38 protein-coding genes (1 of these 38 cut by a window edge) are annotated in these 43,309 nt (G+C 66.1%); 16 read left to right on the top strand and 22 right to left on the bottom strand.

Translation table 11 applies throughout. The features are described 5' to 3' along the window. Positions 1–1,974: DEAD/DEAH box helicase (locus HMPREF3151_RS08550; protein WP_070475113.1), on the bottom strand; the 1,974-nt coding region annotated here is incomplete at its 3' end. 322 nt (positions 1,975–2,296) lie between these two features. On the opposite strand from HMPREF3151_RS08550, the gene HMPREF3151_RS08545 reads away from it, so the two are divergent. From HMPREF3151_RS08545 to HMPREF3151_RS08535, 3 genes are all read left to right on the top strand, one after another. Further along, positions 2,297–3,646 (top strand): CitMHS family transporter, encoded by a 1,350-nt coding sequence (locus HMPREF3151_RS08545; protein ID WP_070475112.1) that lies wholly within the window; start codon positions 2,297–2,299, stop codon positions 3,644–3,646. 92 nt (positions 3,647–3,738) lie between these two features. After that, the gene (locus tag HMPREF3151_RS08540) at positions 3,739–4,221 is read left to right on the top strand and encodes a hypothetical protein (protein ID WP_070475111.1); all 483 of its coding nucleotides are present in this window, start codon (positions 3,739–3,741) and stop codon (positions 4,219–4,221) included. Between the two features lie 456 nt (positions 4,222–4,677). Further along, on the top strand, positions 4,678–6,081 hold the full coding sequence (locus HMPREF3151_RS08535; RefSeq protein ID WP_141741374.1) for an amino acid permease: 1,404 nt from the start codon (positions 4,678–4,680) through the stop codon (positions 6,079–6,081). 51 nt (positions 6,082–6,132) lie between these two features. Here HMPREF3151_RS08535 and hisD read toward each other — a convergent pair whose 3' ends face one another. Beyond that, entirely contained in the window at positions 6,133–7,434 is a 1,302-nt protein-coding gene (gene hisD, locus HMPREF3151_RS08530; RefSeq protein ID WP_070475109.1) for a histidinol dehydrogenase, read from the bottom strand. A 123-nt stretch (positions 7,435–7,557) separates the two neighbouring features. On the opposite strand from hisD, the gene HMPREF3151_RS08525 reads away from it, so the two are divergent. The 3 genes from HMPREF3151_RS08525 to HMPREF3151_RS08515 are packed head-to-tail and all read left to right on the top strand — an operon-like array spanning position 7,558 to position 11,976. After that, entirely contained in the window at positions 7,558–8,517 is a 960-nt protein-coding gene (locus HMPREF3151_RS08525) for an L-lactate dehydrogenase (protein ID WP_070475108.1), read from the top strand. Between the two features lie 52 nt (positions 8,518–8,569). Continuing rightward, entirely contained in the window at positions 8,570–8,959 is a 390-nt protein-coding gene (locus HMPREF3151_RS08520) for a (deoxy)nucleoside triphosphate pyrophosphohydrolase (protein WP_070475107.1), read from the top strand. Further along, positions 8,959–11,976, top strand: coding sequence for a DEAD/DEAH box helicase (locus HMPREF3151_RS08515; protein WP_070475106.1), 3,018 nt, complete (start codon positions 8,959–8,961; stop codon positions 11,974–11,976). Before HMPREF3151_RS08520 ends, HMPREF3151_RS08515 begins: the two co-directional genes overlap by 1 nt. Before the next feature lie 9 nt (positions 11,977–11,985). On the opposite strand, the gene HMPREF3151_RS08510 is transcribed toward HMPREF3151_RS08515, so the two are convergent. The 5 genes from HMPREF3151_RS08510 to HMPREF3151_RS08490 all read right to left on the bottom strand — a co-directional run bounded on the left by HMPREF3151_RS08510 (position 11,986) and on the right by HMPREF3151_RS08490 (position 16,966). Beyond that, positions 11,986–13,134 carry an ATP-binding cassette domain-containing protein gene (locus HMPREF3151_RS08510; protein WP_070475105.1) on the bottom strand — a complete coding sequence of 383 codons (1,149 nt, stop codon included), beginning with the start codon at positions 13,132–13,134 and terminating at the stop codon, positions 11,986–11,988. Further along, the gene (locus tag HMPREF3151_RS08505) at positions 13,125–13,817 is read right to left on the bottom strand and encodes an energy-coupling factor transporter transmembrane component T family protein (RefSeq protein ID WP_070475104.1); all 693 of its coding nucleotides are present in this window, start codon (positions 13,815–13,817) and stop codon (positions 13,125–13,127) included. Before HMPREF3151_RS08505 ends, HMPREF3151_RS08510 begins: the two co-directional genes overlap by 10 nt. Positions 13,818–13,838: 21 nt before the next feature. Beyond that, positions 13,839–14,645: an ECF transporter S component gene (locus HMPREF3151_RS08500; RefSeq protein ID WP_246815245.1), complete on the bottom strand. Its 807-nt coding sequence runs from the start codon at positions 14,643–14,645 to the stop codon at positions 13,839–13,841. Positions 14,646–14,756: 111 nt separating this feature from the next. Beyond that, positions 14,757–15,752, bottom strand: a complete 996-nt coding sequence (locus tag HMPREF3151_RS08495) for a nucleoside hydrolase (protein WP_070475103.1) — start codon at positions 15,750–15,752, stop codon at positions 14,757–14,759. After that, complete coding sequence (locus HMPREF3151_RS08490; RefSeq protein WP_070475102.1) at positions 15,749–16,966, bottom strand: MFS transporter; 1,218 nt, start codon at positions 16,964–16,966, stop codon at positions 15,749–15,751. The genes HMPREF3151_RS08495 and HMPREF3151_RS08490 overlap by 4 nt, the downstream gene beginning before the upstream one ends. 157 nt (positions 16,967–17,123) lie before the next feature. Between HMPREF3151_RS08490 and HMPREF3151_RS08485 the strand changes: the two genes are divergently transcribed. Beyond that, positions 17,124–17,648: a hypothetical protein gene (locus tag HMPREF3151_RS08485; RefSeq protein ID WP_246815244.1), complete on the top strand. Its 525-nt coding sequence runs from the start codon at positions 17,124–17,126 to the stop codon at positions 17,646–17,648. Here HMPREF3151_RS08485 and HMPREF3151_RS08480 read toward each other — a convergent pair. Both HMPREF3151_RS08480 and HMPREF3151_RS08475 read right to left on the bottom strand, forming a co-directional pair. Beyond that, a complete protein-coding gene (locus HMPREF3151_RS08480; RefSeq protein WP_070475101.1) occupies positions 17,645–18,475 on the bottom strand; it encodes a hypothetical protein in 831 nt (276 codons plus the stop codon). The genes HMPREF3151_RS08485 and HMPREF3151_RS08480 overlap by 4 nt on opposite strands. Before the next feature lie 91 nt (positions 18,476–18,566). Beyond that, positions 18,567–20,150, bottom strand: coding sequence for a carboxylesterase/lipase family protein (locus tag HMPREF3151_RS08475; protein WP_070475100.1), 1,584 nt, complete (start codon positions 20,148–20,150; stop codon positions 18,567–18,569). A gap of 81 nt (positions 20,151–20,231) precedes the next feature. Between HMPREF3151_RS08475 and HMPREF3151_RS08470 the strand changes: the two genes are divergently transcribed. From HMPREF3151_RS08470 to HMPREF3151_RS08460, 3 genes are all read left to right on the top strand, one after another. Next, on the top strand, positions 20,232–21,140 hold the full coding sequence (locus HMPREF3151_RS08470) for a hypothetical protein (RefSeq protein ID WP_070475099.1): 909 nt from the start codon (positions 20,232–20,234) through the stop codon (positions 21,138–21,140). Further along, complete coding sequence (locus HMPREF3151_RS08465; protein ID WP_070475098.1) at positions 21,136–24,744, top strand: ABC transporter ATP-binding protein; 3,609 nt, start codon at positions 21,136–21,138, stop codon at positions 24,742–24,744. The genes HMPREF3151_RS08470 and HMPREF3151_RS08465 overlap by 5 nt, the downstream gene beginning before the upstream one ends. Before the next feature lie 123 nt (positions 24,745–24,867). Beyond that, positions 24,868–28,602 carry a multifunctional oxoglutarate decarboxylase/oxoglutarate dehydrogenase thiamine pyrophosphate-binding subunit/dihydrolipoyllysine-residue succinyltransferase subunit gene (locus HMPREF3151_RS08460; protein ID WP_070475097.1) on the top strand — a complete coding sequence of 1,245 codons (3,735 nt, stop codon included), beginning with the start codon at positions 24,868–24,870 and terminating at the stop codon, positions 28,600–28,602. Between the two features lie 103 nt (positions 28,603–28,705). On the opposite strand, the gene HMPREF3151_RS08455 is transcribed toward HMPREF3151_RS08460, so the two are convergent. Both HMPREF3151_RS08455 and HMPREF3151_RS08450 read right to left on the bottom strand, forming a co-directional pair. Further along, positions 28,706–29,428, bottom strand: a complete 723-nt coding sequence (locus HMPREF3151_RS08455) for a hypothetical protein (protein ID WP_070475096.1) — start codon at positions 29,426–29,428, stop codon at positions 28,706–28,708. After that, a complete protein-coding gene (locus tag HMPREF3151_RS08450; protein WP_070475095.1) occupies positions 29,421–29,942 on the bottom strand; it encodes a YflT domain-containing protein in 522 nt (173 codons plus the stop codon). Before HMPREF3151_RS08450 ends, HMPREF3151_RS08455 begins: the two co-directional genes overlap by 8 nt. Before the next feature lie 52 nt (positions 29,943–29,994). On the opposite strand from HMPREF3151_RS08450, the gene HMPREF3151_RS08445 reads away from it, so the two are divergent. Beyond that, positions 29,995–31,131 (top strand): Mrp/NBP35 family ATP-binding protein, encoded by a 1,137-nt coding sequence (locus HMPREF3151_RS08445; RefSeq protein ID WP_070475094.1) that lies wholly within the window; start codon positions 29,995–29,997, stop codon positions 31,129–31,131. Here HMPREF3151_RS08445 and tatB read toward each other — a convergent pair. Genes tatB through sigE form a run of 3 tightly spaced genes read right to left on the bottom strand, consistent with a single transcriptional unit; the run spans position 31,124 to position 32,522 of the window. Beyond that, on the bottom strand, positions 31,124–31,537 hold the full coding sequence (gene tatB, locus HMPREF3151_RS08440; protein WP_070475093.1) for a Sec-independent protein translocase protein TatB: 414 nt from the start codon (positions 31,535–31,537) through the stop codon (positions 31,124–31,126). The genes HMPREF3151_RS08445 and tatB overlap by 8 nt on opposite strands. Before the next feature lie 10 nt (positions 31,538–31,547). Further along, positions 31,548–31,907 carry an anti-sigma factor family protein gene (locus HMPREF3151_RS08435; RefSeq protein WP_210383726.1) on the bottom strand — a complete coding sequence of 120 codons (360 nt, stop codon included), beginning with the start codon at positions 31,905–31,907 and terminating at the stop codon, positions 31,548–31,550. Between the two features lie 21 nt (positions 31,908–31,928). After that, positions 31,929–32,522 carry an RNA polymerase sigma factor SigE gene (sigE, locus tag HMPREF3151_RS08430; protein WP_034999735.1) on the bottom strand — a complete coding sequence of 198 codons (594 nt, stop codon included), beginning with the start codon at positions 32,520–32,522 and terminating at the stop codon, positions 31,929–31,931. 64 nt (positions 32,523–32,586) lie between these two features. On the opposite strand from sigE, the gene HMPREF3151_RS08425 reads away from it, so the two are divergent. Further along, on the top strand, positions 32,587–33,273 hold the full coding sequence (locus tag HMPREF3151_RS08425; RefSeq protein ID WP_210383725.1) for an O-methyltransferase: 687 nt from the start codon (positions 32,587–32,589) through the stop codon (positions 33,271–33,273). Here HMPREF3151_RS08425 and glgC read toward each other — a convergent pair. After that, entirely contained in the window at positions 33,270–34,487 is a 1,218-nt protein-coding gene (gene glgC / locus HMPREF3151_RS08420) for a glucose-1-phosphate adenylyltransferase (RefSeq protein WP_070475120.1), read from the bottom strand. The genes HMPREF3151_RS08425 and glgC overlap by 4 nt on opposite strands. A 67-nt stretch (positions 34,488–34,554) precedes the next feature. Here glgC and glgA point away from each other — a divergent pair, with 67 nt between their 5' ends. Continuing rightward, entirely contained in the window at positions 34,555–35,712 is a 1,158-nt protein-coding gene (gene glgA / locus HMPREF3151_RS08415; protein ID WP_070475090.1) for a glycogen synthase, read from the top strand. Beyond that, positions 35,709–37,109, top strand: a complete 1,401-nt coding sequence (locus HMPREF3151_RS08410; RefSeq protein WP_070475089.1) for a GH32 C-terminal domain-containing protein — start codon at positions 35,709–35,711, stop codon at positions 37,107–37,109. The genes glgA and HMPREF3151_RS08410 overlap by 4 nt, the downstream gene beginning before the upstream one ends. 64 nt (positions 37,110–37,173) lie before the next feature. On the opposite strand, the gene HMPREF3151_RS08405 is transcribed toward HMPREF3151_RS08410, so the two are convergent. The 7 genes from HMPREF3151_RS08405 to dapE are packed head-to-tail and all read right to left on the bottom strand — an operon-like array spanning position 37,174 to position 42,006. Next, a complete protein-coding gene (locus HMPREF3151_RS08405; RefSeq protein WP_070475088.1) occupies positions 37,174–38,037 on the bottom strand; it encodes a class I SAM-dependent methyltransferase in 864 nt (287 codons plus the stop codon). 26 nt (positions 38,038–38,063) lie between these two features. Beyond that, a complete protein-coding gene (locus tag HMPREF3151_RS08400) occupies positions 38,064–38,234 on the bottom strand; it encodes a DUF3117 domain-containing protein (RefSeq protein ID WP_070475087.1) in 171 nt (56 codons plus the stop codon). 15 nt (positions 38,235–38,249) lie between these two features. Then, positions 38,250–38,558: a hypothetical protein gene (locus HMPREF3151_RS08395; protein WP_070475086.1), complete on the bottom strand. Its 309-nt coding sequence runs from the start codon at positions 38,556–38,558 to the stop codon at positions 38,250–38,252. 10 nt (positions 38,559–38,568) lie between these two features. Then, positions 38,569–39,285: a glucosyl-3-phosphoglycerate synthase gene (locus HMPREF3151_RS08390; protein ID WP_070475085.1), complete on the bottom strand. Its 717-nt coding sequence runs from the start codon at positions 39,283–39,285 to the stop codon at positions 38,569–38,571. Beyond that, complete coding sequence (gene folP / locus HMPREF3151_RS08385; RefSeq protein ID WP_070475084.1) at positions 39,282–40,133, bottom strand: dihydropteroate synthase; 852 nt, start codon at positions 40,131–40,133, stop codon at positions 39,282–39,284. Before folP ends, HMPREF3151_RS08390 begins: the two co-directional genes overlap by 4 nt. Further along, positions 40,126–40,911 carry an LOG family protein gene (locus HMPREF3151_RS08380; protein WP_070475083.1) on the bottom strand — a complete coding sequence of 262 codons (786 nt, stop codon included), beginning with the start codon at positions 40,909–40,911 and terminating at the stop codon, positions 40,126–40,128. The genes folP and HMPREF3151_RS08380 overlap by 8 nt, the downstream gene beginning before the upstream one ends. 3 nt (positions 40,912–40,914) lie before the next feature. Next, the gene (gene dapE / locus HMPREF3151_RS08375; RefSeq protein WP_070475082.1) at positions 40,915–42,006 is read right to left on the bottom strand and encodes a succinyl-diaminopimelate desuccinylase; all 1,092 of its coding nucleotides are present in this window, start codon (positions 42,004–42,006) and stop codon (positions 40,915–40,917) included. A gap of 29 nt (positions 42,007–42,035) precedes the next feature. Between dapE and HMPREF3151_RS08370 the strand changes: the two genes are divergently transcribed. Together HMPREF3151_RS08370 and HMPREF3151_RS08365 are read left to right on the top strand one after the other, a co-directional pair. Next, entirely contained in the window at positions 42,036–42,956 is a 921-nt protein-coding gene (locus HMPREF3151_RS08370) for a 2,3,4,5-tetrahydropyridine-2,6-dicarboxylate N-succinyltransferase (RefSeq protein WP_070475081.1), read from the top strand. Positions 42,957–43,026: 70 nt separating this feature from the next. Next, positions 43,027–43,309, top strand: the 5' portion of a protein-coding gene (locus HMPREF3151_RS08365; RefSeq protein ID WP_070475080.1) for an amino acid permease. The gene runs 1,106 nt beyond the window's last position; 283 of the gene's 1,389 nt are visible here — the first part of the coding sequence; it begins with the start codon at positions 43,027–43,029; its stop codon lies beyond the right edge, outside the window.

The following is a 43,309-nucleotide window of genomic DNA, read 5'->3' as shown; positions in this document are numbered from 1 at the left end:
TCCGCCGCGGTAGCCCCCGCGGCCGCCGCGGCCACGGCCGCCGCGATCGCGCGGGGGTGCGCCGTGGTCGCGCTGGATGTTGATCAGCTGGCCGGAGATGCGGGTATCCACCAGGCGGTCCAGCACGGCCTGGTCCAGGTTCTTCGGCAGCTCCACCAGGGTGAAGTCGCCGCCGATGGTGATGCGGCCGAAGTCCTTCGAGTTCAGCCCGCCCTCGTTGGCCAGGGCGCCGACGATGGCACCCGGGCGCACGTGCTGTCGCTTGCCCACGTCCAGGCGGTAGGTGTCGAAGTTGCCGCTGTCGTCGAAGCGGCGGCCGCGGCCACCGCGATCGCCACGATCGTCGCGGTCGAAGCGGTCGCGTCCGCGCCCGCGGCGGTCGTCGCGGTCGAAACGGTCGCGACGGTCGCGCTTGTCGCGCGGCGGCTCCTTCATCAGGAACTCGTCGCCGGCCAGGGCCTGGGTGGCCAGGGCGGCGGCGATGTCGTCCATAGGCACGTTGTTCGCGGCGGAGTACTCGCGCACCATGGTCTTGAAGATCTGCAGGTCGGTGGCCTCAAGGGACTCGGTGATGGAGTCCATGAACTTGGCCTTGCGCGACTCGTTGACCTCGTCCACGGTGGGCAGGTCCATCTCTTCGATGGTCGCGTTGGTCACGCGCTCGATGGAGCGCAGCATGCGGCGCTCGCGCGGAGTGACAAACAGGATCGCCTCGCCGGAACGGCCCGCACGCCCGGTGCGGCCGATGCGGTGGACGTAGGACTCCGTGTCGTTCGGGATGTCGTAGTTGAGCACGTGCGAGATGCGCTCGACGTCCAGGCCGCGGGCGGCGACGTCGGTGGCCACGAGGATGTCCAGGCGGCCGTCGCGGAGCTGGTCCACGGTGCGCTCGCGCTGCTGCTGGGCGATGTCGCCGTTGATGGCGGCGGCGGAGAACCCGCGGGCGCGCAGCTTCTCGGCCAGCTCCTCGGTCTCGTTCTTGGTGCGCACGAACACGATCATCGCCTCGAACTCGGTCACCTCAAGGATGCGGGTGATCGCGTCGAGCTTGTTGCGGTGCGCGGTGAACAGGTAGCGCTGGGTGATGTTTGTGTTGGTGCGCGTCTCCGACTTGACGGTCACCTCTTCCGGATCGTTGAGGTAGTCGCGGGAGATGCGGCGGATCGCGTTCGGCATCGTCGCCGAGAACAGCGCCACCTGCTTGGAATCCGGGGTGTCTTCCAGGATGCGCTCGACGTCTTCCTGAAAGCCCATGTTGAGCATCTCGTCGGCCTCGTCCAGCACCAGGAAGCTCAGGTTTGAAATGTCCAGCGAGCCCTTCTCCAGGTGGTCGATCACTCGCCCCGGGGTGCCCACGATGACCTGGGCGCCGCGGCGCAGCCCGGACAGCTGGATGCCGTAGGCCTGGCCGCCGTAGATCGGCAGGATGCTCACGCCGCCGATGTGGTCGGCGAAGCTCTGGAAGGAGTCGGACACCTGCAGCGCCAGCTCACGCGTCGGCGCGAGCACGAGCGCCTGCGGGTAGCGCTTCTCCGGGTCGATCTGGGACAGCACCGGCAGCGCGAACGCAGCGGTCTTGCCGGTACCGGTCTGCGCGAGGCCGACCACGTCGCGGCCGTCCATAAGCAGCGGGATGGTCTGCGCCTGAATCGGCGAGGGCTGCTCGAAGCCGACGCGCTTGACGGCCTTGATGACATCGTCGGGCAGGCCCAGCTTTTCAAAGCCGTTCTCGGGCTTCTCGGGCTCGGCTGCGGGTTCGGCCGAAGGCTCGTCGTTAAGCTTCAGCACATCATTGTTGTTTTCAATGGCCACGGTGTCCGTGGCGCCGGTCTCCTCAGAAACCCCCGCATCCCTGGTGTCCTCTACTACGGCCTCAACGATTTCGGCCGCGACATCCTGCGGGTCTTTCTGGTTTTCCGACACATTCATATCCGGCTCATTCTCGCCGCCGGTGGCGTTTTCGGAAATGCTCATCGCTGGCCCAGCGTACGCCATTGTGCGCCCCGGTAAGTATTCCTGCGGTTTCCCGGCGAGCGAAGTCACACACCCTCCGGTGAAGCTCGTGCTTCAGGCCACATTGCCTATCGACGCCACCTCTGCCCCACACCTCGAAGGAGCAGCCGAGGCCAGCGCGTCTCAGTAACCCGTGCCGCCCAAACCGGCCACCTACATCCGGCTAGTCCCAGATTTTCCGCCTGGTAACCGGTTGTAGGTAGCCGGTTTCCGTTCACACAAAGGAGCTCCACGCCATGACCTGAAACACAGCGCACTGACGGCTGTGATTTAGGATTCCCCCATGACTTCTCCCCTCGCGCTGACATTGCTCGGCCTGGCCATCATCGCAGTCACCGTCGGGCTGTTGCTGAAAGGCAAGACCCACCCGATCGTCGCGATGACGCTCATCCCCATCGTCGGCGCCGTCCTCACCGGCGCTGGCATTGCCGAGATCTCGGATTACTACATGGACGGGTTGGACCGGGTGATGAACGTCGTGGTGATGTTCATCTTCGCCATCATCTACTTCGGCATCCTCTCCGACGTAGGCCTGTTCGAGCCCGTGATTAAGGCGCTGATCAAGGCCACGCGCGGCACGCCGCTGCTGGTCACGCTCGGCACGGCCGCCATCGCCATCGTCGCCCACCTGGACGGCTCCGGCTCCACGACGTTTCTGCTCACCATCCCGGCATTGCTCCCGCTGTACGAGGCGATGAACATGTCGCGTTACGTGCTGCTGACCATCGTGGCGCTGTCCGCATCCGTGATGAACATGCTGCCGTGGGGTGGCCCCGTCGGCCGCGCCAGCTCCGTCATCGGCCCCTCGCCGAACGAGATCTGGGCCCACCTGCTGCCGGTCCAGGGGGTCGCCATCGTGCTCGTGTTCGTCGTCGCCGCCATTTTCGGCGTGGTGGAAGGCCGCCGCGCATCCGCCGCGGGCCCGGACGCGGGCACCGTGGACGTCAACGCCGTCGCGGAGGACTTCTCCCGCCGGCAGCAGGAAGAACGCGCCAAGCTGGAATTCACGCAGCGGCAGGGCACCTGGGTGACATGGGTGAACGCGCTGATCACCCTCGCGCTCATCGGTGTTCTCGTGTCCGGCCTGGCGTCCCCGGCGCCGGCGTTCCTGGTGGGCACTGCGCTGCTGCTGGCCATCAACTTTGCCAAGCTCGAGGACCAAAGCGACGCGCTGCGCCGCCACGCGCCTACCGCGTTGTCCATGGCTGGCGTCATCCTCGCCGCAGCGATGTTCCTGGGCATCCTCGACGGCACGGGCATGCTGGAGCAGATCGCGCTGTCGCTCATTGCCATCCTGCCGGAGGCGGTCGGCCCGTACATCCACATCATCATCGGCCTACTCGGCGTGCCGCTTGACCTGGCCACATCCACCGACGCCTACTACTTCTCCGTCCTGCCGATCGTGCAGCAGACCGCCGAGGCGTTCGGAGTCTCCGCAATGGGCGCCGCGTCCGCGATGATCGTGGGCAACGTCATCGGCACGTTTGTCAGCCCGTTCTCCCCCGCGCTGTGGCTTGCGCTCGGTCTCGCCCGTGGCGAAATGGGCAAGTACATCCGCCTCGCCTTCCCAGTGTGCTGGGCGTTCTCCGTTCTTCTGGTGCTCGGTTCCTGGGCGTTCGGCGTGTTCGCGTAGCCCCGTGCAGTAATCTTTTCTTTCGAGCATTTTGCTTATCGACGCACCCCGCGCCCGTCTCTTCTCCCCCGCTTGTCTCTCAAGGAGCACCCATGCGCACCAAAATCACTGCCGCTGTAGTCGCAGCCAGCGTTCTTGCAGGATCCATTACCACCGCCCAGGCATACACCATCGAGCACGTCGGCACCGATTGCCGTGTGAACTACTCGATCACCGAGATGCAGAACAACCGCATGTACTTCCCGGTTTATTACACGCAGGATGAAGTGAAGAAGTTCAAGAAGGAAAGCCTCGATGCCATCACCGAGGCCGAATCTGAGCTGAAGTCTGAAAAGTCGCGTTCCGATGCCAACAAGGACTTTATCCAGGAGCTCACGGAAAGAATTGCAGACGAACAGAGGCAACTCGAAATCTACGACAAGTGCGCGAAGGTGCCTGCCGCGAAGCCCGTTCAGAAAGAGGATGGATCTTCTACCTCACCGGCACTCGCGGGGGTGCTGGGCGGTTTCATCGGAGCAGTTGTCGCCATCGCCGCGATGATCGGCCTGAAAGACGTTCTCCCGTTTAAGTTCTAACGGCTTTTTCGCAACCTCTGACCTCCTGCTCCCCGCATTGCGGCAAATAGTTTCCACAATTCGCTGCAGACATACCGCCACCGTGCTACAGTCGCCGACATGATCAACAGCACCGCATTTGCAACCTCGGCCGCGCAGGCCGAGCGTTCTGCGTTGCTGAATACCCAGCCGGCCCGCCTGCATCATCATCTGTAGCGCGGTGTCGGCCGACTCCAGCCCCCTGCGCTAACAGCCTCTGCTGCTCGAAGCGCAGGGGGTTTCTTGTTAGTACGGGCAACACTTCGGGGCTTATGTCGTTCGCGCCGCGCCCCCGGATCCGTCCGCGAGGCACACGGTTGCACTCGCCTATCGACGGCCAACCGGGACGCCGCCGCCCAACACAGGGCACACGCCAATCCAATCCCCTGCGCCTCCGATTCGCGCATTGCTTCCCGAAAGAGCACAGTTATGTCTGTTATGACTGCACCATCTGAATCCGCTAACAAGCCCAAACCGAAGCGCAGCAGCTTAAACGCCCGCCACATCCACTTCATCGCGCTCGGCTCCGCCATCGGCACCGGCCTGTTCTACGGCTCCGCCGGTGCGATCCAGGCCGCCGGCCCATCCGTGTTGCTGGTGTACCTGCTCGGCGGCGCGGTGGTGTACTTCATGCTCCGCGCGCTCGGCGAGATGAGCGTGCGCAACCCGGTGCGCGGCTCGTTTGCCGTGTACTGCCGCAAGTACCTCGGCGGCTGGGGCGGCTACATCACCGGCTGGATGTTCGCCTTCGAGATGATGATCGTGTGTCTGGCGGACTTAACCGCCATCACGATCTATATGAAGTTCTGGTTCCCCACAACGCCCGCGTGGGTGTGGATCACAGTCACACTGCTGATTATTAGCGCGGCGAACCTGGCAGCGGTCCGGATCTTCGGCGAGCTGGAGTTCCTGCTTACGCTGATCAAGGTCGGCGCTGTGGTGGCCATGATTGTGGGCGGTGCCGCCATCCTCGTGTTCAACCTCGGCTCCCAACCCGAAACGATGGGTGTGAGCAACCTCTGGAGCGACGGCGGTTTCTTCGCAAACGGCATTTCTGGCATGGCAGCGTCCTTCATCCTCGTGCTGTTCGCGTTCGGCGGCACGGAGATCATCGGTGTTGCCGGCACCGAGGCCGAGGACCCGGACCGTTCCATCCCGAAGGCTGTCAACACCGTCCCGGCGCGCATCCTGATCTTCTACGTGCTGTCCATCTTGATCATTTTGATGATCAACCCGTGGCGCACCATCGACGGCGAGGACTCCCCCTTCGTCCAGATCTTTGACACGCTCGGCGTCAGCTGGGCTGCCGCGTTGCTCAACGTTGTTGTGCTGAGTGCTTCCCTGTCCGCCATCAACGCTGACCTTTTCGGCACCGGCCGCGTCCTCGCGGGCCTGGCCAAGGAGAAGCTGGCTCCGCGGGCAATGGCAAAGACCTACCGCGATGTGCCGGTGATGACGGTGGTCATGCTGATCATCGCCTTGATCGTCGGTGTCTACTTGAACCAGCGCTACCCCGACATCTTTGAAACTGTCGCGGCGCTGGCCACCTTCGCCACCATCTTTGTGTGGCTGATGATCCTGCTTGCGCACATTGCTTCTCGACGCAACATCTCCCCCGCCGAAGAGCAAAACCTGAAATTCCCGGTACCGCTCTGGCCGTATGGGCAGTGGTTCTCGGTCGCATTCATCCTGTTCACCTTCGGCACGATGGTGTGGATGGAGGAATTCCACACTGCGCTGATCGTCGGTGTCGCGTTCCTGATCCTGATGACGATCCTCTACTTCGTTACCGGCCGCCCGCAGGCGATTGTGGAAGACGAGGTCGAGTACGAGGCGAAATAGCCCTCCGGTACGAATACGCCCAGTGCTGCAACCGCAGCGCTGGGTTTTCGTTTATCGCTCCCGTCTCACGCTGATGGCCTCGCCGTGTGCCGGGAGGCGCTCGGCGTCGGCGAGCGTGATCACTGCGTCGGCCACCTCCGCCAGCGCGTCCGCGGAGTACTCGACCACATTGACGGGTTTGAGGAAGGTGTGGGTGCTCAGCCCCGACGCGAAACGGGCCGTGCCGGATGTGGGCAGCACGTGGTTGGATCCTGCGGAGTAGTCGCCGAGCGGCACCGGGGTGTGCTTACCGACGAAGATCGCGCCGGCGTTGGCAATCTGTGCCGCCACGTCGCGCGCGTTGTCTGTGTGGATTTCCAGGTGCTCGGGCGCATAGGCGTTAGTGACTGCCACGGCGGACCGGAGGTCGTCGACAAGCAAGATGCCCGATTGCGACCCCTCGAGTGCTTCACGCACGCGCTCGGAGTTGAGCGTGACTTGGTAGCGCTCGACGATCTCACGGTTGACGGCCTCGACGAGCGCAGGTGAATCGGTGATCAGGATCGACGCGGCCTGCTCGTCGTGCTCGGCCTGAGAGATCAGGTCGTACGCCAGAAAGACCGGGTCGGCGGTGTCGTCGGCGATGATCGCGATCTCACTGGGGCCCGCCTCCGCGTCGATGCCCACCACGCCGTTGACCACGCGCTTCGCGGCGGCGACGAAGACGTTACCGGGTCCGGTGACCATGTCCACCGGCTCCAGGTTCTCGTCGCCGTAGGCCAGCAGCGCCACGGCCTGGGCGCCGCCGACCGCCCACACCTCGTCGATGCCAACCAGCGCGCACGCCGCGAGTATGGTCGGGTGCGGCCACCCGCCAAAGTCTTCCTGCGGTGGAGAGCACACCACCATCGACTCCACGCCCGCTTCTTGGGCGGGAATCGCGTTCATGAGCACACTCGAGGGGTAGACGGCCTTGCCTCCGGGCACGTACAGGCCCACACGCTGCACCGGGCGAAACACCTCGGTCACGGTCGCACCCGGCGCGAGTTCAGTGGTGTGCTCCGCAGGCTTCTGGCTCGCGTGCACGGCGCGGATGCGCGCGATCGAGGTCTCCAACGCCGCGCGCACGTCCGCGTCCAGGCGGTCCAGGGCATCGGCGATCACCTCCGCCGGCACGCGGACCGAAGCCGGCCGCACACCGTCGAAACACTGCCCGTACTCCAGCGCCGCCTCCGCGCCGCGATCACGCACCGCCTCCACGATGGGCGCCACCTGGGACACCACCGAATTCACGTCCGCACCCGCGCGAGGTAGCACCTTCCGCAGTTCGCGCACCGTCAAAGCACGGCCCCTGAGATCTGTCACCGACAGCATGTCGCTCCCCTTCTCTTCCCTTCGAAGTCTTCTCTGCATGGTATCCGCGCCGCGTCGCCGCCGAGGCCGTTTCCGCCCAACCCCACCGCACGTGATCGCCCGGTTTCTGACACACTTGGTCGCATGACCGTGACTCATGGCAACAAGATCGTCCTTATCGGCGCCGGCGCCGTCGGCACCGCCTACGCCTACGCAATTCTCAACCAAGGCCTGGCGGACCACCTGGCCATCATCGACCTCAACGAGGACCTCGTCTGGGCCCAAGTGGAGGACTTGAACCACGCCATCCCGTTCTCCGGCCACCACATGGACGTCACTGTGGGTAATTACAAGGACTGCCGCGACGCCGCCCTCGTTGTCAACTGCGCCGGCGTGGCGCAGCGCGAGGGCGAAACGCGCATCGACCTGATCGCGCGCAACGCCGCCATCTTCGAGTCCATCAACAAGGACATCATGGCCAACGGCTTCAACGGCATCTACGTCGTGGCCACCAACCCCGTGGACGTGCTCACCTACATCACCTGGAAGCAGACCGGCCTGCCGTCGAACCAGGTCATCGGCTCCGGCACCGTGCTGGACACCGCGCGTTGGCGCCACAACCTGGGCCTGCACTTCGACATCGCCCCGTCCGCGGTGCACACCCACATCATCGGCGAGCACGGCGACACCGAGCTGCCCGTGTTCTCCTCCGGTTCCGTAGGCGGCGTGCCGCTGAGTGCGATGCTGGAATCGGAAGCGGAGACCAACCCGGACATCTACACCCAGATCGACGAGCTGTTCGTCCGCACCCGCGATGCTGCCTACGACATCATCAAACGCAAGGGCAACACCTCCTTCGGCGTCGGCAACGCGCTCGCCCGCATCACGCGCGCGATCCTGCGCAACGAGGACGTTGTCCTGCCCGTCTCCGCCCTCCTGCAGGGCGAGTACGGGCTCGAGGACCTCTACATCGGGACCCCCACCGTCCTCAACCGCAGCGGCGTGCGCAACGTCGTGGAACTGCGCCTGGACTCCGACGAGCTGGAGAAGTTCCGCCACTCCGCCACCACCCTGCGCGACGTCATCGACCGCGCCGAGTTCTAGGAGCCTTTGCTTTTCGACGGCAGCTCCGCCCATGCCCGTTTAGTATGGCTACATGGCCAGAAACATCGATGTGGTTGGAGCAGTGATCCTCGACGGCGACTTTGTATTTGCCGCACAGCGGGGGCCGGGCCGATCGATGAGTGGTCTTTGGGAGTTTCCCGGCGGAAAGATCGAACCCGGCGAGACTCCGGAGCAGGCTCTGAAGCGCGAGCTCGTCGAGGAGCTCAGCATTGAGGTTGAAGTTTTGGACCGGATTGTGACGAGCCGGCACGAAACCGACTCTGCAGTTATCAACCTGACCACGTATTACTGCACGCTTTCCTCCGGTACGCCAAAGCTCTCCGAACACCAAGAGATCCGTTGGGTCCCGAGGTCGGAGCTTCATGGGCTGGAGTGGGCACCGGCTGACATCGAAACTGTAGAACGAGTGCAGCAGCAGTAATGGAGTCATCGCTTACCTCGCTGCAACGCGATCTTGAATACGGTTTCATCGACGAAGCTGTCCTTGCCAACAAGCAGGAGAATCCCGAGCTCATCACCAATGGCGACTCGAACACCATGTACGAGGCGCTCAAAAACGAGCTGGAGTTTGCTGATAGCTACGTGTTCTCCGTGGCATTCGTGACTGTCGGCGGTATCGGCGCGCTCAAACAGCAGCTCGTGGAGTTTCAGGGCAAGGGCATAATCATCACGTCTTCGTACCAAGACTTCAATGAGCCCGCTGCTCTGCGCGAGCTACTGACTTTGGAAAACGTCGATGTCTACGTCATGTCGGAATACGCCCACCATGCCAAGGGCTACATTTTCAACCACGGTGACCACGTCACTGCGCTCGTAGGCAGCTCGAACCTCACGCGTTATGCACTCATGGAAAACCACGAGTGGAATATCCGAGTTTCGTCGCACCGAAACGGCAACATGGCTTCCCAGCTCCAAAACGGAGTTGAGAGGCACCTCGACAAAGCAGTTCCACTCACCGGAGACTGGATCAAGGATTACGAAAAGAAGCGGGCGAAGCGCAAAATCGTCTTCACCGAAACCCAGCCTCTTGAGGTTTCACCGGAAGGCGAAAAGATCCTCCCAAACCTGATGCAGGTCGAAGCACTTGAGCAGTTGCAGTATGTGGTCGATTCCGGCGAGAAGCGCGCGTTGATCATTTCTGCAACCGGTACAGGAAAAACCATCCTGGCCGCGTTGGCTACGCGACAGATGAAGCCGTTAAGAACACTATTCATCGTCCACCGCGAGCAGATTTTGAAGAAGGCTGCTCAAGAGTTCGCCAAAGTGTTAGAAGTCGACGACTCACAAATCGGGTTCTTCGTTGGAGCACGACGAGAACTGGACAAGCAGTTGGTGTTTGCTACCGTTCAGTCCCTTTCTCGGAAAGAGAATCTGGCGACAATCTCTCCGCTCCAATTCGACCTCATCATCATCGATGAAGTTCACCGTTCTGGCGCCGAGTCGTACCAGTCGATCTTGAACCACTTCCGCCCAAACTTCACGCTGGGGTTAACAGCTACCCCGGAGCGAACGGATGGGTTTAACGTCTTTGAGCTCTTCGGATACAACGTCCCATATGAGATCCGTTTGGAAGGCGCCCTTGAAAATCGGATGCTCGTCCCCTTCGACTACTACGGCATCGCAGATTACGAATCGGCGCAAGGGTCGATCGGAGACAAATCAAAGCTCAAAGACCTGGTTGCGGACGATCGCGTCGAGCACATCGTTGATGCACTGCAGAAGTATTCTTTCGCAGAAAGTACGAAAGGCCTCGTGTTCTGCAGCAGCAACGAGGAATCCCGAATCCTTGCGGAAGCTCTCTCCTCACGGATCGTCCACGGCCGTCCACTGAGAACGCGAAGTCTCTCGGGAGCCGACACGATTGAAGTACGAGAGTCCGTTGTTGCTCAACTGGAAGATGGCGAACTCGATTACATCTTCACGGTGGACATTTTTAACGAGGGCATTGACATTCCCTCAGTCAATGTCATTGTCCTGCTCCGCAGCACCGAGTCGTCGATCATCTTCACGCAACAACTTGGTCGCGGGCTGCGCAAAGCCGCCTACAAGCACTCGCTGCGCGTCATAGATTTCATCGGTAACTACGCAAACAACTACCTCATTGCGATTGCGCTCACCGGCAACAAAACCGGCCGAAAACCGAAGATTCTCGATGACGTCAACGACCCTCGTCCGAAAGCCGGGGCTTCCACGGTCAGCTTTGACAGGGTTTCCGCGGCACGAGTTATCGAGTCCCTACAAAAGGCACGCATCACGGGAGTGAAGGCTAAACGCGAGGCTATCGCAGAGTTAAAGTACCGACTCGGCCGCATTCCCAAACTGGTCGACTTTCTTTATCACGAATCCATGGATCCGTCCGTGTTGTGCGCGACCGACCAACACACGCGAAACTACTGGTCACTTTTGCACAAATTGAAGGAAGTCGATTCGGCCCCGTCCCAAGAGGAAGACGGATTCCTCACCCTCATCGCGACCGAACTTCTTAACGGAAAACGCCCGCAAGAACTCCTTCTTCTCTCTGAGCTTGTGCGCCGCGGCCCCCAAGGGGTGCTGACTGAAGACCAGTTCAGAGCTGTGATCGAGAAATACTCAACAGAGATTAATTCGTCGCCCCACCTTATGCGGTCGGTAGAACTCATTTTGAACCTGGAATGGTTCACGGAGGCTGCCGCCAAGCGCTACGGAGGCGAACCACTCGCCGTCCGTACAGACAGCGGTTTCCAGCTTGGTGAGCGGTTTTCAGAGTTGTATTTCTCCTACGAGGATCAACATCCTCACCCGGAGATCAGCTTTCGATACCACATTGATGACCTCATCGAGACCGGCCTTCTTACTAACCGGCGCCAGTACCGTCAAAGCGACATCTTCGTCCGGGGAAAGACGTATACCCGAAAGGACGCAGCACGCCTGCTCAACTGGCAGCGCAACAGGGAATCCACGATCTACGGGTATGCGGTGGACTCAAACACCAATACCTGCCCGATCTTTGTCACGTACCACAAGGACGCCGATGTTCTGGCGAGCCACAGATACGAGGACACATTCATCGATCAATCCACGATGCAGTGGTTCTCCAAGAACAACCGCACGCTCGACAGCAAAGAACTCCAGCCGATTCTGGATGGATCTACAGACCTCCATCTCTTCGTAAAACGCGAAGACGCGGACGGCTTGGAGTTTTACTACCTCGGGCAGGCCGAGGTTACCCACGCGGAAGAGCGCCACATGCCGGGGAACAAGGATGAGTTACTCGACGTGGTTGTTATGAACCTGGCACTAGACGAACCTGTCCCCGCCCCGCTTTACAAAGCTCTCACCACCAATAAACGCGCGAGCATCCAGGATCCGACTGCTGACGGCGAGAAGGCGGAGCTCCACCGCGCTCCTGGGCACATGGTTAGGCAAGATGCGAACGGTAAGCCTCAATTGCCGAATTAGGACGCGGGTTTAGGCGAGTTTAGACTCGAAAACTGCTGTGTACTCCCCCACCTCCGCGGCGAAGGAGGTGTCGTGGCAGGTGAAGATCACGGCCTGGCCGGAGCAAAGTCCCTCGGCGATGAGGGCGTGGGCGCGGTCGCGGGAGGGGGCGTCGAGGCCGACGTCGGGTTCGTCGAGAAGCACGAGCGGGCGGTTCTGGGCGAAGACCTGGGCGAGCTGAGCCAGGCGCAGGTGCGCGGCAGGCAGGTCGAGCGGGTGGGTCTCCGGGTCGAGGCCGAGTGCGGCGACTGCGTCCGGATCGCCGATGAACTCCCCCACCGTGGATTCGGCAAGTTGGTCGGCGGCGCGCTGCAGCGCGAGTGAGACGCCAAGAGCCAGCCCGGGGTTGCCGTCGAGGCCGGCCATCGCGCGCAGCAGTGTGGTTTTGCCGGCGCCGTTGTCACCGCGCAGCCACACGGCCTGGCCGGGGCGCACGGTCAGATGGATCGGACCGGCGGTGAACTCCGGATCCTCATGTGCGCGGAATTGCCACCACTTGCGGGGTTTTCCGCCGCGGGTTGCGGTGATCTCGCCGAGGTCGATCGGATCGCCGGCGGGCACCACGCGTGGGGGCAGGCTGGGCACGTGGGTGGGAGGGGGTGAGGGAGACAGGATGCCGTCGATAAGCGAAAGCTTTGCTGCATCGAGGCGGGGGCGGTTGCCGAGGACCACGATGCGCGACGGCAAGGCTTCGAGCAGGCGGATGATGTGGGTGGCGGAGGTGGGGTCGAGGCCGGCGAAGGGGTCGTCCAGAAGCAGGATGTCCGGCTCGAGGACTGCGACGGCCGCGATGGCCAGGCGGCGTGTTTGGCCGCCGGAGAGTTGTGCGGGGTGGCGCTCGGCGAGTTCGGTCAGGCCCGCGGCGCTGAGGATGCGCTCGCAGCGGCGCTGCATCTCCGGGATGGGTGTGCCGCGCTGCTCGAGGCCGAGCGCGACCTCTTCGATGACGGTGTCGCGCAGGTAGGACACGTGCGCGGTGGCGTCCTGCTGGACCACGGCCGCGCCCGCCCACTCGTTGTGCGCCTCGCCGGCAAGCGTGGTCAGGCCCGCGCCGGAATTGCCGATGACCTCGACGGTGCGGTGCTGGTCGAGTGCTTGCTTGAGCGGGGTTAGATCCATAGGACCACCGCCACGCAGATCAGAGGGATGAGGATGCGCGCGGCGCGCTGGGCGGGGCTGTCGTGGACCGGGCGCAGGACGGTGCGTGGGCCGGTGAGGTCGTAGCCGGCGGTTTCCAGCGCTTGGCCACGGGCGCCGGCCTGGGTGAGCAGTTCCGTGAGCACGGGCATGATCAGGTGTGGGACGACTGTCTTGGCTTTGATCGGGCGCTGTTTGAGGCGGTTGGCGTCGCGGGTGATGCGCGCGCGGTTGGCGCCCTGGGGCCCGAGCTGCAGCGTGGTGCCGGCGATGTAGCCGATGCGGTTGCCACCTTTTGTGCTCTGCAGAGCCTTGGCCAGATCCGGGGTACGCGTCCAGGCCACGGCGGCGAGCAGGCAGGCGACCAGCGCGGTGAAGCGGGCGGTGAGGTGGGCGGCGTCGGCAAGGCCGTCGGAGGTGATGAACGGAGCGATGCGGTGCTCGCCGTAGGGCGCGTGGATGAGCACCATCGACGCAGCCACGGGGGCGGCGAGGAGTGCAGTCGCCGCCGCGACAGACGGGTTGCGGGTGCGCCATGTGCCGGCCGTCAGGGCTGCAGCGATGATGGCCAGCGAGGCTATCGGAGTGTTGATCCCCAGCGCCAGAATCCAGCCCGACGCGCCGATGACCAGGGCGGTCAGCGGGTTCAGGCGGGTCTGGGGCATGTTGGTTGGCTTCTTGCTGGGCTAGCTCTGCTTGGTCTGCGGGGCGAAGGCGGCGACGGTGCGCTTCGGCAGCGCCTTGACCGTGAAGAACGCCACCAGCATGACGATGACCTTGTCCACCGGATCCGAGATGAACGCCTGGGTGGTCACGGACGCGATGAGCGAGCTGCCCATCTCACGGAACAGGCTGACCAGCGCGCCGGTGCCAACGCCGGCGGTGCCGCCGTAGACGTAGGCCGCGACCGGGGCGGCGACCATGCCGCCGACAAGGCCGAGCACCAGGCCGAAACCGATCACGGTGGCGATGTTGCGCAGGGCGTTGAAGCGGTGGATGAACACGCCGGCCAGCCAGCCGATCAGCGCCGCGCCCGCGGCGAACGGCAGCGCGGCCGGGTTGAGCAGGCCCCACACCACGTTGTTCAGCGCGCCGGTGGCCATGCCCGCGACCGGGCCGGCGAGTGCCGCGACGAGCACCGTGCCCACGGAGTCCAGGTACAGCGGCAGGCCGATCGAGCCGACGATCTCGCCGACGACAGAGTTGATGATGATCGCAATCGGGATCAGCCCCAACGTGCGCGCGGGCAGCACCGGAATCACGGCGGCAAGCAGCAGCGCGGTGCCGATGCCGTAGCCTGCGAGCAGCGCGATGCCCTGCCCGGAGCCGGTGACCTGGTCCCAGTCCGCCGGGTGGACCAGCACGAAGTACAGCCAGGTAGCGGCGATAAGGACGGCGCCTGCAATGACGAGCGCGCGGCGGGCGGGGGTCCATTCGGCCTTCTGCGCGGTGTTCTCGGTGGGCGCGGCCTGGGTGGAAACGGTGTGTGACATGAAAACTCCGAGTGGTGTGCGGGGAGGAACGGGAAGTACAGCCCTCATCGCCTATGTCACCTCGGCTGGGCTATCGGTTCGGGAGTGTAGCAGGCGGCGGGCGAAAACCCGCTAGTCGTCGGCACGCTGGTGGCGCAGCTCCACAATCTCGGCATCGCCGGCGGCGACCTTCGCGTGCACCTCGCACGCCCACGTGAACCAGCCCCAGGCCATCTCAATATTCGCCTCGGTGACCAGGCGCGTGTTAGGTTCGCGCTCCCAAATCCCGCGCAGGTCGGCCACGGACGTGCCGCGCATGAGCTCGGAATCCGCCTCCACGGCGACGGCGGTGTCCTTCCACGTGTACTCCACCAGCCCCAGCGCGATCAGCACGGTGAGCAGGTCGTGGATCTGCGCCTGATACCCCTCGCCCACATCCTCGTGGAACTCGAAGTAAAACCGCGTGATCGCCTCTAGGTGCTGCGACACCGGGGAGCCGCCAAGCTTATCGACGAACTCCGCCAACGCCTCGGGCTTAAGCACCATACGCTCCGTCACGCCAAGCGAGCACAGGGTGATCGGGGCCTGTGCCATGGCGAATACATCGGCGGCGGCGTGCGGGTCCACCCAGAAGTTCCACTCCGCGCTCGGCGTGGTGTTGCCCGGGTAATTCACCGCCCCGCCCATCACGGTGATGTGTTTGAGCTTTGCAAAGTGCTGCGGGTGGGCGTGCGCGAAGGCGGCCAGGTTGGTCAAGGGCCCGGTGACGATTAGATGGAGGTCGTCGGTGCCGCGCTCGATGGAGTCGATCCACAGCGCGTCCCAGTCGTGCTCCACGTGGCGCTCGGGCGCTTGGGCGTAGCCGAGGCCGGTGTCGCCGTGGGTTTCGGGCGTGATGGTCAGCTCCACCTCGAGCGGCTCCGGCAAGCCTGCAGCCAGGGAAATGATGGGCAGCCCGCACTGCCCCAGGATCCAGGCGCCGTTTTGCGCGCACTGGTTGGCGTCGACGTTGCCGGAGGTCGTCGTGAGGCAATCGAGCTCAATGAGACCCGCGTGCGCCGCGGCGGTGAGGAAGATGATGGCGTAGGTGTCGTCGATGCCGGGGTCGCAATCCAGGATCACTCTCACGGTTTCGTTTCCTTCCCGGCAACAAGCCAGATCACAAGCGTGGCGGCGCACACCGCGCCGCAGACGCCGAACGCGGCCTGGAAGCCCGCGGCCTCCGCGACGGCGCCGAGCAGCACCGGCGCGAGAATGGAGCCCGCGTCCTGCGTCATTTGGTACGTGGACAGCACTGTACCGCCGGAGCGCTCGTTGCCGATGATGTCCGCCAGTGTGGCCTGGGCGGCGGGGCTCATCAGACCCGCGCCGATACCGGCCGCGGCGGAGAGCAGCACCAGCGGCCAGAAGCTGGTGGCGCCGCCGAGCAGCGCCGTGAACACGCCCGAGGTGGCCAGGCCCGCGGCGACCATCGGGCGGCGGCCGAGTTGATCAGCGAGCCTGCCGGAGAACTGCAGCGTTACGGCCATGCCGAACGCGAAGGCGGTCAGCGCCAAACCGGCGGCCGCTCCCCCGCGCTCAAACACGGCGGCGGCGAACAGCGGCAGGATGGCCACGCGCGAGCCCATGTTGACAAAGCCGTTGGTGAACCCGGCGGCGAGCAGCGCCTTGTACGTGGAGGTCTGCCACGCCTGACGCACGCGCATCTTCGGCTTCGCCGCGGGCAGCGGCTCGGAGCCGGGGCGCGGCTGGGTCAGGGCGCCGACCGCGACGGCCGCGCCCGCCACCGCGAGGCCGTAAATGACAAACGGCGCGCGGAAGCCCAGGAAGGACAGCGCGGCACCGATGATCGGGCCGACAACGTTGCCCACCAGAAACGCCGAGGCGTACAGCGCGTTGGCGCGCCCGCGGATGCTCGGGTGCGTCACCCGCACGATCAAGGCCTGGGCCGACAGGGTGAACATGGTCGAGCCGAAGCCTGCGATAAACCGCAGCGCGAGGATCTGCCAGTAGGCGTTCACAAACGCGACGAGGAAGGTCGCGCCCGCGACGATGAGCAGGCCCGTGAGGTAGATCGGACGGGAGCCAAGCTTATCGACGAGCCTGCCCGCCCCCGGCGCTCCCAACAACCGCGCCATTGCGAAGACGGAAATCACCGCGCCGGCGGCAGCCATCGACACGCCGAAACTGCCGGCGAACTGCGGGAGCACAGGCGCGATGAGCCCGTAGCCGAGGGCGATGATGAACGCGGCGCCGACGAGGACCCAGATCGTGCGCGGGATCTTCGGTTGGGTGCGGGGTGCTTGCTGGGGTGTGTGCTGTGTTGAGTTGTCGGCGTTCATTGCTGGTTAGCGTACATCGGCGGGTGGGGTGTTCCGATTTGCCAATGTGGCAAATAATTTCCACAAAGCAAAATCACCCCAGGCAGCTGGGTGCATTTCGTTCATATGTTCGACAGAATGGGCTTTGATGCCGGAAGTGCTTCGTAGTGTGAGCGCCATGAAGTTCAACACGAAGAATCCGCTGCGTAGCGTCAGCCGAAACGACATGTCCCACTCCCCCGCCTACACCCCGGAGGCGCTTGCCGAGGAGATCCGCGAGCGCCACCCCGCAATCATCGAGTCCGCCCAGGCCGTCATGCACCACCCGCGTTCCCTGTCCCGTCCCACCGCCGCGTGGCGCCCACCGGTGCTCACGCTGCCGCGGGTGGCCAACGGGCCGCAGCTGACATTGGCTGTGACTCGGCGCAGGGTCGGCCCACGGGCGCGGGCCCGGATACAGGGCTACGGAGGCGACCAGGTCCCGGCGTACCTGATTGAGGTCCGCATCGCCGACACCACCGGCAGCCTGGTAGACACCGTGCTCACCGAAGCGTGGGTGCGCGCGCTGATTCCGGGCGACTCCGCGCACGCGGTACACGAGCTGGCCGGAACGCGCACGGCGAACTACGTGTGGCTCGTCGACGGCACGTTCACCCCGGTCGCCTCGCCGTCGTCGATGTTCGAGGGGCTCAGCGCGGCCTAGTCGTCGTCCTCGCCCCTGTCTTCGCCGTCGTCATCATCGTCGTCGTAGTCGACGTCGTCATCGTCGGCGAGGGCGTCATCCTCGTCATCGTCGTCCTGGCCGAACAGGTCGTAGACCTCCGGCTCGTCGAACTCGTCGTCCACGGGTAGCAGCTGCGACTCCCAGTCTTCGGCCTGGTCGGCGGCGAGCGAGAGCACGTCGAAAAGCCTGTCAAAGTCCGTGAAGCTGCCCAGCTCGAGCCGCTCGGCGTCGATGAGGGCCTCGTCGTGGATGGCGTCGAAGAGGCGGGCGCGGTCCTCCTCGGTCAGTTCCGCGTCGCCGTCGGACTCCCAGAGTTCGCCCTCGGCGTCGTCGAGCACGTCGTCGTAATCGTCCGGAAGCGCGATGAAGGTGACCTTGGCGTGCGGGGCGCCGTCGACGGTGTCGATGGTGACCAAAAGCTCGGCGTTGTCGCCGACCTCAGCGCGCACCTGCTGCGGGTTCAAGTGGTCCTGGAAGAACTCCAGGTCCCCGATGCGCTCGTCGGTGCCCTCCAACAGGTCGCGCAGCACGGTGATCACCTGGTCGGTGGCCATGTGCTCCGCAACCGCGGCCACGGCGTCCTCCACGGAAAACACTACGGCCACCAGCACGGCCTCGAAATCCTCGTCGTCCTCGTCCACGTCCGCGGCCGCGATGTAGACGTTGGCGGCCGGCAAGTGCGGATCAATCTCCACAAACTGGATCTCCAGCGCCGCCGTCATGGGCACGAACATGGTGTCGCCCCCCACGCGGGACTCGATGCCTTCGCGGTCGAGCGCCGCTGCGATGTCCTCGAAAAAGCTCATGTCGGTGGTTCCTTCCCAAGCTCGGCCACAACGCGCACAAGCCTAGCCACGAATGCTTACGCATGCGTGGGATTTCACTGTCACCGCAGGGTTAACTGTCACCCCAGGACGGATGCGCGGCGCCGAGCAGCGAAGCCGCCGAATCCATCAGGTCCTGGCGGTGGATGCCCCACTCGCGCATGTCAAAGCCCTCCCACGCCCTGCGCTGCGAGGCCTTCGGGTCCCACTCCACCCGCATGCCCGCGTCAAACACGGCCGTCGCGCGGCCCGGCCGGTCGTCGGAGCGGAAGCCGTAAACCGGCCACTCCTCACCCGGCGCGCCGGTGTGGAAGAACCGCCCCCAGTGGTACTGCATCACGCGGCTGACCTCAGTAAACGCCTGGGTGCCGCCGAAAACGTCCCAGCGCGAGGCCTTCGTGGCGTTCGGCTCGCCGAACACCGCGCCCAAATCCGCGGTGTGCATCGCGCCTAAACCCAGCATGCGCATCGCGGCGGACGCGTGGGCGAAGCGGTACATCCACGTCTGCGCTTTCCTGCGGTGGGCGGTGGCCAGGATCACCGTCGGCGCCCAGAACACCGCGTCGGCGATGAGGTCGGCGTAGTCGCCGCGAAGCCCGGCGTAGTCGTAGGCGCGCAGCACCGATTGGGCGTTGACGGGGTCGAAAGCCTCCAGCGCCCGGCGCGCCGCCCGCTGGCGCGACTTGGTGGTTTGGTAGATCGCCTTGGCAAAGCTCGCCTCGTCCGAGTTGGTGCCCACGATCAGCGGCACGGCTGCCTGCTCGCCCTCCTCGAAGGTGTCAATGGGGTGCGCGGTGAGCGTCTCCCCGTCCACGGTGGGCATGAAACTGGTGTTGAGCTGCACCAGCTCCTTGGTGTTCAGCAGCATGGATTGGCCAGCGCGCACGAGTTCCTCGGCGCGGGTCTCGCGCAGGTCCGCGAGCGTGGTCGTGCGCGGCAGGCCCATCCGGGTGACCAGCTCGCGCACCCACATCGCCGCCTGCAGGCGCGAGTGCACGCTCGCCGGTGGCGGCGACTGTGCCACCGCGCCGTGGAACAGCCCGCGCGCGGACGGCGAGCACATCAAGTGCACCACGGCCGCCCCGCCGGCGGATTCGCCCATGATGGTCACCCGGTCCGGATCCCCGCCGAAGTTGGCGATGTTCGCGCGCACCCACTCCAGCGCCAGGATCTGGTCTAGCAACGCGGGCGTGGCCACGCAGTCGTGGCCCAACGAGCGGAAGTCCAAATACCCCAGCACGCCGAGGCGGAAGTTCACGGAGACGTAGACGACCTTCGTGGCCCGAGCAAGCAAATGCCCCTGCAGCACCTTCTCGTTGCTGGCGCCGGTGACAAAGGTGCCGCCGTGGAAGTAGACCACCACCGGCAGTTCCTCGTCGGTGTCGGGGCGCACAATGTCCAAGGTCAGGCAGTCCTCGGTGCCGATGACGGCGTCGCGCCAGCCGAACGTGCCCTGCATGGCGGGCGGGGCGAACCGTGAGGCGTCGTAAAGCCCCTGCCACTTCTGTGTCGGCTGCGGGGCGCGGAACCTGCCTGTGTGCGCGGTGGACGCGCCGAACGGCACCCCGCGCCACGTGCGCATACCGGAGCGCGGGTCCACTACGCCGCGGACCTTGCCCGCGGTGGTGTCTGCGACAGGGTGCTCGACGGCAGTCATGCCATCCAGCGTAGACGCATGCACACGACATCCAACTATGCTGGACCGACGTAAAAAACCGATGAGCGCAAGAGACTGTTTATGTTTGGCAACAAGAAAAACAACCAGGACCTCGCCGTCCGCCAGGAGATCGAGGAAGCGCTGCGCGAAGACCCGCAGCAGCTAGAAAAGGACGCCGGCCCGCTGGGGCGCGCGTTTATCGGCGCAGTGGATAAGGCAGTGCAGATGCAGACCTCCACCATCCGCACGTACGTGAACTGGCTGCGCCGCCAGAACCCGGAAGCAACGCCGGCGGAGATTCAGAAGCTGATGGACAAGCACCTGAAAAACACCGTCACCGGCACCGGCGCGGGCGTGGGTGCCGCAGCCGCCGTGCCCGGCATCGGGCTGTTTACCGGCGCGGCCGCGGTGGCGGGCGAATCCGTGCTGTTTTTGGACCTCGCCGCGTTCTACGCCGTGGCGTCCGCCTACCTGCGCGGCGAAGACATCGACGACCCGGAGCGCCGCCGCGCGCTCGTGCTCTCGCTGCTGATGGGTGCGAAGGGGCTGGCGATTGTGGACGCCATGCTTGGCGACGACGCCGGCAAGATCCCCGGCAAGTCCACCCTGGCGAAGTTCTCCGGCCCGACCCTGTCCAACACCAACAACGTGCTGCAGCGCATCGCCATGCGCTCCATGCACAAGTCCCTGCACCGCGCGTGGCTGGGAAAGCTCATGCCGCTGGGCATCGGCGCGGTCGCCGGCACCACCGCCAACCGCAAGCTCGCCGACGGCGTGATCGGCAACGTCCAGTCCGGCCTCGGCGCGGTGCCCGCGGGGTTTGCGGCACCGCTGCCGCAGAAAGACAACGACGGCGACGACGACAAGGCCCTGAGCCTCAACCCCAAGGAGTTCGCGGCCTGGATCCTGCGCCAGTTCAAGGACGAGGACAAGGCGGACGTGACAATCGTCAAAGACGTGACAGGCGACAAGGGCGGCGACAACAATTAACCCCCTGCTCACCCGATCCCTACGCGCCAACCGCCCCGCGGCCGTCGCCGCCTTTGCCGCCGCCACCCTCGCGGCGGTGTTTCAAACGGCGGTGCCGGCGCTAACGGGCCACGCGGTGGACCTCGCCACCGGCAACGCGGAGGGCTCGGTGACGCACACCGCGTGGGCAATGGTCGCCGCCGCCGCGGCCACCTACGCCTTAAGCTTCACCCGCCGTGTCACGGCGGGCCGGCTGGCGTCCAGCTCCCAGCACTGGCTGCGCACCGAGATCCTGCGCACGCTGCACCGCCTAGACGGGCCGGGCCAGGACACCATCGTCACCGGCCAGATTGTCTCGCGCTCCATCTCGGATTTGAACATGTACCAGATGGTGCTGGACACCTTGGCCATGATGCTCACCCGCACCGTGCAGCTCGCGCTCACTCTCGCGGTGATGCTGTGGATGGACATCCCGCTGACCCTGATGTCACTCGCGCTGCTGCCGCTGATCCTGTGGGAGGCTAACCGCTCGCGCACAACGCTCTACGCCGCCACGTGGGTGAACCAGCACGCCACCGCGGAGCTGGCGGAGCACGTCGAGCAGACCGTCTCCGGCGTGCGCGTGGTCAAGGCGTTCGGCCAAGAACAGCGCGAGATCGACCAGCTGGATCAACTGGGCCGCCACCTCTACGCGGTGAAGATGCGCGCGGCGAAGCTCACTGCGCGCTTCCAGCCCATCCTCTCCCAGCTGCCCAAGGTCGCGCTGGTGGTCACCATCATCGCCGGCGGCATGCTGGCCATCCGCGGGCAGATCACCATCGGCCAGTTCGTCGCGTTCACGGCATACCTGACCTCCCTGACGTCGATGCTGTCCATGCTGACCAACCAGTACGTGCGCCTGCAGATGGGCATGAGCTCCTTCGACCGCCTCGACGACGTGCTCAAGCTCGCCCCCGCCACTGAACGCTCTGCAACCCCCACAACTGGCACGGGCCTGCGCTTTGACAACGTGCACTTCGCCACCGGCGGCAACCCCGTCCTCAACGGGTTTTCGCTCACCGTGCGCCCGGGCGAAACGGTCGCGCTCGTCGGCCCGCCCGGCGCGGGCAAAACCATGGCCGTCCAGCTTGCCGGCGGGTTCTACCAGCCGGATTCCGGAAGCGTCGAGCTTTTCGACGGCTCCGCCTCCCCCGCCGCCCTGCGCCAGAAGGTCCTGTGCGTGTTCGACGAGGCGTTTCTGTTCTCCTCCTCCGTGCGCGAGAACATCGCCATGGGCTCGCACCTGCCGCCCGACGAGCTCGACGCCGCAGTGCGCGAGGCGGCGCGCCTGGCGTGCGCCGACGAGTTCATCGAGCGGTTGCCGGACGGCTACGACACCGAGGTCGGCGAGCGTGGCCTGACGCTTTCCGGCGGGCAGCGCCAACGCATCGCGCTTGCCCGCGCGCTGATGGCCGCCCCTGAGGTGCTCGTGCTCGACGACGCCACCAGCGCCATCGACGCCATCACCGAGTCCCGCATCCTGGCCAACCTGCGCGAGGCGCTCGAGGACGTCGCGGTGCTCACGGTCGCGCACCGGCAGTCCACCGTGGACCACGCGGATGTAGTTGCGGTGGTGCGCGGCGGAGCCGTCGTCAAGTGTGGGCCCCGCGATGAGGTTGTGGGCAGCCCGGAGTACCTGGCCACCATGTCTGCGGACGCCCCCGCGGAGCTGCCCGCCAGCCCCACGCGCGCCGAGCTGTGGCCCGCGGTCACCGAGCCGGAGCGCGAGCGCGTGATCGTGCCCACCACCGGGCGCGCGTCCACGGTCAACGCCACCCCGGAGCTGCTCGCGCGGGTGGAAAAACTCCCCGCGGCCACCGAGCAGCCGAACTTAAGCGAGGAGCGTCTGGAGCAGCTGCGCACCCCGTCCAGCGACTTCCACGTGCGCGACCTCTTCCGCGCGGTGCGCTGGCTCATCGCCGGCACCGTCGCCCTGCTGGTGGTCGGCGTGCTGGCAGACCTGGCATTTCCCACCCTTGTGCGCGCCGCTGTGGACCGCGGCATCGCCGGCGCCGACCAGGCCAGCCTGATCCGCACCGGGCTGATCGCGCTCGCCGTGGTAGCGGTGGCGTGGGCGTCCATGACCGTGATGACGGTGCTGTCCTCGCGCTCCGGCGAGCGCCTCCTCTATGGCCTGCGCCTACGCTCCTACGCCCACCTGCAGCAGCTGGGCTTGAGCTTTTTCGAATCGCGCCTGTCCGGCAAGATCATGACGCGCATGACCACGGACATCGACACCCTGTCCAGCTTCCTGCAAACCGGGCTGGCCCAAGCCATCGTCGCCGTCGGCTCGCTCGCCGGCGTGACGGTGATGCTGGTGGCCACCGACGGCCAGCTCGCGCTCGTCGCCTTTGCCGCCGTGCCCGTCATCGCGTTGGCCACCTGGGGGTTCCGGCATTTTTCCAAGCGCTTCTACGCCGCCTCGCGGGCACAGATCTCCGCGGTCAACGGCGATTTCGCCGAACTCATCGGTGGCATCCGCGTCACCCAAACCCACCTGGCCCAAGACCACTTCGAGGCGCGCTTTGCCCAGATGAGCGACGAATACCGCCGCATCCGCATGAACTCTGTGCGCCTGGTGGGCCTGTACTTCCCCGGCATGCAGTTCGTCTCCCAGGTCATGACCGCGGTGATCATCGGCGTCGGCGCGACCCGCATCGCGGACGGCTCGCTGTCGGTCGGCGTGCTCGTCGCGTTCACCATGTACCTCAGCCAGCTTTACGGCCCGATCCAGCAGCTCGGCCAAATCTTCGACTCCTGGCAGCAAGCCACCGTCAGCTTCGACCGCATCCGCGAACTGCTCGCCGAGCGCACCACCGTCCCCGACACAGGCACCCGCCCCGGCGCGCACACCGCGGCGTCCGGGGAGCTTTCGCTTGACGGCGTCACCTTCGGCTACTCCGCCGATGCAGAGCCAGTGTTCGATGGGATGGATTTGTCCCTGTCGCCCGGTTCCACCGTGGCACTCGTGGGGCCGACGGGGGCGGGCAAGTCGACCGTCGTCAAGCTGCTGGCCCGCTTCTACGACCCAGTGGAAGGTGTCGTGCGCGCGTCGGGGACGAACGTCGCCGAGTTCCCGCTCGCGGATTGGCGGCGCGCGCTCGCGCAGGTGCCGCAGGAGTCCTACCTCTTCCCCGGCACCGTCGCCGACAACATCGCCTACGGGGCGGCCGGCGCCACTGACGACGAGGTGCAGGCCGCGGTGGAGCGCATAGGCGCCCTCGGCGTCATCGGCACCATCCCCGGCGGCTTCAACGCGCGCGTCGGCGAACGCGGCCGGGGCCTAAGTTCCGGACAGCGCCAGATCATCGCGCTTGCGCGCGCCGAGATGCTCAAACCTGCGGTGCTGCTTCTCGACGAAGCCACGGCCACCCTCGACCCCGCCACCGAACGCGCCGTCCTCGACGCCTCCGACAAGGCGATGGCGGGCCGCACCTCCGTGGTGGTCGCACACCGGCTCGCCACAGCCGCGCGGGCCGACCGCATACTCGTCGTGGATGAAGGACGTATCATTGAAGACGGCTGCCACGAGGACCTCATCTCCGCAGGCGGAAGATATGCCCATATGTGGGCTATTAACCGATAACGGGGGTGAAACATTGGTCCCCCGTGGAGAGGAACAATCCAAGTTAGCGCGTTACCAGCGCCGACGATTACAGTCAAAGAAACGTTCCGCGAACACAACCCAGAAGGAAGGCGAGAACCTGCCGTGAGCAGCGAAAACACGTTCGGCCAGAACAGCTGGCTGGTTGACGAGATGTTCCAGCAGTACAAGGACGACCCCAACTCGGTGGACGCCGAATGGCGCGAACTCTTCGAGAACAAGGGCGCTCCTAAGACCGCGAAGGGCACCCCCAACGTCACCCCTTCCGACGAGAGCGCAAGCACTCCGAAGACTGACCCGAAGGTCTCCCGCACCACCGGCGCCCCGAGCCAGGACGGCCGCGAAACCAAGGTGGACGAGGCAGCGGCCAAGGTGGCCGCCAAGCCGAAGCGCACCGCAGCCGCCGCGAAGCCCTCCCCGCTTGACAAGGTCAACCAGGTCGAGGCTGAGCCCGGCGAGTTCCAACTCAAGGGCGCTTTCAAGGCCATTGCCAAGAACATGAACGAGTCGCTCGAGGTACCCACCGCGACCACCGTGCGCGACATGCCGGTCAAGCTCATGTTTGAAAACCGTGCGCTGATCAACGACCACCTCAAGCGCACCCGCGGCGGCAAGGTCTCCTTCACCCACATCCTGGGCTACGCCATCGTCCTGGCTACCAAGCTGCACCCGGACATGAACAAGAACTACAAGGAGGACGGCAACAAGTCCTTCGCGGTGCAGCCGGAGCACATCAACCTCGGCCTGGCCATCGACCTGCCGGGCAAGAACGGCTCCCGTTCCCTGGTTGTCGCCGCCATCAAGGAGTGCGAGAACAAGGACTTCAACGAGTTCGTCGAAGCCTACGAAGACATCGTCGCCCGCGCCCGCGACGGCAAGCTCACCATGGACGACTTCTCCGGCGTGACCATCCAGCTGACCAACCCGGGCGGCATCGGCACCCGACACTCCATCCCGCGCCTGACCAAGGGCCAGGGCACCATCGTCGGCGTCGGCGCAATGGACTACCCGGCGGAGTTCGCGGGCGCCTCCGAGGACCGCCTCGCCGAGCTCGGCGTGGGCAAGCTGGTCACCCTGACCTCCACCTACGACCACCGCGTCATCCAGGGCGCGGAGTCCGGCGAGTTCCTGCGCGACATCTCCCAGCTGCTCATCGACGACAAGTTCTGGGACGAGATCTTCCGCTCCCTGCAGATCCCCTACGCTCCGCTGCGCTGGGCACAGGACGAGCCGAACACCGGCATCAACAAGGACACCCGCGTCATGCAGCTGATCGAGGCGTACCGCTCCCGCGGCCACCTCATCGCCGACACCAACCCGCTGCACTGGCATCAGCCGGGCCTGCCCAAGCCCGACTCCCGCGACCTGCTCATGGAAACCCACGGCCTGACCCTGTGGGACCTGGACCGCGTCTTCCACGTCGGCGGCTTCGGCGGCAAGGAGCAGATGACTCTGCGCGAGGTTATGTCCCGCCTGCGCGCCGCCTACACCCTGAAGGTGGGCACCGAGTACTCCCACATCATGGACCGCGACGAACGCGAGTGGCTGCGCGACCGCGTCGAGGCCGGCATGCCCAAGCCGACCGGCCCGGAGCAGAAGTACATCCTGCAGAAGCTGAACGCCGCCGAGGCCTTCGAGAACTTCCTGCAGACCAAGTACCTCGGCCAGAAGCGCTTCTCGCTTGAGGGCGCCGAGACCCTGATCCCGCTGATGGACGCCATCATCGACACCGCGGCTGGCCAGGGCCTGGAAGAGGTTGTCATCGGCATGCCGCACCGCGGCCGCCTGAACGTGCTGTTCAACATCGTGGGCAAGCCGGTTGCCACCATCTTCAACGAGTTTGAGGGCAACATGCGCGCAGCCCAGCAGGGCGGCTCCGGCGACGTGAAGTACCACCTCGGCTTCGAGGGCGAGCACATCCAGATGTTCGGCGACGGCGAGATCAAGGTCTCCCTGGCCGCCAACCCGTCCCACCTCGAAGCCGTCGACCCGGTCCTGGTGGGCATGGCGCGCGCCAAGGCCGACCAGATCAAGTTTGCCAAGGGCCGCGAGGACCACCCGGTCGTGCCGCTGATGCTGCACGGCGACGCATCCTTCACCGGCCTGGGCGTGGTCCAGGAGACGCTGAACCTGTCCCGCCTGCCGGGCTACACCGTCGGCGGCACCATCCACATCGTGGTGAACAACCAGATCGGCTTCACCACCACCCCGGATTCCGGCCGTTCCTCCTACTACGCCACCGACCTGGCCAAGGGCTTCGACTGCCCGGTGTTCCACGTCAACGGCGACGACCCGGAGGCCGCAGCATGGGTGGCCCAGCTGGCCACCGAGTACCGCCGCGAGTTTGGCAAGGACGTCTTCATCGACCTGATCTGCTACCGTCTGCGCGGCCACAACGAGGCCGACGACCCGACGGTGACCCAGCCGGTCATGTACGACCGCATCAACTCTCACCCGTCGGTGCGCACCCGCTACACGCAGGACCTCATCGGCCGCGGCGACATCACCGAGGAAGACGCAGAGAAGGCAGCACAGGACTTCCACGACCAGCTGGATTCCGTCTTCTCCGACGTCAAGGCCGAGAAGGGCAAGCCGAGCGAACAGACCGGCATCACCGAGTCCCAGGAGCTCACCCGCGGCCTGGACACGAACATCTCCGAGGAGCAGTTCAAGCGCCTCGCCGACGCGTACGCGAACCTGCCGGAGGACTTCACTCCGAACAAGCGCCTGAAGTCCGTGCTGAAGAAGCGCGGCGGCTCCTTCACCGACGGCGACATCGACTGGGGCTGGGGCGAGCTGCTCGCCTTCGGCTCCCTGGCGGAGCAGGGCAAGTTTGTCCGCCTCGCCGGCGAGGACTCCCAGCGCGGCACCTTCACCCAGCGCCACGCGGTGCTGTACAACCCGGACAACGCCGAGGCGTACAACCCGCTGGACCACAACGCACAGGAGAACGGCGATGGCGGCCACTTCCAGGTGTTCAACTCCGCCCTGACCGAGTACGCCGGCATGGGCTTCGAATACGGCTACACCCTGGGCAACAAGGACGCTGTGGTGGCCTGGGAGGCGCAGTTCGGCGACTTCGCCAACGGCGCCCAGACCATCATCGACGAGTACGTCTCCTCCTCCGAGACCAAGTGGGGCGAGCTGTCCTCGCTGATCTCACTGCTGCCGCACGGCTACGAGGGCCAGGGCCCGGACCACTCCTCCGCACGCATCGAGCGCTACCTGCAGCTTGTGGCAGAGGGCTCCATGACCATCGCCCAGCCGACCACCCCGGCAAACCACTTCCACCTGCTGCGCCGCCAGGCGCTCGGCGAAATGAAGCGCCCGCTGGTCGTCTTCACGCCGAAGTCCATGCTGCGCAACAAGGCGGCCGTCTCGCAGCCGGCTGACTTCATCGAGGTCAACCGCTTCCAGTCCGTCATCGACGACCCGAACTTCGTCGAGCGCGGCAACAAGGTCATCGGCGACACCGACAAGGTGGAGACCATCATGCTCTGCTCCGGCAAGATCTACTGGGAGCTGGCAAAGAAGAAGGAGGCCGACGGCCGCGACGACGTCGCCATCATCCGCGTGGAGATGCTCCACCCGATCCCCTTCAACCGCCTCGCCGACGCGTTCAAAAACTACCCGAACGCCAAGGAGATCCGCTGGGTCCAGGACGAGCCGGCAAACCAGGGCGCATGGCCGTTCTACAACGAGCACCTGCGCACCCTGATCCCGGACATGCCGGAGATGGTCCGCGTGTCCCGCCGCGCCCAGTCCACCACCGCAACCGGTGTGGCCAAGGTGCACCAGCAGGAGGAGAAGCAGCTGCTCGAGGAGGCATTTGCAAAGTAGCTTGACGACGGAGCACGTCACCGCGCTCCCCCCCCTCAAGCGCTAGGGCCCCGGGGTTTACCCGGGGCCCTTCCTCGTGTCTGGGGTGTGTACTCGCGGCGGCCTAGCGCGCGCCGTCGCTGTCGGCGGAATCGCCCGCCGCTGCCCCATCCTCGTCCGCGTCCGGCAGTTCGTCGTCGTAGATGTTGATGTGGGCGTTTTCCATCATCCACGCCGCCAGCGTGTCCTGGACGTCGGCGCCGCCCTCGATGTCTTCGACCATTTCTTCCAGCGATTTGGTGGAGATGACTCGGGTGATGAAGTTCAGGCGGTTGATCTCGCCGCGGTCGAAGCCGGACTTGTCGAACAGCGGGATGATGTTCTGCGGCAACTCACCCGCACGCCCGCAGCTTTGCGCCGGCGAGGGGTCCACGGTGCGCAGGGTGCTGGGCAACCCCGCGATGGCTTGGTCGTAGACCATGTCCGAGAACCCGGCTGGCTCCTCCTTCGCCTCCTGCTTCAGGCGCTTCGCGGCCTCCACATCGGTCTCCTCCACAAGGCGGCCGGTACAGGTCACCACGAAGTCCACCGGGGTTTCCTTGAGCACCCGCAGCGTGTCGCCGGCAGAAAAATCGGCGGCGGTCACGCTCGTGGGCCGGCCCAGCTGCTGCAGCACGCGGCTGTAAATCTCGCCGAGGACGCGCTGCTCTGGGTCGTCGGCGTCGATGCCGATCGCGATCGGGTCCTTCGTCGTGCTCTGCAGGCCATTGGGCACGCAGCCGGACAACCCGGAGATGGTCAGTGCGCCCGCGGCAAGCGCCGCCACGGCGCGGTACGGCTTACGCATCGGGATGGGGCTGCGACGCGTCGTCGATAGGCAGCTGGCCCGCGATGAGATCACGCGCATGCGGGGCCGCATCCGGCTCGCACAGCACGTCGTACCGGCCCGCCACGATCGTCGTCGCGGAGGAGAAGTCGCGCTTGCCGCCGGTAAACGCGTAGGCCACCGCCGCGAAAATCACGCCGAAGATCGCGCCGACGATCAGCGTGGTGGTAAACGTCACCCAGCCCGACCCCGGCTCGGTGAACACCGAGAGAATCAGGCCCAAAAACAGGCCCATCCACAGGCCCGAGAGCGCGCCGGTGCCCAGTACCTTGCCCCAGGTCAGGCGGCCCGTGATCTTCTCCACCTGCATCAGGTCCACGCCCACGATGGACAGCTTCTCCACCGGGAACTCCTTGTCGGAAAGCGAATCCACCGCCTCCTGCGCCTCGGCGTACGTCTTGAAGCTGCCGACAGGCCAGCCCGTGGGAACCTCGCGCGCAGGCACACGGGACGAGTTGCTCATGGGATTTGTCATGCCCACCAGTGTATCCGCTCGGCCGCGACGCACCGTTATACTGCTGGGCAACATGGCTACAGAACAAAAAATCACAGAACAGGATGTCCTCGCCGCGCTCGAGCGCGTGGAGGACCCCGAGATTGGCAAGCCCATCACCGAACTGGACATGGTGGAATCCGTGCGTATTAGCGGCGCGGACGTGGCCGTGGGCATCTACCTGACCATCGCTGGCTGCCCGATGCGCGACACCATCGAGTCAAACACCCGCGCGGTGCTCGAGGAGCTCGACGGCGTCGGCGACGTTACCGTCACCCTGCACACCATGAGCGACGAGCAGCGCCGGGCGCTTGCGCTGAAGCTGCGCGGCGAGCAGACCGGCCCCGCCATCCCCTTCGCCGACCCGGACACGCGCACCCGAATCTTCGCCGTCGCCTCCGGCAAGGGCGGCGTGGGCAAGTCCTCGATGACCGTGAACCTGGCCACCGCCCTGGCTGCGCAGGGGTTGAGCGTCGGTGTGGTGGACGCGGACATCTACGGCCACTCCGTGCCCGGCCTGATGGGCTCGGCTGAGCAGGGCCCCACGGTTGTCGACGAGATGATCATGCCGCCGATCGCCCACGGCGTGCGTCACATCTCCGTGGGCCAGTTCGTCGAAGGCAACGCGCCGATCGTGTGGCGCGGGCCCATGCTCACCCGCGCGATCCAGCAGTTCCTGGCGGACGTGTACTGGGGCGACCTGGACGTGCTGTTCATGGACCTGCCGCCCGGCACCGGCGACGTTGCCATCACCGTCGCGCAGCTCGTGCCGAACGCGGAGCTGCTCATCGTGACCACCCCGCAGGCCGCCGCGGCCGAGGTGGCCGAGCGCGCCGGCACGATCGCGCAGCAGACCGACCAGAAGATCGCCGGCGTAATCGAGAACATGGCCGGCATGACCATGCCCGACGGCACCGTGATGAACATCTTCGGCGAGGGCGGCGGCGAGCAGGTGGCCGAGCGCCTGACCCAGCTGACGGACTCCGACGTGACACTGCTGGGCTCCATCCCCCTGGACCCGAAGCTTCGCGAGCACGGCGACACCGGCACCCCCGTCGTCCTCTCCGAGCCGGACTCGCCCGCCGCCAAGGCCATCCAGGCGGTGGCGGATCAGTTGAAGGTGCGCCGCGAATCCCTCGCAGGCAAGAGCCTCAACCCGCAGGTTAAATAACGTCCTCCCAGGAGAAGCTCCTGCCTTTCGACGGCCGCTCCGCCTGATCCTGCCTCGGCTGCTCCGGCCTCGGCTGCTCCTGCGCCGCGGGGCGCGGTCCCGAGCGGGTGGGCTCGGGGTTGGCCTGGCGCGGGTCCACGGCCTCGTCCTCGAACAACACCTTTGCCATCGCGCGGCGCGGGCCCATCGACGCGTACTGGGACACGGTGTCGATCGGCTTTTTAAACTCCTCGAAGCCCTCCAGCTCCCCGTTGAGCTCAGCCTTGGCGTTGTTGATGGCCTTCTTCGCGGCGTAGATCGCCGCGCGCACATCCTCCACCACGGCGGGCAGGCGTTCGGGCCCGATCACGATGAGCCCGATGATCAGGATGAAGAAAATCTCGCCCCAGCCGATGTTGGAAAACACCTACAACACCCTACTCCCCGCGCCGCTTCAGCGCGCCCAGAGCCGAGTGCAGCGCCGAGCTGAGGTTGGCACCAAGATCCCTGACCCGGCCGCGAGGGCCCGGCGCCTCGCCCGCCCTGTCGAGGTCCCCGGCGCCCATGCCGGCCAAGCGCTCCACCAGCGACGCCGGGGCGTGCACGCCCGAGTTGTCCACCACGCGCAGCCGGTTCGCGGCGCGGCGCTGGGCGTCGACCTCGGCGCTGCACTCGTCGCAGTCGGTCAGGTGGCGGGCGGCGCGGCGGAACGCTGAATCAGACAGTTCGCCGTCCACGAAGGCGGCGACCGCTTCCGGGTTCAGGTGGTCGGTGGAGTTGAATTCGCGTTTGGCCATGGACATCATCACGTCGCTTGGTTAGCGGGTGCGGATGAGTTCTTTCGCGTGCGCGTCGTCAAGCGCCTGCGCCTCCAGCGACTCGCGCAGCTGCGCGCGCCCGCGGTGGATGCGCGAGCGCACGGTGCCCATCTTCACGCCGAGGGTGTCGCCGATTTCCTCGTAGGTCATGCCCATGACGTCGCAAAGCACGACGGCGACGCGGAAGTCCGGCGCCAAATCATCCAGCGCGCGCTGCAGCGCCGGGTCCAGGTTGGCCACGTTGTAGGCCTCCTCCGGCGTCATGTCGGTGCCCGGCACGCGCTCGTAGTCCTCCGGCAGCGCCTCCATGCGGATCTTCGCGCGGCGGCGCACCATGTCCAAAAACAGGTTGGTTGTAATGCGGTGCAGCCAGCCTTCGAAGGTGCCCGGCTGGTAGTTCTTCAGGCTCCGGAACACGCGCATGAAGGTCTCCTGCGTCAGGTCTTCCGCGTCGTGTTGGTTGCCGGAGAGGCGGTAGGCAAGGCGGTACACGCTGTCGGCGTGTTCCTGCACCAGCTCCGACCAGGTGGGCATGGCCCCCTCGCCCGCGTCGAACGCGGCAGTGCCGGACAGCTGGTTTTCCTCAGAGGTCATGGCAAGTAGTTTGGCAGATCAACCTCCCAGATGCCAGCACGCCTGCTGTGAGCTCCCTGGGCACATGCGCCCCGCTATGATTGCCGGTGTGAGTGAGACAGCGTTTACCCAACTGAGCACCTACATCGACTCCCGCCGGGACCACCTGCCGGAGGCGGTGGGCGAAGCACTCGCCCGCGCCCGCGAGGACGCCGGGGAAAACGGCGTGCCGGTTCCCAGCCAGATCGTGGGCGATCTGTTGTCCGTGCTGGCGGCAGGCAACGAGGCCGCCCAGGGCGCGGTCGCGGTGACCCCGGCCGCGGGTGTTGCGGGCCTGCACATCCTCGCCGGTCTGCGCAAGAAGGCCACCCTCACCTGCATCGAGCCGGAGGCGGCGCTGCAGGCGGGCGCGAAGGAGGCGTTCCGCGCCGCGGGCTTCGCGCCGTCGCGCGTGCGTTTCCTCACCTCCCGCCCGCTCGATGTGATGAGCCGGCTGGCAACGGGCGCGTACCAGCTCATCTACGCCGACGTCGCGGCCGTGGAGTTGCGCCCGCTCATCGACGCCGCGTGGCCCCTGCTCGCCCCCGGCGGCACGCTCGTCATCGCGGGCTCGCTTCTCGACGGCACCGTGGCCGACCCCACCCGCCGCGACCGCGAAACTGAGGCGGCGAGGGAGGCGGACGCTTTCGTCGATACGCTGGCGCTCGAAGAGGCCGCCATCGCGCGCCTGCCTCTCGACGGCGGGCTGACGCTCCTGACCAAGCGGCGCTAAATCACCTCGTTTTTACCCACGCACACCACGCCGCTGTCGGAGACGTTGAAGCGCTCGCGGTCGCGTTCGGGGTCCACGCCGACGATCTCCCCGTCGGAGACGTAGACGTTTTTGTCCAGGATGCAGTGGCGCACCACCGCGCCCTTGCCCACGCGCACGCCCGGCATCAGCACTGAGCCTTCGACGGTGGCGCCTTCCTCGACGCGGACATCGGTGGACAGCACCGAGTTGCGCACCGTCGCGCCCGAGATGATGGAGCCGGACGCCACGATGGACTCCTGCGCGATGCCGCCCATGACGAACTTCGCCGGCGGCAGGTTGTCCTCATCCGTCGCGTGAATGGGCCACGCCTTGTTGTAGAGGTTAAACACCGGGTGCGAGGAAATGAGGTCCATGTGGGCTTCGTAGAACGAGTCGACGGTGCCAACGTCGCGCCAGTAGCCGCGGTCGCGCTCCGTCGCGCCCGGGACCTCGTTGCGGGAGAAGTCGTACACGTTCGCCTCGCCCTGGGCCACGAAGTACGGGATGATGTCGCCGCCCATGTCGTGGGCAGAGTCTTCGTTTTGCTCGTCTTCCAGCAGCGCCTGGATCAGCGCCTCGGTGGAGAAGCAGTAGTTGCCCATGGACGCGAACGTGGTCTCCGGGTCGTCCGGGGTCCCCGGCGGGTTATCGGGCTTTTCCAGGAACTCCGTGATCGTGCCGTCGTCGTCCGACTGGATGCAGCCGAACGCGTGCGCCTCCGAGCGCGGCACGCGAATGCCAGCCACCGTGGCGGCCTTGCCCGAGGCGATGTGGTCCTCCACCATCTGCGACGGGTCCATGCGGTAGACGTGATCCGCGCCGAAGACCAGCACGTAGTCCGGAGCGTCGTCGTAGATCAGGTTCAGCGACTGCACGATCGCATCCGCCGAGCCCGAGTACCAGCGCTTGCCGCGGCGCTGCTGGGCCGGCACCGATGCGATGTACTGCTGCGTCGGGCCAGAGACGTTCCACGCGGTGGCCACGTGACGGTCCAGCGAGTGGGATTTGTACTGGGTCAGCACCGCGATGCGCATATAGCCCGCGTTAACCAGGTTGGACAGGACAAAGTCGATGAGACGGTAGTTGCCGCCGAACGGCACGGCGGGCTTGGCACGGTCAGCGGTCAACGGAAACAGGCGCTTGCCCTCACCGCCGGCCAGGACGATGGCGAGAACTCGAGGCTGGCTTTTCATACCAGCCAGGCTAATGAGAATTTCGGGCCCCTGCAGGGAATCGCGCGCGTAAGTAGGCTCGGCGGTCATGAAAGTCGGAATGTTCACCCGCGAATACCCACCGGAGGTTTACGGCGGCGCCGGCGTCCACGTCACCGAGCTGACGCGCTTCATGCGCGACATCGTCGACGTGGACGTGCACTGCATGGGCGCACCCCGTGACGCGGAAGGCGTCTTTGTCCACGGCGTCGACCCCGCGCTGGAACACGCCAACGGGGCCATCAAGACACTGTCCACCGGCCTGCGCATGGCGGATGCCGCCGACGGGCTGGACGTGGTGCACTCCCACACCTGGTACGCCGGGCTCGGCGGGCACCTGGCCGGCCAGCTGCACGAAATCCCCCACGTGGTCACCGCCCACTCGCTTGAGCCGGACCGCCCCTGGAAGCGCGAGCAGCTCGGCGGCGGCTACAACGTCTCCTCCTGGTCGGAGAAGAACGCCTTCGAATACGCCGATGCGGTCATTGCGGTCTCCGCCGGCATGAAGGAGGCCGTTCTGCGGGCGTACCCGCGTATCGACGAAGCTAAAGTCCACACCGTCCTAAACGGCATCGACCCGGAAAAGTGGTACCCCGATTCCGGCACCATCGCCGAGGAACTAGGCGTGGACCCAGACAAGCCCGTCGTTGCGTTCGTCGGGCGCATCACCCGCCAAAAGGGCGTGGCCCACCTACTCAAGGCGGCCCAAGCCTTCGACGAGGACATCCAGCTCATCCTGTGTGCCGGGGCCCCGGACACCGAAGAGATTGCGGCGGAGACCGAAGGACTCGTCGAAAAGCTCAAGGCCTCCCGCGACGGGGTGTTCTGGATCCAAGAAATGATGCCCGCGGAGAAGGTGCGCGAGGTGTACTCGCTTGCGGACGTGTTCGTGTGCCCGTCCATCTACGAGCCGCTCGGCATAGTCAACCTCGAAGCGATGGCGTGCGAGACCGCCGTGGTAGCCTCGCGCGTCGGCGGCATCCCGGAGGTCGTCGTCGACGGCGAAACCGGCGTGCTGGTGGACTACGACGCCAACGACACCGCAGGCTTCGAGCACGCGCTGGCCGAAGCCGTCAACGCCGTCGCAGGCGATACCCAGCGCGCCGCCACCATGGGCGCGGCCGGGCTGGCGAGGGCCAAAACCGACTTTTCCTGGGCAACCATTGCGCAAGAGACCGTAGAGATTTACAAGGGGCTGATGAGATGACCGTTTACCGTCCGGAACTGCACGTCACCGCCGAGCGCGGCATCCTCGAAGGCCCCGCCGGCATCTACCGCACCGGAGCCGCGGGTGAGCGCGTGTGGAACATGTTCTACCAGTACCGCCCCACCCCCGACGCGCCCAGCCGCTGGGGCCACCAGCAAAGCGAAGAAGACGCCTTCAGCTGGGTGGACTGCAACGACGTCATCGTGCCCGTCGGCGGCGAAATCGCTGTGCGCGCCGGCAGCGTCGTCCCCGCCGGCGACGGTGTGGACCTCTACTTCACCTCCGCCACCGCCGCCGGCAACACCATCCAGGTGGCGCACGTGCCGCACGTCGACGAGCTATGCGCAGACCTCGACGACGATGCCGACCTCGATGTCTCCGGCGCCGCGTCCCGCCTCGGCGCCGTCGTTGAAGACGTCGCCGGCGTGAGCAACTTCCGCTCCCCCTGCGTCGTGCCCGACTGGGACGCCGACGCCGACCGCGACGACGCCCACGACGGCTGGCTCATGCTCGCCGTCTCCGGGCCCGAAACCGCACCGAAGCCCGTCGTGCTCACCTCCGACGACGGCCGCGACTGGAAACTCGAAGGCGTCCTCGACTTCGAAGGCGACACCGGCTTCGACCTCGACGCCTCCCTGGTCGCCCCCCGCATCGTGCGCCTACGCGACGAAGTGGACGGCCAGATCCGCGACGTGCTGTTTGTCACCCTCGAACGCGACGGCAAAGACACCGCCGTCTACGCCGTCGGCGAGCTGCACGGCCACACCTTCCGCGTGGACACCCCGTTCACCATCGTGGACCACGGCCACGACTTCACCCGCCCCCGCAACACCACCTACAACCTGGTCGAGACGGCGAAGCTGTACGAGCGCGCCTACCTCTACGGGTTCATGACCAACACCGACCGCGCCGGCGACCCCACCCGCGAGCCCAACTGGGATGCCGAAGGCTGGGCCAACGCGCTGACCCTGCCGCGCCGCGTCACCCTCCAAGGCGGCCGCCTCTACCAGGTGCCCGCCCCGGGCCTTCCGGACGCAGTGGACAGCACCGACCGCGCCCGCATGTGGGCCGGGCTGTGCGAGGTCGCGCCGGGCTCCTCCGTTGTCGTGGAAATCCTCGACGGCAACGGCGAACCGGGCGTGGTGGTCACCCACTCCGGCGACCAGCTCACCCTCGACCGCCTGGACGGCTCCCCCGCCAGCGCCGAGCTCAACGACGACGACGAGGACAACATCACCGTCATCGTCGACGGCTCCACCGTCGAGGTCTACGCCGGCGGCGGCAGCGTGGTCATGTCCTCGCGCGTGTGGCTCGACGGCGCCTGCTCCGGCATCCGCACCCGCGCCCACGACGGCGCGGTGATCCACTCCGAGTGGCGCCGCGGCTACGTGCGCTAACTGCCTATCGACGCAAAACTGCCGCCCTTCCACGTGGATGGGCGGCAGTTTTGCGTCGTGAAGCTTAGGCCTTGCGCATGCGGATCAGCTGCGCACGCGCGGTGACCCGCATCTGCTCCGGCAGCTCCGCCAGGCGGGCCTGAAGCGTGTCCCGGTCCAGGTGGCGCGCCGACGGGCTCATGCCCACCTGGGCGGCGATGGCGTCGCGCTCGAGCAGCATGGGGAACTCGATGAGCTCAGGATCCGCGGCCGGGGTCAAGTGGCCCTCGGACTGGGCGATGAGGCGCTCGACCTTGCCCTCCTCGACGCCGAGAATGCCCAGCGGCTCGCGCAGCTCGTCCAAGTGCCCCTGGTCGGCGACGAGCATGACGGCCTCGCCGCCGTCCACAAGCACGCGCGCGAACTCCGCCGGGTTGCGCGGCGCGAACACCACCGCCAGCGCGTGGACGGAACCGGTGCGGACAGGCAGCTGCTCCCACACGTCCGCCACCACAGCCCCCACGCGCGGGTGCGCCTTGGCCAGGTGCTTCGCCGCCGGAACGGACACGTCCAGGCCGACGCCGCGCGCGCCTTCGATCAGGTCCAGGGTGTGGGCCAGGTAGTAGCCGGTGCCGGCGCCGGCCTCCATGATCACCGGGTTATCGGCGTCGCCGGCGGCGCGCTCGACAACGTCGGCTAGCGCGTCGGAGACGGCCTCCACGAACGGCGCGAAGTGGCCGTTGGACAAAAACGTCTCGCGGGAGTTGACCATCTCCAGCGAATCACCCTCGTGCCCGATGCCCTTACCGGCGGCGAGGGTGACGTAGCCCTGCTTGGCCACGTCATAAGAATGCCCCGATTCGGAGACGAGACGGGAAAAGTCGTCTTCGCCCCGAAGCGGGGTCAGGTCTGCCGGGTCGGCGAGCACGTCCACAATGTCGTTGAGCATGTGGCGATACTACCGCGTTCGGCGCGTTAGGCCTCTGCGGCCTCCGTGAGCAGTCGGCCGAGCTCGCCGGCCTCCTCCTTGGACAGCTCCACCACGAGGCGGCCACCGCCGTCGGACGGGATACGCATCACGATCTTGCGGGACTCCTCCACCGCTTCCATCGGGCCACTGCCGGTACGCGGCTTCATTGCTGCCATTCGTCTACGCTCCTTTTACTTCGCGATAGTTGACGTAGACGATTCTACCCGAGCTTCCTGCCTCTCGACGGGCCCAAGGTTGCCGCCGGCCAACTGCTCCAGCAGCGCATCCACCTGATCCATGCGGTAGCCGCGGTGCACCACCTCGAGCTGAATGTCGCCGAAGTTGCCCTCCTCCACGGCGCGGCGGTTGGCCTCCTTGACGTCGGCGGTCGGAGGCATCGGCGGCTGCGCCTCGCCGCGGCCGAAGACGGAGGCGAACACGCGCACACCGATGATGCTCAGCAGCACGAGGATGAGGATTAGCACGATCCAGGAAAGCATGACGGTTAGTTTAACCGTCCACCCAGGCGGGGCGCTCGCGGACCTGGATTCCGCCCACCCCTGCGCGCCCCAGGATGGTGCGCGAGACCACGTCCGCCATCGGCCCCAGCTGGGTCAGCGGGCGGTTGCGGTGCTCGCGTGGGCTCAGCTCAGCTTCAGCGATGGAGGTGGGTGTGTGGGCCGAGGCGACGTCGATGAGCAGGCCTGCCTCGACGCCGTAGCCGGCGACGAACGGGAGGCGAAGCGCGGTGTCACGCCGGATGGCGTACTCGCCGGCGAGCGGCTGGCGGATGTGCGCAAGCTGCGGAAACAGGGCGCGCAACAGCGGCTTGGCGGTCAGCTCGGTGACGCGGCCGCCGGCGCGGGCGCGCTCATAGGAGGCCTTGACCAGGTGGACGCTGTCGTCGCGCAACGGTTCGGCGAGCGCGTCGACCCACCACGGCTCCAGCGAGGTCACGTCCGCGTCCACGAACACCACCACATCGCCGGTGGCCGCTTTGACGCCGCGCCACAGCGCCTCGCCCTTGCCCTCCCACGGCTCGCGGGGGTCCACCTCGCGCCACGGCACCACCTTCGCACCTGCGTCGGCTGCGCGCTTGGCGGTGTCGTCGGTGGAGTCGGGGTCGATCACCAGCACCTCGTTGGCATTCGATGCCAAACACTTCTCGACGACCCCCGCCACCGTCTCCTGCTCATTCAACGCAGGGATGACCACGCTGACCCTCACGCGAGCCCCCGCACGGTGTGGAGCGGAGCCATCCCGCCCTGGATCGCGGCGGTCATGCGGATCACATCCAGCGTGGCTGCGACCTCGTGCACGCGGAAGGCCGCGACACCGCGCGCGGCCGCCCACGCAGTGGCGGCGAGTGTGCCGGGGACGCGCTCAGTGATGTCCGCGCCGTTGAGCCCGCGGTTGAGGGTCTCGCCGACGAAGTCCTTGTTCGACAGCGCCATCAGCACCGGCCAGCCCGTGGCCACCAGCTCGTCCACGCGGCGCAGAAGCTCGAGTCCGTGGTAGGTGTTCTTGCCAAAGTCGTGGGTGGGGTCGATGAAGATGCGCTCCTCCGGCACGCCCAGCGACGCGGCCCGCTCGGCCAGCGCGGTGGTCTCGGCGATGACGTCGGCGACCACGTCGTCGTAATGCACGCGGTGCGGGCGGGTGCGCGGCGTAATCCCGCCGGTGTGGGAGCAGACGTAGCCCACCCGGTGGTGGCCGGCAACCTCCACCAGCTCCGGGTCGAAGCCGGCCCAGGTGTCGTTGATCAGGTCCGCGCCGGCTTCGATCGCGGCCTCGGCAACCGGCGCGCGCCAGGTGTCCACGCTCAACGTCACGTCCGGGTGGCGCCCGCGCGCGGCAGCAATCAGCGGCACGACGCGGTCGATCTCCTCGGCCACGTCCACGTCGTCGCCAGGCCCGGCCTTGACGCCGCCGATGTCGATGATGCTGGCGCCGGCGGACACGGCGCCGTCGATACGCAAAAGTGCTTTTTCGGAGGCGAATGTCGCGCCCTTGTCGTAGAACGAGTCGGGCGTGCGGTTGACAATCGCCATCACCTCGGCGAGCGGCTTAGTCATCCTTGAGGCGCTGATCCGTCATCACCTTGTGCGTGTCCACGATGTGCGCCACCGCCTCGTCGACGGAGTCGGTGACCAAAAACAGCTTCTCGTCGCCCGGCGAAATCAGACCGCGGCCCAGCAGCTGCTCCTCGATCCACGACACCAGCCCCGACCAGAACTCGGTGCCCATCAGCACGATCGGGAAGTTGGTGACCTTGCCGGTTTGCACCATGCACAGCACCTCGAAGACCTCGTCCATCGTGCCGAAGCCTCCCGGCAGGGCGATAAACGCCTGCGAGTACTTCAAAAACATGGTCTTGCGGGCGAAGAAGTACCGGAAGTTTAAGCCCAGATCCACCCAGTCGTTCAGGCCCTGCTCGAACGGCAGCTCGATGCCCAGGCCCACCGACAGGCCGTCGGCGTTGTGCGCGCCGCGGTTCGGCCCCTCCATCAGCCCCGGGCCGCCGCCGGTGATCACCGCGTAACCGGCCGCCACCAGCGCCTTGCCCACGTCGTAGGACAACTGGTACTCGTCCGTGCCCTCCCCCAGGCGCGCCGAGCCAAACACCGTGACGGCCTTCGGCATCTCGCTGAGCGCGTCGAAGCCGGCGACGAACTCGCTCTGGATGCGCATCACGCGCCACGGGTCCTCGTGGCGCCACTGACTGTCCGCGTGCCCGAACGCCTCAAGCAGGCGCTGGTCGAACGTGGACGTCTGGTGGTCCGAGCCACGCAACGCGATCGGGCCGCGCAACTTCCGGTCGCGCTCCGGGCGGGGGATGTTCAGCGGGGCCATTAACTACTCGCTTTCGTTGACGCTCAGATACGACAGCAGCTGCTCGAAGACCTGCGTGATCTGGTCCGTCGGGCACTGCTCGTCCTTCTTGTGGGCAAAACCGGGGTCTCCGGGGCCGAAGTTGACCGCGGGAACTCCCAGGCTAGAAAAGCGCGCCACGTCCGTCCATCCGAACTTCGCGCGGAAATTCCCGCCCACAGCCTTGACCAGGCCGGCGGCCACGGGGTCGCCCAGGCCGGGAAGGGCGGCCGGGGAGATGTCGTCGTAGGTGAGCGTGAGCCCGTCCTCAAGCGAAAGCGCTTCCTCGAGGTGCGCCTTGGCGTCCTCGACGGAGCGGTCCGGCGCGTAGCGGAAGTTCACGATCAACCGCGCGTGGTCCGGGATGGTGTTGGTGGCCACAAACCCCTCCAGCCCCACCACGTTGAGGCCCTCGCGGTACTCGCAGCCGTCGATGTCCACGGCGCGCGGTTCGTAGGCGGCGATGCGCGTGAGCACGCCGGCCAGATCGTGCGCCGCATTGTGGCCGAGCCAGCTGCGGGCGGAGTGCGCACGGGTACCTGCCGCGTCCACGAACACGCGGATGGAGCCCTGGCAGCCGGCCTCGATGATGCCGCCGGACGGCTCGCCGAGCAGCGCGATGTCACCTTCAAGCCACTCCGGGTGATCGCGCTCCAAGTGGAACAGACCGTTGTACTCCTGGGCGACCTCCTCGCCCTCGTAGGCGATCACGGTCAGGTCGTGGGCGGCTTTGCCCGGCTCCGCCAGGCGCGCGAATGCGGCCAGATAGCAGGCCATGCCGGACTTCATGTCGACGGACCCGCAGCCGTGGAGGGTGCCGTCGAGAAGCTTGTGTGGCGTGTTGTCCGCGAGCGGGACGGTGTCGATGTGCCCGGCCAGGACCACCCTTGAACCCAGGCGGAAGTTCGTGCGCGCCACCACCGTGTTGCCGAAGCGCGCAACCTCCGCGTGCTCGAGGCCGCGCAGCGCGCTTTCGACGGCGTCCGCGATCGCCTCCTCATGGTGCGAGGGCGACTCGATGTCCACGAGCGCCACAGAAAGTTCGATTGGGTCGGCGAAGAGATCTAAGGAAGTCACACGGCGATCCTACGTTTAGACTCGCAGCCATGTCTCAAGGAGCGCGCGCCGTCGGAATCGCCAACATCGCCATGAACGACACCGTGCTGGACACTTGGTTCCCGTCGCCGGAGCTATTGCCTATCGACGCCACCTCCGGCACCCACCGCGTCAGCGCCCACGAACTCACCCCGAAGTTTCTGAAACTTATTGGCGCGGACCACGACCGGCTGGTGGAACTCGTGCCGGTGCGCACCGTCATCGCGGACCTGGACGCGCCGCCCATCGACGCGCACGACGTGTTTCTGCGCCTGCACCTGTTGTCGCACCGCATGGTCGAGCCGCTGACGATCAACATGGACGGCGCACTGGACTTGTTGGAGCCGGTGGTGTGGACCAACAAAGGCCCGTGTTTGGCGGACAACTTCGAAACCGTGCGCACGAACCTGCGGGCGCGCGGGCTGATCCACGTCTACGGCATCGACCGGCTGCCGCGCATGGTCGACTACGTCGTGCCCTCCGGGGTCACCATCGCCGAGGCCGAGCGCGTGCGGCTCGGGGCGTACCTCGCCGAGGGGACATCCGTGATGCGCGAAGGCTACGTCTCCTACAACGCGGGCACGCTGGGCCCGGCGCGCCTCGAGGGACGTTTGTCGTCGTCCGTGGTGGTCGGCGGCGGGACCGACTTGTCGCTGTCGTCGGCGCTGATGGCGTCACGCGTCAGCGAACACGAACGCGCGCCGATGCGGGTCGGGCGGGACTGCCGGCTGCACCCCTCTGCCGGCGTGATCGGGGTGGACTTAGGCGACCGGTGCGAAATCGGCGTCGGTGTGATGCTCGAGCCGGAAACCATGGTCTTCGACGTCGAAGCCGGCGCACAGGTGCCCGCGCAGACGATTGCCGGGCGCGACGATCTGCGCATCGAACACGAGCCGTTTTCCACCTCACCGGTAGTGCGGCGGCGGGCGTGAGGCGTCGATGCGCACAAAATAGCGGAATATAATGCCATTGACGCAATAGCTTGCGTTTAAGGTGTTCGACATGTCGACACCAGTTTCCCCCGTCGCGGACTCCACCGCGCTCGCCCGAGGGCTGAAGACACGCCACCTGACCATGATGGGCCTCGGCTCCGCCATCGGCGCCGGCCTCTTCCTGGGCACCGGCGTGGGCATCGCAGCAGCCGGGCCGGCCGTGCTGATCGCGTACGTCATCGCCGGATTCATCACCGTCTGCTTCATGCAGATGCTCGCCGAAATGGTCGCTGCCAGGCCGTCCTCCGGCACCTTCTCCACCTACGCCGCCCAGGCATTCGGCCCATGGGCCG

It is taken from the genome of Corynebacterium sp. HMSC05H05, from assembly GCF_001807265.1.
Taxonomy (GTDB): Bacteria; Actinomycetota; Actinomycetes; order Mycobacteriales; family Mycobacteriaceae; genus Corynebacterium.
Note: the sequence above shows the minus strand (reverse complement) of the source record. Positions and strands in the feature narration are given on the sequence as shown.

What these genes read in the sequence shown, in the direction of transcription:
- HMPREF3151_RS08545 (WP_070475112.1), top strand. Translation starts at nt 2,297, where the DNA reads ATGACTTCTCCCCTCGCGCTGACATTGCTCGGCCTGGCCATCATCGCA.
- HMPREF3151_RS08540 (WP_070475111.1), top strand. Translation starts at nt 3,739, where the DNA reads ATGCGCACCAAAATCACTGCCGCTGTAGTCGCAGCCAGCGTTCTTGCA.
- HMPREF3151_RS08535 (WP_141741374.1), top strand. Translation starts at nt 4,678, where the DNA reads ATGACTGCACCATCTGAATCCGCTAACAAGCCCAAACCGAAGCGCAGC.
- hisD (WP_070475109.1), bottom strand. Translation starts at nt 7,434, where the DNA reads ATGCTGTCGGTGACAGATCTCAGGGGCCGTGCTTTGACGGTGCGCGAA.
- HMPREF3151_RS08525 (WP_070475108.1), top strand. Translation starts at nt 7,558, where the DNA reads ATGACCGTGACTCATGGCAACAAGATCGTCCTTATCGGCGCCGGCGCC.
- HMPREF3151_RS08520 (WP_070475107.1), top strand. Translation starts at nt 8,570, where the DNA reads ATGGCCAGAAACATCGATGTGGTTGGAGCAGTGATCCTCGACGGCGAC.
- HMPREF3151_RS08515 (WP_070475106.1), top strand. Translation starts at nt 8,959, where the DNA reads ATGGAGTCATCGCTTACCTCGCTGCAACGCGATCTTGAATACGGTTTC.
- HMPREF3151_RS08510 (WP_070475105.1), bottom strand. Translation starts at nt 13,134, where the DNA reads ATGGATCTAACCCCGCTCAAGCAAGCACTCGACCAGCACCGCACCGTC.
- HMPREF3151_RS08505 (WP_070475104.1), bottom strand. Translation starts at nt 13,817, where the DNA reads ATGCCCCAGACCCGCCTGAACCCGCTGACCGCCCTGGTCATCGGCGCG.
- HMPREF3151_RS08500 (WP_246815245.1), bottom strand. Translation starts at nt 14,645, where the DNA reads ATGTCACACACCGTTTCCACCCAGGCCGCGCCCACCGAGAACACCGCG.
- HMPREF3151_RS08490 (WP_070475102.1), bottom strand. Translation starts at nt 16,966, where the DNA reads ATGAACGCCGACAACTCAACACAGCACACACCCCAGCAAGCACCCCGC.
- HMPREF3151_RS08485 (WP_246815244.1), top strand. Translation starts at nt 17,124, where the DNA reads ATGAAGTTCAACACGAAGAATCCGCTGCGTAGCGTCAGCCGAAACGAC.
- HMPREF3151_RS08480 (WP_070475101.1), bottom strand. Translation starts at nt 18,475, where the DNA reads ATGAGCTTTTTCGAGGACATCGCAGCGGCGCTCGACCGCGAAGGCATC.
- HMPREF3151_RS08475 (WP_070475100.1), bottom strand. Translation starts at nt 20,150, where the DNA reads ATGACTGCCGTCGAGCACCCTGTCGCAGACACCACCGCGGGCAAGGTC.
- HMPREF3151_RS08470 (WP_070475099.1), top strand. Translation starts at nt 20,232, where the DNA reads ATGTTTGGCAACAAGAAAAACAACCAGGACCTCGCCGTCCGCCAGGAG.
- HMPREF3151_RS08455 (WP_070475096.1), bottom strand. Translation starts at nt 29,428, where the DNA reads ATGCGTAAGCCGTACCGCGCCGTGGCGGCGCTTGCCGCGGGCGCACTG.
- HMPREF3151_RS08450 (WP_070475095.1), bottom strand. Translation starts at nt 29,942, where the DNA reads ATGACAAATCCCATGAGCAACTCGTCCCGTGTGCCTGCGCGCGAGGTT.
- HMPREF3151_RS08445 (WP_070475094.1), top strand. Translation starts at nt 29,995, where the DNA reads ATGGCTACAGAACAAAAAATCACAGAACAGGATGTCCTCGCCGCGCTC.
- HMPREF3151_RS08435 (WP_210383726.1), bottom strand. Translation starts at nt 31,907, where the DNA reads ATGGCCAAACGCGAATTCAACTCCACCGACCACCTGAACCCGGAAGCG.
- sigE (WP_034999735.1), bottom strand. Translation starts at nt 32,522, where the DNA reads ATGACCTCTGAGGAAAACCAGCTGTCCGGCACTGCCGCGTTCGACGCG.
- HMPREF3151_RS08425 (WP_210383725.1), top strand. Translation starts at nt 32,587, where the DNA reads ATGCGCCCCGCTATGATTGCCGGTGTGAGTGAGACAGCGTTTACCCAA.
- glgC (WP_070475120.1), bottom strand. Translation starts at nt 34,487, where the DNA reads ATGAAAAGCCAGCCTCGAGTTCTCGCCATCGTCCTGGCCGGCGGTGAG.
- glgA (WP_070475090.1), top strand. Translation starts at nt 34,555, where the DNA reads ATGAAAGTCGGAATGTTCACCCGCGAATACCCACCGGAGGTTTACGGC.
- HMPREF3151_RS08410 (WP_070475089.1), top strand. Translation starts at nt 35,709, where the DNA reads ATGACCGTTTACCGTCCGGAACTGCACGTCACCGCCGAGCGCGGCATC.
- HMPREF3151_RS08405 (WP_070475088.1), bottom strand. Translation starts at nt 38,037, where the DNA reads ATGCTCAACGACATTGTGGACGTGCTCGCCGACCCGGCAGACCTGACC.
- HMPREF3151_RS08400 (WP_070475087.1), bottom strand. Translation starts at nt 38,234, where the DNA reads ATGGCAGCAATGAAGCCGCGTACCGGCAGTGGCCCGATGGAAGCGGTG.
- HMPREF3151_RS08395 (WP_070475086.1), bottom strand. Translation starts at nt 38,558, where the DNA reads ATGCTTTCCTGGATCGTGCTAATCCTCATCCTCGTGCTGCTGAGCATC.
- folP (WP_070475084.1), bottom strand. Translation starts at nt 40,133, where the DNA reads ATGACTAAGCCGCTCGCCGAGGTGATGGCGATTGTCAACCGCACGCCC.
- HMPREF3151_RS08380 (WP_070475083.1), bottom strand. Translation starts at nt 40,911, where the DNA reads ATGGCCCCGCTGAACATCCCCCGCCCGGAGCGCGACCGGAAGTTGCGC.
- HMPREF3151_RS08370 (WP_070475081.1), top strand. Translation starts at nt 42,036, where the DNA reads ATGTCTCAAGGAGCGCGCGCCGTCGGAATCGCCAACATCGCCATGAAC.